We start from the raw sequence: 55,285 nt of genomic DNA on the forward strand, positions 1-55,285 counted from the left end.
GCCAGCCTAGCAGACCAGCGTACCGGGGTAGCTGTCCGGTTCATCGCCGGACAGCTACGGCGGCATGGCCCGTCACGGCGGCGGCGCGTTTTCCGGCAAGGATCCGTCCAAGGTTGACCGTTCGGCGGCCTACGCCGGCCGTTACGTGGCCAAGAACATCGTCGCCGCCGGCCTGGCCGAGCGTTGCGAGATCCAGGTGTCCTACGCCATCGGCGTGGCCCAGCCGACTTCGATCTCGCTGAACACCTTCGGCACCGGCAAGATCAGCGACGACAAGATCATCAAGCTGGTGCGTGAAGTGTTCGACCTGCGTCCTTACGCCATCACCACCATGCTGGACCTGCTGCACCCGATGTACCAGGAAACCGCAGCCTACGGTCACTTCGGTCGCACTCCGCAGACCAAGACCGTCGGCGACGACACCTTCAGCACCTTCACCTGGGAAAAGACCGACCGCGCCGACGCCCTGCGTTCCGCCGCCGGCCTGTAACTCCCCGGTTGCAAAAAAAGCCCCGCACGGCTCACGCCCTGCGGGGCTTTTTCATGCCCGCCAGTCCCCTCCCTGCTTCGGGCAGCAACCCGACCAAGAGCCCGCATCTGCCCATCCGGAAACAGCCCGAAAAACACCCGCCCGCCGCCCTCGAATTCCCCGCCTACCCTTCAAGCGTTCCCCTCGAGCAAGGACGCTCACGATGCCCCCTGCACTGCCCCTGCTGCTCCCTCTGCTGTTGACGCTTTTCCAGCCGAACGCCCTCGCCGACGACTGCCCCGACTGGCCGCCGGAACGGGCCCGCACCGAAACCGCCGCCCTGCAAAGGCAGATCGACCGCTGGGACGACGCCTACCACCGCGAAGGCCGCTCGCCGATCGCCGACGGGCTCTACGACCAGTCGCGCTTGCGGCTGGACGAATGGCGCCGGTGCTTCGGCCTTCCGTCACCGGCCAACCCGCTGCGCACGGCCGCAGGTTCCGTCACCCATCCCGTCGCCCACACCGGGCTGGACAAGCGCCACGACGGCAAAGACGTCGAAGCCTGGCTGCGCGACCGCAAAAGCGTCTGGATTCAACCCAAGGTCGACGGCGTGGCCGTCACGCTGACCTACCGCAGCGGGCGGCTGCACCAGGCCATCAGCCGGGGCGACGGGATCCGCGGCCAGGACTGGACAGCATCGGCGCAGAAGATCGCCGCCATTCCCAGGCAACTGACCGACACGGTGGACCTGCTGGTGCAGGGCGAACTCTATTGGCGCCTGAACGACCACGTTCAGGCCCGCGACGGCGGGCGCAATGCGCGCGCCACCGTCGCCGGCCTGATGGGGCGCAAGGATCTGGGCGCCGAGCAGGCCAGCGGCATCGGACTGTTCGTCTGGGATTGGCCGCAGGGGCCTGCGGCGCTGTCCGAACGAATTTCGACACTGGCCGCACTGGGCTTCGCCACGACCGCCCCTTACACCCAGCCCATCGAACGCTTCGCCGACGCGCACGCATGGCGCGACCGCTGGCACCGCATGCCGTTGCCGTTCGCCACGGACGGCGTCGTCCTGCGCCAGAACCATCGCCCGCCGGCCGAACGCTGGCAGGCACGGGCGCCCTACTGGGGCATCGCCTGGAAGTACCCGTTCGCCCAGGCCCTGGCCGAGGTGCGCAGGGTCGATTTCAGGGTCGGGCGCACGGGACGCATCTCACCGGTGCTCGAACTGGCGCCGGTGACCCTGGATGACCGGCAGGTTCGGCGAGTCAGCGTCAGCTCGTTCAAGCGCTGGCAGACGCTGGACATCCGCCCCGGCGATCAGGTCGCGGTCAGCCTGGCCGGCCTGACCATCCCCCGGCTCGACGGCGTCGTCCTGCGCGCGGCCGAACGTGTTGAGCTGGCCGTTCCGCAGGCAACCGATTTCCACGCCCTGAGCTGCTGGCGACCGACGCCCGGCTGCGAAAGCCAGTTCCTCGCCCGCCTGACCTGGCTCGGCGGCAAGCAGGGGCTGGGGTTGCCCCACGTCGGTCGCGGCACCTGGGAGAAACTTCTGGAAACAGGCCGCCTCAACGGCCTGCTGGATTGGTTGACCCTCGACGGGCCAGAGCTTGCTAACATGGCCGGCTTCGGCGAGCGCAGCGGCGCTCGTCTGCTGAACAGTTTCCGCAACGCCCGCCAGCAGCCGTTCGCCACGTGGCTCAAAGCCCTGGGGCTTCCCCCGACCGGGCAGGCACGGCTGGACGGTTCCTGGCAGGAACTGGCGCAACGCGACACCGAACAATGGCAGGCAGAGCCCGGCATCGGCCCCGGCCGCGCGGCGCAACTGAGCGCGTTTTTCCGCGACCCGCAGGTGCTGGCCTTGAGCGAAACCCTGCGAGCCGCCGGTATCGACGGTTTCTGAACACGCCATCCCGGCTGGCCGGGAACCCAATGTCCGCCGGAGCGCTCCAACTGCGCAGCGCCCCACCGAACCGAATGCCTATGCGCATGGAGCCCTTATGAAATCGCTAGCCCTGCTGACCCTCTGCGGATTCCTGGCCGCCCCCCTGATGGCCGCCGAAGAAGCGCCGGCACTCACCGGCTGCGCCGCCAAGAAGCAGAACATCGCCACCCAGATCGAACAGGCCAAGGCCCAAGGCAACACCGACCAGCAGGCCGGCCTTGAGACCGCCCTGCGCGAAGTCACCGATCACTGCACCGATGCCGGCCTGAAGAAGGAACGCGAAAACAAGGTGCTGGAGGCCAAGCACGAAGTGAGCAAACGCCAGGCCGACCTCGACAAGGCCATGAAAAAGGGCGACCCGGAGAAGATCGACAAGCGCAAGAACAAGCTCGCCGAATCCCGCAAGGAACTGCAGCAGGCGCTGGACGAACTGGACAAGTGACTGGGATCCCTGCGGCGAGGGAGCAAGCTCACTTGCCGCACTCTCTCAACCGTCCTGAATATCAGTGATCGCGAAACTCTTTATGGCAGGCACTGCACGCATCTTCGACTTTCTGCACCGCCGGCCCCAGGTTGCCGGCCTTGTAGGGCTGCACTTGGCTGGCGATCACCAGTTCGCCGGTGGCCGCCTCAAGGGTGCGGGCCATCTCCTGGAAGCGCGCCTGCTTCTGCCAGACGTCGTCCTTGGCGCTGGTGTGATCCTCTTCGCGCACCTGCGGGAAGTGTTTCCACGGCTCATGGGACAGCGCATCGAGCTTCACCGCGCCGTCGGCGAATTTCGGCCCGTCGAAGGGAATGCGCCCGCGCAGCATGCCGCCCAGGTCTTCGCCGGTCTTGAGCATCTGCTTGAAGATCGCCTTGCGCTGGCCCAGCGGAGAGTTGGGGTCGACGCCGCCGCAGGCGGACAGGGTCAGACAGGCCAGCAACGCAACAGAGATTCTTTTGAGTGTCATGGTGGCTTCGGTCACGGAAAAATGGCGGCCAGTATCCTCGCGCGACCGCCAAACACCAATAGCCCTATTAAAAATACGGGTTGCCTGAACGCATGGAGCATTCACGCAACCGGCACAGGAACCACTCCATGAACAGCCGCTTCAAGGCCTGGCGTCATCCGCTTTTCGCAACCCTGCCGCTGCTGGCGATCCTCGCCGGCTGCACCGGGGGCGACACGGCCAAGCCGAAGACCCACGCCCTCGCCACTTACTCCAGCGCCACCTGGGAGGCGCTGCCCGCCGTGTCCGACAACGATCTGGTGGCCGGCTTCGGCTCGTGGCGCAGCGCGTGCAACCGGCTCAAGGCCGACCCGGTCTGGGGCGCGACCTGCGCGGCGGCGGCCAATGTCCCGCAGAGCGCCGGCAGCATCCGCGCGTTCCTCAAGCAGAACCTCGATGTCTATGGGCTGCGCGCCGAGAACGACAACCCCAACGGCCTGATCACCGGTTACTACGAACCGGTCTACCCCGGCAGCCTGACCCAGACCGCCACGGCGAACGTTCCGGTGTACGGCGTGCCCGACGACATGATCATCGTGGCGCTGGACAGCATTTACCCCGAGCTCAAGGGCAAGCGCCTGCGCGGGCGTCTGGAGGGCCGGGTGCTCAAGCCTTACGACGACGCCGCGACCATCGGGAGCAAAGGCGTCAATGCGCCGGTGGTGGCGTGGCTGACCGACCCGATGAACCTGCAGTTCCTGCAGATCCAGGGTTCGGGGCGGATCCAGCTCGACAGCGGCCGCCAGCTGCGCATCGCCTACGCCGACCAGAACGGCCACCCGTACCGCCCCATCGGCCGCTGGCTGGTGGAACAGGGCGAGCTGAAAAAGGAAGACGTGACCATGGGCGCCATCAGCCATTGGGCCAAGGCCAACCCGTCGCGCATCCCGGAGCTGCTGGGCAGCAACCCGAGCTATGTGTTCTTCACCCAGAACCCGGACAGCAACGAAGGCCCGCGCGGCTCGCTGAACGTGCCGCTGACCGCCGGCTACAGCGCGGCGGTGGACCGCAAGGTGATTCCGCTGGGCAGCCTGCTGTGGCTGTCCACCACCCGCCCGGACGGCACCGCCCTGGTGCGCCCGGTGGCGGCGCAGGACACCGGGGGCGCCATCGCCGGCGAGGTGCGGGCGGACCTGTTCTGGGGCACCGGCGATGCGGCGGGGCAACTGGCCGGGGACATGAAGCAGCAGGGGCAGATCTGGATGCTCTGGCCCAAGGGCGCAGCGCTGCCGCAAGTGCCGCAGGTGGCCGATACGGTCAAGGGCAAGTCCTGACCGCCGTACCTTGCGGGAGCCCTGCGGCGCCGTCACTGACGCCATCGCCAGCAGGCCGGCTCCCACAGGGCGCGGCCACAGCAGAACACTGTGGGAGCGAGCCTGCTCGCGATGAGGCCATCAGCCTCCCCACGGCTCAGGCTGACACAATGAAGAACGCCGCAATCAACCCCATCCCCACAAACCACACCAGCGACCGCAGCACCGCCCAGTCCGCCAGGTAGCAAATGATGTAGAGCAGGCGGCTGGTGATGAACAGCACCGCCAGCACGTTCACCGTCACCAGTTCGGCGGTGCCCACCAGGTGCGCGACGATCACGGCGGCGACGAAGGCCGGGGTCACCTCGAAGCTGTTCAGCTGCGCCGCATGGGCCCGCCGGGCCAAACCGTTGAGGCTCTCCAGAAAGTCCCGGGGGTCATGGTTGTCACTCATCCTGTAGCCGCCGACGGCCTTGGCCACGGCGGTGCACAGGTACGGCAGGAAAATCGCGATCAATACACACCACAAAGCCACGGTCATAGCGCAGTCCCTTTTTCGTGTCGTTCGAATGGCGGGCGGATCAGAGCTTCATCACCAGCATGCCGATCAGCACCAGCCCACAGGCTAAGAGCCGCGGCCGGCCGAAAGGTTCTTTGAGGTAGCGCATGCCGAACAGCACCACCAGGATCACGCTGATTTCCCGCAGCGCCGCCGCTTCGGCGATCGAGCCCAGCCGCATCGCCCACAGCACCAGAGCGTAGCTGAACAACACGCAGAACCCGACCGCCAGCCCCAGCCGCCACTGCGTGCGCCAGAACTGGCCGAACGCCGGCCGCTTGGCGACCCACGCCAGCAGCGGAAACGGCCAGGCGCTGAGCAGCGTGACCCAGGCCAGGTAATCCAGCGGGTGCGGCCAGCGTCGCAGGGCCTGGCCGTCGATGTAGGTGTAGCAGCCGATGCACAGGCCGATCAGCGCCACCACCGGCAGCATCGACCACGGCAGCCGCGCCCCGCCGCCGCCCTGCCACAGCAGGCAGGCCATGCCGAACGGGATCAGCAGGATGCCGAAGATCTGCTGCGCCGTGAGCGCTTCCCCGGCGAAGGTCAGGGTCAGCGCCAGCACCACCAGCGGCGACAGGCCCCGCATCAGCGGATAGACCAGCCCGAGGTCGCCCACCCGGTAGGCCTGGATCAACAGGTAGCGGTACAGCAGCTCGAATGCCGCCGAGGCGAGGATCCACGGCCAGATGTCCAGCGGCGGCACATCCGCGAAGGGCAACGCCACCGCGACGAACAGCAACGCCACGGTGTCCATGCAGGCCACCACCAGCAGGCGCTCGGCGCTGAACTTGATCAGGGTGTTCCACGCCGCATGCAGCAGGGCCGCCATCAACACCAGAGCCGTCGCCAGCACATTGCTCTCCTTGGGCTTTCGCCGACGCTGAGCAGGGCCGCCGGCAATTAGTCATATTATTGATTCGCGATGTGTCCGCAGCTGTTTATACTGCACGCGACCACGCCGCACTCGGTTGCGCACAGACCTATTCCAACAATGACCGCCTGACCCGTTCTCCGCCCGAGACCGGCCGTCGGCCTGCGCCTGCCTGAACAAAGCGTCAAGACTACCGACAGAGACCTTGCGCATGCCACTCGCCTTGCTAGCACTGGCCGCTGCCGCCTTCGGCATCGGCACCACCGAATTCGTCATCATGGGCCTGCTGCCCGATGTCGCCCGCGACCTCGCCGTGAGCATTCCCGATGCCGGCCTGCTGATCACCGGCTACGCGCTGGGCGTGGTGTTCGGCGCGCCGGTGCTGGCGGTCGGCACCGCCAACATGCCGCGCAAGGCGACGCTGCTGGGCATGACCCTGATGTTCATCCTCGGCAACGTGCTCTGCGCGCTCGCCCCGAACTACGCGACCCTGATGGCCGCCCGGGTGGTCACCGCGCTGTGCCACGGGGCGTTCTTCGGCATCGGTTCGGTGGTCGCCGCCGGCCTGGTGGCGCCGAACAAGCGGGCCCAGGCGATTGCGCTGATGTTCACCGGCCTGACCCTGGCCAACGTGCTCGGCGTCCCGCTGGGCACCGCGCTCGGCCAGTTCGCCGGCTGGCGTTCGACCTTCTGGGCCGTGGCCGCCATCGGCGTGGTCGCCGCCCTCGCCCAGTGGCTGTGGCTGCCCAAGCACATCCCGATGGAGCGCGCCGACCTCGCCAGCGAATTCAAGGTGCTGGGCAAGGCCAACGTGCTGCTGGCGCTGGGCATGAGCGTGCTGGCGTCCACCAGCCTGTTCAGCGTGTACACCTACATCGCGCCGATCCTGCAGGACGTCACCGGCATCAGCCCCCACGGCGTGACGGTGATGCTGCTGTTGTTCGGCGTCGGCCTGACCGGCGGCAGCATGCTCGGCGGGCGCCTGGCCGACAGCCGCCTGCTGCCGTCGCTGGTGGGCGTCGCGCTGGCGGTGGCGGTGATTCTGGCGGCCTTCACCCAGACCAGCCGCTCGGCGGTGCCTGCCGCGGTCACCCTGGTGCTGTGGGGCGTGTTCGCCTTCGCCCTGTGCCCGATCCTGCAACTGCTGATCATCGACCAGGCCCATGAAGCGCCGAACCTCGGCTCGACCCTGAACCAGAGCGCCTTCAACCTCGGCAATGCGTCGGGCGCGTGGATCGGCGGACTGGTGGTGGCCAGCGGCGCGGACCTGGCGGACCTGCCGTGGACCGGCGCCCTGGTGGGCATGCTGACCGTGCTGGCGGCGCTTTTCTTCATTTATCTGCAACGCCGGCGCGTGGCTGCGGTCAATGCCTGCGGCTGAAGCACCGGCTGCCGCAATCCCCGTGGCGAGAGCGCTTGCTCCCGCCCGGCGGCAACCTGAATGCGGGGCTGCTGCGCACCCCGGCGGGAGCAAGCGCCCTCGCCACAGGGGACTCATGTGCCCCTGAGCGGCGCCAGCCCATCCAACCCTTGCGTCCAAGCATCGGACGCGCCTCTTCCATCCCCCATCCAAAGGACCCCGGATGCTTGAACTCGTTGCTGCGTTTATCTGCCTCACCACCCTCCTGACCTTCGTGAACTTCCGCTTCATCGGCCTGCCGCCGACCATCGGCGTGATGGTCACCGCACTGATGTTTTCCCTGTTGCTGCAAGGCCTGAGCCTGCTGGGCTACCCCGGCCTCGAAGAACGCGTGCAGCAGTTGATCGGCCAGATCGACTTCGGCGACCTGCTGATGAACTGGATGCTGTCGTTCCTGCTGTTCGCCGGCGCCCTGCACGTCAACCTCAACGACCTGCGCAGCTACCGCTGGCCCATCGGCCTGCTGGCCACGTTCGGCGTACTGATCGCCACCGCCGTGATCGGCAGCCTCGCCTATTACATCTTTGCCCTGTTCGGCTGGCACGTGAGTTTCCTCTACTGCCTGCTGTTCGGTGCGCTGATCTCCCCCACCGACCCGATTGCGGTGCTCGGCGTGCTGCGTACCGCCAACGCGTCGAAACCGCTCAAGACCACCATCGTCGGCGAGTCGCTGTTCAACGACGGCACCGCGGTGGTGGTGTTCACCGTGCTGCTGGGCATCACGCAACTGGGCGAGACCCCGACCCTCGGCGCCACGGCCCTGCTGTTCGCCCACGAGGCCATCGGCGGCGTGCTGTTCGGCGGCCTGATCGGCTACCTGGTGTACCTGATGATCAAGAGCATCGAGCAACACCAGATCGAAGTGATGCTGACCCTGGCGCTGGTGATCGGCGGCTCGGCCATGGCCACCGAACTGCACGTCTCGGCGCCCATCGCGATGGTGGTGGCGGGCCTGATCATCGGCAACCTGGGGCGCAACCTGGCGATGAACGACATGACCCGCAAGTACCTGGACGGTTTCTGGGAGCTGCTTGACGACATGCTCAACGCCCTGCTGTTCGCGCTGATCGGCCTGGAGCTGTTGCTGCTGCCGTTCAACTGGCTGCACGTGGCGGCGGCGAGCCTGCTGGCGCTGGCGATCCTGCTGTCGCGCCTGCTCACCGTGGCCCCGGCCATCGTCCTGCTGCGGCGCTGGCGCACGGTGCCGCGCGGCACCATCCGGATCCTGACCTGGGGCGGCCTGCGCGGCGGCGTCTCGGTGGCGCTGGCCCTGGCCCTGCCGTTGGGCGCTGAGCGGGATTTGTTGCTGAGCATCACCTACATCGTCGTGCTGTCATCGATTCTGGTGCAGGGCCTGACCATTGGCCGGGTTGTCCGTGTGGTGACGACTCCACAAGACACCGCCATGGCCAATGCTGCGCACTGACACTGGATCGGACTCCGTCGCAGCGCACCCGCGCTGCGACGGCACTCGCAATATCTCCTTCATCAGTCCGCCGCTCTCAGTACCGCATCCACCTGCTCGGCCGCGTGCAAAAGAATGCTGTCGTCTCTGAAACCGCCAATCATTTGCAGGCCTGCCGGCAACGCCCCGGCATTGCGCACGAGCGGGATGTTGATCTGAGGTAAACCGAACGCCATCCAGAACTTACTGAAATCGGAAGGCCCGGTCGCGCCAAGGCCCAACGGGGCGACGATGCCGCAGCTCGCACCGAGCATGGCATCAAACGGTTTGAATAGGGATTCAAGCACAGCAGCCAAAGTCGCCAGGCGCTTCTTCGCCGCAGACTCCTGCTCCCACGTTGTCTGGCGGGCCCGTTCGATCATGGCCAACACTTCATCGCTGAGCAGCTCAGGTCGCGCTTGCAGCTCCTTGGCCAGTGACCGCGCCCCCTCGCAATCGTTGATCAGCAAATGGTCATCGAATACCGTCGCAAACGCCTGCGGCAACTCCACCTCACTCACCTGATGTCCGGCCCGGCGCAGATCTTCAACGGCAGCGTCCAGCGATCTGGCGATGTCCTCATCGACCTGATCCCAGCGCGCTGTACGACAGAAGCCGAACTTGCCTGGACGACGCTCATCAGTACGCTGCGCAATGCCGGGGATCAATACCTCAGCCAACAGTTGCAGGTCACGAACCGAGCGGCCGTACCAACCCACCGTGTCAAAACTCGGCGCCAGTGGTTTTACCCCCTCCAGAGAAACCAGCCCATAGGTCGGTTTGAAAGCATACAGTCCGCAATACGAGGCGGGTTTGATCAACGACCCGGCGGTCTGCGTGCCCAAGGCGATCGGGAAAAACCCGGCCGCCATCCCCGCCGCCGAGCCGGCGCTGGAGCTTCCCGGTGTCCGTTCGAGATCATGCGGATTGCGGGTCGGCCCAGTGTGCATGTAGGCGAATTCGGTGGTGTGGGTCTTGCCCATGATCACCGCGCCGGCCTGACGCAACAGCGCCACAACATGTGCGTCACGTGAAGGACGGTTGTCCGCATAGATCGGGGAGTAAAACCCCGTGGGATAATCGGCGGTGTCGAAGATGTCTTTGATGCCCACGGGCACGCCGGCGAGAGGGCCTTTGAAGTGGCCATTGTTCAACTGGCGAACTTGATCGCGCACCTGACCCGGGTCGAACGCTGCAAAGGCTTTTATGCTGAGCTCCCGCGCTTCGACACAGCCCAGAAAATGCTCGGCGACTGACTCTGCGCTCACGGCCTGCGAACGAACGCTCTCGGAAATATCGCTCGCGTCCATCTGATTAAAATTGCGCATAGATACCCTGCAGATCAGTGAAGCCTTTTATCTCGATCGGGTTTCCGGCGGGATCGAGGAAAAACATGGTTGCCTGCTCACCGGGCTGGCCGGCAAAACGAATGCCGGGCGGCAGAACAAACTGCACCTGGGCCTCGATCAAGCGATCTCTCAAAACGCGCCAGTCCGACATTTCGAGGATCACGCCAAGGTGCGGCATCGGCACGTCGTGATCACCAACCTTACCGGTGTTACTGACTGCAAAAGGCTCGCCCAGATGCAACGACAATTGATGCCCGAAAAAATTGAAATCGACCCAGGAGTCAGTGCTGCGCCCCTCTTCGCACCCCAGTAAATCCCCATAGAACTGGCGCGTAACCTGCAAATCACGGACATGCATAGCAAGATGGAAAATCGACTGCATAAAGAACTCCTGACGATCGCCGGACGAGAGAGACATCTCAACGGTTGAAGACTGTGCGGTTTTCATCAAAACAGATAGCCTGTAATTCTTTCCGTCATCGAAAGCATTTCTTATGGACTCGCGCTATCTGAGAAGTCTGATCACCGTCGTCGAGTGTGGCTCGATTGCCAATGCCGCGCGTGTCGAAGGGTTGACGGCCGCAGCGATCAGCCAGCGCATTCTCGCGCTCGAACGGCAACTCGGCTTTGAGCTGTTGTCCCGCGTCGGCCACGCCGCCAAGCCGAGCCAGGCCTGCCTCGATTTACTGCCCCGGGCCAGGCGCATCGTTCGTGAAGTGGCGCTACTGGCGGGAGATGCCGACGTCGCAGGGCTGACGGGACAGTTGCGCATCGGCGCAATCTCCACGGTTCTGACCGGGCTGTTGCCGGGAGCACTGCGAGCACTGACCGAGCTGGCGCCGGGGCTGACGCCAGTGATCGTGCCGGGAACATCGCGGTCGCTGTATCAAGCCCTGCTCTCGGCGGAGGTGGATGCGGCGATCCTCGTGGTTCCGCCGTTCGAGTTGCCCAAAGCGCTGCAAGTGGTGTCCCTGCGCAAAGAACCGCTGGTGTTTCTGTCAAAGGAGAAGTCCACGCAAAGCATCCCCGCACAACTGATGAGCCAGCCCTACATCCGCTATGACCCTGACGCGTGGGGCGGACGGCATGCCGAGCAATATCTGGCAGATCAGGGACTGACGCCGACGCCGCTGGTCGATCTTGATGCGCTGGAGACCATTGCCATGCTCGTGACAGGCGGGATGGGCGTGAGCCTCGTGCCCCTTTGGTCCGGCTTTGAACAATGGGGTCACCAATGTGCGGTGAGCCCGATTGGTTCTGACCGATACGACCGAGAGATTGTGCTGATCAGCCCTGCCCAGACCGATCGGCCGAACATGATCAGCGCCTTGTGCAAGACGCTTTCAAGTGCCTAGCCTGAGCGCACTCAATCCTTCTTCGACTCGCCCCGGTCTTCTTCTGGGGCGTCGGGTGTCGGTGCGCCGCTCTCGCTGCGGATCTGCGCATGGCTGAGCAAGGCGAAGATGCAGCTGCCGCCGACGATATTGCCCAGCAGCGTCGGCCCGGCGAACACCGCCCAGAAATCGCTCCACGGCAGTTCGCCGGCGAACGCCAGGTACGACACCTCCGCCGATCCCACCACGATGTGGGTGAAGTCGCCCAAGGCCATGAGGTAGGTGATGAGGATGATGATCCACATCTTCGCGCTCTCCATGGACGGGATCATCCAGACCATGGTGGCGATCATCCAGCCGGAGACGATGCCCTTGGCGAACATCTGGCTGGCGTGGTTCTCCATGACCTTGCGCCCGATCTCGAGGAAGGCCTCGTCGGTCTTGCCGTCGAAGATCGGCAGTTCGAGCATCACGTAGGCCACCAGCAAGGTGCCGCACAGGTTGCCGGCCAGCACCACCGTCCACAGCCGGATCAGGCGGCCGACGTTGCCCAGGGTCGGCCGGGTCATCACCGGCAGCACGGCGGTCAGGGTGTTTTCGGTGAACAGTTGCTGGCGGGCGAGGATCACCGCGAGGAAGCCTGCGCAGTAGCCGAAACTGGCGATCACCTTGAATTCGTCGCCTTCGGGCAGGCGCGAATTGAGCAGGCCCATCCCCATCAGCGACAGGCCCATGGTCAGGCCCGCCGCCAGCGCCGACCACCACAGCGCGGCGATGCTGCGCTCCAGTTCCTGGTCGCCCTGGGTGCGGATGATTTCGTGCAGCACGGCCGCGCGGGGCGGCTGGCTCTTCTCGACTTCGTGCCGTTCCCTGGGCGAAAGGTCTGGGGTCTTGCCGTCTGTCGGAGTGGTCATGGCAGGCAATCCGGTGGCGGGGTTGTTTAGCTACGACCCGCGCCGTTTGCGGCTGTTCACTCCACAGAGAAGTCTTCGTCGGCTGTCTGACCGCCATCGCCAGCAGGCTGGCTCCCCCCCAGACCGCGCCCGTTCCGGCAACCCGGCCAACTGTGGGAGCCAGCCTGCTGGCGATGGGAGCGCCGCCGGCTTTACTGGACCGGCACGTCATCCTTGAACTGGTCTTTGACGTACTTGATCTCGGTGCGCCCGTGGGGCGCCGGCAGGCCGTCTTCGCCGAGGTTGACGAAGACCATCTTCTCGACGGTCAGGATGCTCTTGCGGGTGATCTTGTTGCGCACTTCGCAGGTCAGGGTGATCGAGGTGCGGCCGAACTCGGTGGCGGTGATGCCCAGTTCGATGATGTCGCCCTGGCGCGAGGCGCTGACGAAGTTGATCTCGGAGATGTACTTGGTCACCACGCGCTGGTTGCCCAGCTGGACGATGGCGTAGATCGCCGCCTCCTCGTCGATCCAGCGCAGCAGGCTGCCGCCGAACAGGGTGCCGTTGGGGTTGAGGTCTTCGGGTTTTACCCACTTGCGGGTATGGAAATTCATGCATCCTCCTGAAGGTCTTGCCGAGTGACGGTCGCCATCATGTCAGACCGAACGGTCACGCTCCATGAGCCATCCGCTATGGCCATCATTGGCAATCTTCATTTGGCCGACAGAAACCCTTTGGAAGATCAGTCTAGACGGCTATAATCGCCCCCGTTCCAAAACGGTAACCTTCACGCGCTACCGTTTTCCCGCCACCTGTCCGAGGGGCGCTGCAGCAGGTTCCACCTGTCAGGCTCGGATGGGGCGTTGACCGGCCTTGCGCCGGACACCAAACGCACAACGGCGCCCATTCGCATACATTACGAATGGAGGCTCTTCATGAGCGCTGTAATCACGCCTGCAGATTTCACCGACTACAAAGTCGCCGACATGTCCCTGGCTGCCTGGGGCCGTCGCGAAACCATCATCGCCGAATCCGAAATGCCTGCCCTGATGGGTCTGCGCCGCAAGTACGCTTCCGAGCAGCCGCTCAAAGGCGCCAAGATCCTCGGCTGCATCCACATGACCATCCAGACCGCCGTGCTGATCGAGACCCTGGTTGCCCTGGGCGCCGAAGTGCGCTGGTCGTCCTGCAACATCTTCTCCACCCAGGACCAGGCCGCTGCGTCCATCGCCGCCGCCGGCATCCCGGTCTTCGCCTGGAAAGGCGAGACCGAAGAAGAGTACGAGTGGTGCCTGGAGCAGACCATCCTGAAGGATGGCCAGCCATGGGACGCCAACATGATCCTCGACGACGGCGGCGACCTGACCGAACTGCTGCACAAGAAGTACCCTCAGGTGCTGGACCGCGTCCACGGCGTGACCGAAGAGACCACCACCGGCGTTCACCGCCTGCTGGACATGCTGGCCAAGGGCGAGCTGAAGATCCCGGCCATCAACGTCAACGACTCGGTGACCAAGTCCAAGAACGACAACAAGTACGGCTGCCGTCACAGCCTGAACGACGCGATCAAGCGCGGCACCGACCACCTGCTGTCCGGCAAGCAAGCGCTGGTCATCGGCTACGGTGACGTGGGCAAGGGCTCGGCCCAGTCCCTGCGTCAGGAAGGCATGATCGTTAAAGTCTCCGAAGTCGACCCGATCTGCGCCATGCAGGCCTGCATGGACGGCTTCGAACTGGTGTCGCCGTTCATCGACGGCATCAACGACGGTTCCGAAGCGAGCATCGACAAGGCGCTGCTGGGCAAGATCGACCTGATCGTGACCACCACCGGCAACGTCAACGTGTGCGACGCCAACATGCTCAAGGCCCTGAAGAAGCGCGCCGTCGTCTGCAACATCGGCCACTTCGACAACGAGATCGACACCGCTTTCATGCGCAAGAACTGGGCATGGGAAGAAGTGAAGCCGCAGGTGCACAAGATCCACCGCACCGGCCCAGGCGCCTTCGACGCGCAGAACGACGACTACCTGATCCTGCTGGCCGAAGGCCGTCTGGTGAACCTGGGCAACGCCACCGGTCACCCGAGCCGCATCATGGACGGCTCGTTCGCCAACCAGGTGCTGGCGCAGATCTTCCTGTTCGGCCAGAAGTACGCCGACCTGTCGCCGGCCCAGAAAGCCGAGCGCCTGACCGTGGAAGTGCTGCCGAAGAAACTCGACGAAGAAGTGGCCCTGGAAATGGTGCGCGGCTTCGGCGGCGTGGTCACCCAGCTGACCAAGCAGCAGGCTGACTACATCGGCGTGACCGTCGAAGGCCCGTTCAAGCCGCACGCTTACCGCTACTAAGTAACCGGCTGCTTTATTTGCTGGACCGAGTCGTTGTGGCGAGGGAGCTTGCTCCCGCTGGGTTGCGAAGCGGCCCCAAGATTTTGGGAGCGCTACGCGCTCCAGCGGGAGCAAGCTCCCTCGCCACATAAAAGCTCGCTCCAATAGATGAAAGATACCGCAGGCTTACGAGTTTCCAAGGGTATGACCATGTCCCAAGAACGTCGCTACAGCTTCGAGTTCTTCCCGACCAAGACCGATGCTGGGCATGAAAAGCTCCTCGCCACTGCCCGCCAGTTGGCCACCTACAACCCTGACTTCTTTTCCTGCACCTACGGCGCGGGCGGCTCGACCCGCGACCGCACGCTCAACACCGTCCTGCAGCTGGAAAGCGAAGTCAAAGTCCCGGCCGCCCCGCACCTGTCGTGCGTCGGCGACAGCAAGGCCGACCTGCGCGGCCTGCTGAGCCAGTACAAGGCTGCGGGCATCAACCGCATCGTCGCCCTGCGCGGCGACCTGCCGTCCGGCATGGGCATGGCCAGCGGCGAGCTGCGCCACGCCAACGAACTGGTCGAATTCATCCGTGAAGAGACCGGCGACCACTTCCACATCGAAATCGCCGCCTACCCGGAGATGCATCCGCAGGCGCGCAACTTCGAGGACGACATCGCCAACTTCGTGCGCAAGGCCAAGGCCGGCGCCGACAGCGCGATCACCCAGTATTTCTTCAACGCCGACAGCTACTTCTACTTCGTCGACCGCGTGAAGGCCCTGGGCGTGGACATCCCGGTCGTGCCGGGGATCATGCCGATCACCAACTACAGCAAGCTGGCGCGCTTCTCCGATGCCTGCGGCGCGGAGATCCCGCGCTGGATCCGCAAGCAGCTGGAAGCCTACGGCGATGACACCCAAAGCATTCAGGGCTTCGGCGAACAGGTCATCACCCAGATGTGCGAACGCCTGCTGCAGGGCGGCGCGCCGGGGCTGCACTTCTACACCCTCAACCAGGCCGAACCGAGCCTGGCGGTGTGGAACAACCTGAAGCTGCCGCGCTAACGGTCGTCAGCCTCACGTTTCAAGCGGCAAGCAAGACGGAGAGTCGCAGTTCGGGAAAACGCCTACAGAGGTTTTCGCAACTGCGACTTTTTGCTTTCAACGCCCGAAACAGAGCTTCTGCCGCCGCTTTCTGGCTCTTTCCCGATTCTCGTCGTACTCTCCAGTCATGCCATTGATCGCGCAGTTTTTCACCGTGCTGGTTTTCGCTTGCCTGAGCTTCGCCGCCCGGGGCGAGAAATTGCGTATTGTCACCGAGCCCTGGGCGCCTTACGTCTATGAGGACGGCGGCAAGAACCTGGGTCTGGACTACGAAACCACCGCCATCGTGTTCAAACGCCTGGGCATCGAGGTCGAATGGCAGTTCCTGCCCTGGAAACGCTGCCTGTCGATGCTCGAGACCGGCCAGGCCGACGGCGCGCTGGACATCTTCCACAGCGACGAGCGCGACGCCACCCTGCTCTACCCCAGCGAACCGCTGTCGGTGGTCGAGTTCGTGATGTTCTACGCCAACGAGCGGCCGCACCCGTTCCGCACCCTCGACGAGCTCAAGGGCCTGACCGTCGGCACCTCCCCCGGCTACCTGTACAGCCAGGACTTTCGCGAATCGCCCCTGTTCACCCGGGAGCCGGCCCCGACCCACGAGGCCAACTTCGGCAAGCTGGTGCGCGGGCGCATCGACCTGCTGATCACCGACCGCCGGGTCGGCCAGCACCTGCTGGATCAACTGGACATCCGCAGCCAGATCACCGAGAACCCGACGGTCATCAGCCGCCAGAGCCAATACCTGGCCGTGCGGCGCAACGCCGGGATGGATCTGCTGGTGCAGCGCTTCGGCGCCGAGCTCAAGCGTTTCAAGCGCGAACCGGCCTACGCCGAGCTCAGCGCACGCTACGGGGCCGCCCCTGCCGCCGCCGCGCCGCTGGAAAGCGCCAGCACCGCCGGCAAGGCCGTTGAGCAGCAGGAACGCAGCGCACAGTGATTGCTCTGTTATACTCCGGCGTTCCCGCCAGGCTCACGCCCGGACGCCCGGATCCGTAACAGGCCTCCCGACCCGCTACAGCGCAGCTTTTCAGCCCGCGCGAGCGCTCCGGACGAGCCTTCGGATGCGCCGCAGGACCGGACGGGACCGCGTCACCTTAAACGCGGTTCGCGCCAGGCAAGACTCCCATTGGGCCCAGCCCTAACTAAAAACAGGATTACTCATGTCCTTTGCTTCCCTCGGTCTCTCCGAGGCTTTGGTCCGCGCTATCGAAGACGCGGGCTATACCGAGCCTACTCCGGTGCAACAGCGGGCCATTCCCGCCGTGTTGCAAGGTCGCGACCTGATGGTCGCGGCACAGACAGGTACCGGTAAAACCGGCGGTTTCGCCCTCCCGATCCTGGAGCGGCTGTTCCCCAACGGTCACCCGGACAAGTCCCAGCGCCACGGCCCGCGCCAGCCGCGCGTGCTGGTGCTGACCCCGACCCGCGAACTCGCGGCCCAGGTGCACGACAGCTTCAAGATCTACGCCCGTGACCTCAAGTTCGTCAGCGCCTGCATCTTCGGCGGCGTCGGCATGAACCCGCAGGTCCAGGCCATGGCCCGTGGCGTGGACGTGCTGGTGGCGTGCCCCGGCCGTCTGCTCGACCTCGCCGGCCAAGGCAGCATCGACCTGTCCCACGTCGAGATCCTCGTGCTGGACGAAGCCGACCGCATGCTCGACATGGGCTTCGTGCACGATGTGAAGAAAGTCCTCGCCCGCCTGCCGGCCAAGCGCCAGAACCTGCTGTTCTCGGCGACCTTCTCCAAGGACATCACCGACCTCGCCGGCAAGCTGCTGCACAACCCTGAGCGCATCGAAGTCACGCCGCCGAACACCACGGTCGAGCGCATCGAACAACGCGTGTTCCGCCTGCCGGCCAGCCACAAGCGCGCGCTGCTGGCCCACCTGATCACCGCCGGCGCGTGGGAACAGGTGCTGGTGTTCACCCGCACCAAGCACGGCGCCAACCGCCTGGCCGAGTACCTGGACAAGCACGGCCTGCCGGCCGTGGCGATCCACGGCAACAAGAGCCAGAACGCCCGCACCAAGGCCCTGGCCGACTTCAAGGCCAACGAAGTGCGCATCCTGGTGGCCACCGACATCGCCGCCCGCGGCCTGGACATCGACCAACTGCCGCACGTGGTCAACTACGAGCTGCCGAACGTCGACGAAGACTACGTGCACCGCATCGGCCGCACCGGCCGGGCCGGCCGTTCGGGCGAGGCGATCTCGCTGGTCGCGCCGGACGAAGAGAAGCTGCTCAAGAGCATCGAGCGCATGACCAAGCAGAAGATCGCCGACGGCGACCTGATGGGCTTCGATGCCAGCGCCGTGGAAGCCGAGAAGCCGGAGACCCGCGAGCGTCCCGACGGCCGCAACCCGCGCAACGCCCGCAGCCCGCGTGGCGAAGGCCAGAACGGCGGTGGCCGCAAGGACAAAGGCAAGGACAAGGGCAAGGAAAAGGACAAGTCCGCTTCCGGCGAGAAATCCGAACGCGGCGAGCGCCCGGCCCGTCAGCGCAAGCCCCGCGAAGGTTCCCGCGAGCAGCGCGAACAGCGCCAGCCGAGCCAGCCGCCACGGGCAGCCGCTGACCGTGCGCCGGACGAGTTCCTCGACGACGACATCGACAACTTCGGCAACCGCGTCGACTACGTGCCGAAGCAGACCCCGGCAACGGGCCGCGGCCGTCGTCCCGGCGGTTCCGGCCAGGGCCAGGGCTCCGGCGCGCCGCGCAACGGTCAGTCCCAGGGCCGCCAGAACGGCCAGCCACGCAACGGTGGCGGCGGATCGCGCAGCGGTTCGTCGTCCCGTGACGGCCAGGGCCGCCGCGACGAGTCGCGCAACCGCCGTCCGAACCGCGACGACGCCTCCCCCGCCGAACCGGCCGTGCAGAACCCGCGCAGCACCGGGCCGAAGATCATGCACAAGGAGTCCAAGGCCGACCGCTTCCCGACCCCTGAGCAGCTCGATCAACTGCCGAGCCGCCCACGTGGCGAGAAACCGGCGTTGCTGACCCGCAACCGCTGATCCTGCGCCGCTGAAAAAAAATGCCCTGGTTCGCAAGAACCGGGGCATTTTTGCAAAAGCCATGGGCGATCCTGTCCCTTGTGGGAGCCAGCCTGCTGGCGATGGAGCCGGCATGTCCAAGACATTTGCCGACTGACCCACCGCTATCGCCAGCAGGCTGGCTCCCACAGGGGTTCTGCGGCGACGGCAGCCATCCGCAAGGCAAAAAAAAGCCCCCGGCCGCAAGGCCGGGGGCTTTTTGCGTATCGGGCGAAAGTTACTTCGCTTTCACGCCTTCGAACGAGATGTACAGGTCGACGTTGTCGGACTGCGGGCCCAGGTCCATCATCTTGCCGAAATCAGAACGCTTGATGCTGGTGGTGCCTTCGAAGCCGGCACGGTAGCCGCCCCACGGATCCTTGCCTTCGCCCAGGAACACGGCCTTGACCACGATCGGCTTGGTCACGCCGTGCAGGGTCAGGTCGCCGGTCACGTCGGCGGTGTCTTTGCCGGCGGCGTTCTTGCCGGTGGACTTCACGCTGGTGGAGACGAACTTGGCGTCAGCGTATTTGCCCACGTCCAGGAAGTCTTTGCTGGCGATGTGCTTGTCGCGCTCGGCATGGTTGGTGAACACGCTGGCGGTCTTCACGTCGAACTCGATCTTGCTGTCTTCAGGCTTGGCGGCGTCGAAGCTGAACTTGCCGCTGATGTCCTTGAAGGTACCGGTGATGAAGCTGTAGCCCAGGTGGCTGATCTTGAAGTCGACGAAGGCGTGCTGGCCTTCCTTGTCGACGGTGTAGTCAGCGGCCATCACGTTGGCGGACAGCACGGCGGAGCCGATGGCCAGAGCGGCCAGAGTCTTTTTCAACATGCTTTCTTTTCCTTTGAGTCGAGGTTGAACTTCAGGCTTTGCGGCCCAGCATTCGGGTCAGGGTCGCATCACGATCGATAAAGTGGTGCTTCAATGCAGCCAACGCATGGAGGCCGGAAAAAATTACCAGCGCCCAGGCCAGGTACAGGTGAATCGCACCGGCGGTATCCGCCTGGTCCGGTAGTCCGGACACCAGGGCAGGCACTTCAAACAAACCAAACACCGGGATCCCGACACCGTCTGCGGTGGAAATCAGGTAACCGGCGATCATCACGGCGAACAGGCCGAAATACAGGAACGCATGGCCGAACTTGGCGCCGATGCGGGTCATCCGGCTGTAGCTCTGCAGCGTCGGCGGCGGAGGGCTGACGAAACGCCACAGCACCCGCAGCACCATCACCGCCAGCAGCACCAGGCCGATGCTCTTGTGCAGGTCCGGCGCGTCTTTGCGCCAGCTGCTGTAGTAATCCAGCCCCACCATCCACAAGCCCAGCGCGAACAGCCCGAAGACCGCCAGCGCCACACCCCAGTGCATGAAGATGCTGACCCAACCGTAGCGCGAAGAAGAGTTACGTAGCTGCATTGCCCAAATCCTGTGAGAACTGCGAACCAAGACTATCGACTTATCTATCGAATTAAAGCGGAAAATTTTGCTTTGAAATATCGAGAAATACGATCAAGAGTCTGAAAGTGGCGAGTTAAGGAAAGATTAAAGGCGAAAGTGTGACGGGATGTTGGTGGGGAGATCAGAGAATTTCACGGCCGGTACTGGCCCGATCGCCAGCAGGCTGGCTCCCACAGGGATTGCCTTTCAACTGAACGGATCCGTTCGACTGCGGGAGCGGGCCTGCTTGCGATGACGCTCTGACAGGCAAAAAAAAGCGCGGCCCAAGAGCCGCGCTTCTTCATTCACCGCAAGGCCTTACTGCGCCTTGGCCTCGGTGCTGGCCGCCGGTTTGGCCGCAGGCTTCTTGGCCGGCTCGGCCTTTTTCGCCGGGGCCTTGGCCGCAGGCTTTTTCGCCTCGGTCTTGGCCGCCGGCTTCTTCGCCGCCGGCTTGCTGGCGGCCTTCTTCGCCGGTTCGGCCTTCACGGGGGCCGCAGGCTTCGGCGCTTCCGCCGGAGCAGGCGCAGGGGCCGGGGTCGGCGCAGGCGCCGGAGCTGGAGCCGGGGCTGGCGCAGGCTCTGGGGCCTTCACCGGCTCAGGCTTCTTGTCGTCGTCCGAACCGCCGAACAGGTTGGTGAAGAAGTTGCCCTTCTTCGCCGCCACGGCGCCACCCGCCGCACCGGCCGCCACCGCGGCGGCCGCGGCTGTCGGGCCGACCTTGACCGGCGCGAAGGATTTGCCCGCCGCCAGGTCCTCGACCTGGCTGGCCGCGCGCTGGCCGGTGCGCAGCGCGCCTTCCAGGGTGCCCGGGTACAGGGTGTCGGTGTGCTCGCCGGCGAACGCCACGCGTTGCAGCGGCTGTTCCCACAGGCGCCAGAACTTGCTGATCTGACCCGGGCCGAAGGCCAGGTACGAACCGCCGGTGGACGGGTCGGTGCTGTAGCGGCGGATCTCATAGCCGGTGAACGAACCGCGGGCCTGCGGATAGAACGCATGCAGACGGATCAGCACCTGATCGACCATCTGCTTGTCGCCGAACGCCTGCATCACCCGCGCGTTGTCGCCGGACAGGTTGATCACCACGTTCGCCCCGCCCTTGAGCGCAGGCTCGACCCAGAGCATGCCGAGGCCGGTGTTGCTGTAGATCTCGCCGGACATCCGCGCCTTGCTTTCCCACACCGGCGTCTTGAACTTGAGCATGATCTGGTCGCGCCAGCCGTAGTTGGTGCCCTTGATCGCCGCCTGGTGCTGGGCGTCCAGCGCCGGGGTCAGCTGGATCTTGCTCAGGGCGCGCAGCGGCACCGCCAGCACCACGTAGTCGGCCTGGTAGCCGACCGCGCCGACCTTGACGGTCACGCCGTCCTTGTCCTGGGTGATGGCCGACACCGGCGAGTTGGTCTTGATGGTCTTCAGTTGCTTGACGAAGGCCTGGGCCAGCACCGGGCTGCCGCCGACCAGGCGCGAGGCGCGCAGGTCACGGTCGGACACGCCGCGGTACACCCGGCTCTGCTGGGCGAAGTACAGCAGCGACAGGCGCGACGGCTCGTCGTAGCGGCTGCGGATCTGCTGGTTGATCAGCTGGCGCGCGGTGGCCGGCAGGTTCTGCTTGTCGAGCCAGCTGGACACGTTGATCTGGTCCAAGGCATGCAGGGTGTTGGTGGACGCCGGGTTCTGCGGATCGTCGATCGAGCGCGCCAGGTCGTCCAGGGTCTTCTCGTAGCGCTTGAGCGCGTCGCCCGTGGCCGGCTGCTTGGCGGCGAGGTCGGCGGCGGAGAAGTACTCGCCGTCGATCAGGTAGCCCGGCGTGCGCACGAACTCAGGGGCCGGCGTGGTGCTCAGCTTGAAGGTCGACACGTACTTGTTCAGCACCGGCTGGGTCTTGTCGTTGCCGATCCACTCGCTGGTGGCCATGCCGGAACGGCCGCCGATGCTCGGCTTGGCTTCCAGCAGGGTGACCTGCCAGCCCTTGTTCTGCAGCTCGTAGGCGGCGGTCAGGCCCGACAGGCCGCCGCCGATCACGATCGCGGTTTTATCCTTGGCCAGCGCCGAAACGCTGAACAGCCCCAACACCACCAGCGCACAGGCGCGCAGCCAACCGACAGACATTCAGCGAACTCCGGAAATACACGGGAAAAAAAGCGGTTTTGCGGGTCAGGCGACCCAGAGAACCGCGAAGAATACGTCAGCCATCAAAGCGCCGCCAGCGGCGTCTATCGCCCCAAGTAAAGTAGCTCAATCGACACAATGGGTTGTCCCGGCGCGACGCATTGCATAGGCTTGCGCGATTGTTTGCCCGCGCCAGGCGCGAGCCGTCCCGAGGAGACCGGAAATGGGCCTGAACGACCAGTGGATGCAGCGTGACCTCAAGGTCCTGTGGCACCCCTGCACCCAGATGAAAGACCACGAACAGCTGCCGCTGATCCCGATCCGGCGCGGTGAAGGCGTCTGGCTGGAAGACTTCGACGGCAAGCGCTACCTCGACGCCGTCAGCTCCTGGTGGGTCAACGTGTTCGGCCACGCCAACCCGCGCATCAACCAGCGGATCAAGGATCAGGTCGATCAGCTGGAGCACGTGATCCTGGCCGGCTTCAGCCACCAGCCGGTGATCGAGCTGTCCGAACGCCTGGTAAAGATGACGCCGCAAGGGCTGGATCGGGTGTTCTACGCCGACAACGGTTCGTCCTGCATCGAAGTCGCGCTGAAGATGAGCTTCCACTATTGGCTCAACCGCGGCCGGCCGGACAAGAAGCGCTTCGTCACCCTGACCAACAGCTACCACGGCGAAACCGTGGCGGCGATGTCGGTCGGCGACGTGCCGCTGTTCACCGAGACCTACAAGGCGCTGCTGCTGGACACCCTCAAGGTGCCCAGCCCCGATTGCTACCTGCGCCCCGAAGGCATGAGCTGGGAGGAGCACTCGCGCAATATGTTCGCCGCGATGGAGCAGACCCTGGCCGAGCACCACGAAAGCGTCGCGGCGGTGATCGTCGAGCCGCTGATCCAGGGCGCCGGCGGCATGCGCATGTACCACCCGGTGTACCTCAAGCTGCTGCGCGAGGCCTGCGACCGCTACGGCGTGCACCTGATCCACGACGAGATCGCCGTCGGCTTCGGCCGCACCGGCACGATGTTCGCCTGCGAGCAGGCCGGCATCCGCCCGGACTTCCTCTGCCTGTCCAAGGCCCTGACCGGCGGCTACCTGCCGCTGGCGGCGTGCCTGACCACGAATGAGGTCTACGGCGCCTTCTACGACGACTACCCGACCCTGCGCGCCTTCCTCCACTCCCACAGCTACACCGGCAACCCGCTGGCCTGTGCGGCGGCGCTGGCGACCCTGGACATCTTCGAGCAGGACAACGTGATCGAGAACAACCAGGCGCTGGCGCAGCGCATGGCGTCGGCCACCGCCCACCTGGCCGATCACCCGCACGTCGCCGAAGTGCGCCAGACCGGCATGGTGCTGGCGGTCGAGATGGTCAAGGACAAAGCCTCGAAAGAGGCGTACCCCTGGCAGGAGCGCCGCGGCCTCAAGGTGTTCCAGCACGCGCTGGAGCGCGGCGCGCTGCTGCGTCCGCTGGGCAGCGTGGTGTATTTCCTGCCGCCGTACGTGATCACGCCGGAGCAGATCGACTTCCTCGCCGAGGTCGCCGGCGAAGGCATCGACATCGCCACCCGCGACAGCGTCAGCGTGGCGGTGCCGAAGGACTTCCACCCCGGCTTCCGCGATCCGGGCTGACGCCTTGGCCCCCTGTGGCGAGGGAGCTTGCTCCCGACCGGCTGCGCAGCAGTTGCCAAAGCGGCCGATGCGGTGCTGCCGATGCACCGCGCCGGCCAGGATCGGGAGCCCTCCGGTCTCCAGCGGGAGCAAGCTCCCTCGCCACAGGGCCACTATCCAATTTTCCAGAGATCCGACATGAGACTGTCCCGCTTCTTCATCGACGCCCCCCTGAGCCTCGGCGAGCACGAACTGCCCGAAGCCCAGGCGCATTACATCAGCCGCGTGCTGCGCATGACCGAGGGCGATGCGGTGCAGCTGTTCGACGGTTCCGGCCAGGAGTTTCTCGGCGCGCTGGCGGAGGTCGGCAAGAAGCGCGTGACGGTGCGCATCGACGAGCAGTTCGCCGGCCAGCCCGAATCGCCGCTGAGCATCCACCTCGGCCAGGGCCTGTCCCGCGGCGAACGGATGGACTGGGCGATCCAGAAGGCCACCGAACTGGGCGTGAACGAGATCACCCCGATCTTCAGCGAGCGCTGCGAAGTGCGGCTCAAGGACGAGCGCGCCGACAAGCGCCTGCTGCACTGGCGCCAGGTGGCGGTCAGCGCCTGCGAGCAGTGCGGCCGCTCGCGGGTGCCGGTGATCCACCCGCCGGTGCTGCTGGCCGATTGGCTGAAGCAGACCGAGGCCGACCTGAAACTGGTGCTGCACCCGGTGGCGGAGCCGCTGGTGAGCCACGCCAGACCGGCCAGCCTGGCCTTCCTGATCGGGCCGGAGGGCGGGTTGTCCGAGGCCGAGGTCGAGCAGGCCAAGGCCGGCGGCTTCCATGCCGCCCGCCTCGGGCCGCGGGTGCTGCGCACCGAGACCGCGCCGGTGGTGGCGCTGGCGGTGGCCCAGCAGCTTTGGGGTGACTTCTAGGGCGCCATCGTCGGATCGCCGCCCGGAACAAGCCCGCTCCCACAAGGGCTCCCCGCTCACGTGTGGGAGCCAGCCTGCTGGCGATGGCCGCTCCCGGATCTTAAGCCGGTCACTGCACCGGATCGCTCACCGGCCTGGCGATGATCGCCTTCAGCTCGCCGGTCATCGGAAACTCCAGGTTCAGGCCCTTGGGCGGGATCGGCTGCTCGAACCACTTGCGGTAGATCCCGTTGATCTCGCCCGACGCGTACAAGTCCCCCAACGCCCCGTTGACCAGCGCCAGGAACTGCGGATCGTCCTTGCGCACCATGCAGCTGTAGATCTCCCGCGACTGCTCCTCCCCCACCACCACCCAGTTGTGCGGATCCCGGGCCTTGGCCCGCTCCCCGTAGAGCAGCGCGTCGTCCATGTAGAACGCCGCCGCCCGCCCCGACTGCAGCATCTGGAACGCCTCGCCGTGGTCCTTGGCGCTGATCACGAACATGTCGAGCTTGTGGTCGAGGTTGTAGCTCTTGAGGTAGCGCTCGTTGGTGGTGCCGGCGGTGGTCACCACGTTCTTGCCGCGCAGGTCGTCGAAGTGCCGGATGCCGCTGTCCTTGGCCGTCAGCAACTGGCCTTTGACGTAGATGAAGCCGTAGGAGAACGCCACCTGCTTCTGCCGCTCGGCGGTCACCCCGGTGGAGCCGCACTCCAGGTCGACGGTGCCGTTCTGCACCAGCGGAATGCGGGTCTGCGAGGTGACCAGGTTGTACTTCACGGCCAGGTCCGGCAGCGCCAACCGCTGGCGGACGCGCTCGACGATCTTGTCCGCCAGTTCCACCGAATAGCCCATCGGCTGGCCCGTGTGGTCGCCCACGTAGGAGAACGGCACCGAGGCGTCGCGGTAGCCCAGAGTGATGCTGTTGGCGCCGGCGATCTTGGCCAGCGTGCCGGTCAGCGGCGCTTCGCCGGCGTGGGCTTGAGCGCCGAGCAACAGACCGAGGGTGCAGCCGAGCAACGTGATTTTTTGCATTGTTGTTCTCCGTTGTGGGTGTTCGGGGTTCAGGCGCGGGGATTGAAACCGTGCAGGTCGATGGAGGGTCGGCGCTGGCCGATCAGTTCGCTGAGCAGTTGCCCGCTGGCGCAGGCCAGGGTGAAGCCGAGCGCGCCGTGGCCCAGGTTCAGCCACAGGTTGCGGTAGGCCGTGGCGCCCAGCAGCGGCACGCCGGTGGGGGTCGCCGGACGCATGCCGGCCCACTCCACGGCGGCGCCGTAGTCGCCGGCCTCGGGGAAGGTGTCGCGGGCCTGGCGCCGGATCAGGGCCAGCCGCGCAGGATCCACGGCTGGGTCGAAGCCGACGATGTCGACCATCGCCGCCACCCGCAGCTGCTCGCCGATCCGGGCGTAGACGATCTTGCGGTCGTAGTCGGTGACGCTCACGTCCGGCGCACGGTGCCCCTCGCCGACCGGCACGGTCAGGCTGTAGCCCTTGAGCGGGTACAGCGGCAGATGCAGACCCGGCAGCGCCAGCAGCGGGCTGCGGTGGCCGGCGGCGATGACCAGTTGATCGACCGCCAGCGCCTCGTCGCCCAGTTCGATGGCCGTGACCTCACCGTCGCGGTGGCGCAGGCCGGTCACCGTCCGGCCCAGGCGAAACTCGCACAGCCCGGACGCCTCCAGCCGCGCCGCCAGTTGCCGGCAAAAGCCGTGGCAATCGCCGACTTCCTCATCCGGCGTATGGATCCCGCCCACGAAAGGCCCGTCGGCCAGCGCCGGCTCCAGCTGCGCGCATTCGGCGGCGCTCAGCACCTGTTGCTGCCGGGGGTCGGCCAGGTGCCGGCGGGCCTGGGCGAAACGGCCGGCATCGCGGAACGTCACCAGTTTGCCGTTGCGCCGCCAATGGAACCCGGCGAGGCCGTCCTCCTCGCGCCAGGCCTTCAGGGTACGCTGGCTCAACAGCGCCAGGCGCAGCAGGTGCGCGGCGTTTTCGCGGTTCACCGAGCTGCGGCAGGCGGCCAGGAACGCCGCCATCCAACGCCACTGCTGCGGATCCAGGCGCGGACGCAGCTTGAGCGGCGAGTCGCCGCGCAGCATCCAGCCGAGGGCCTGCAACGGCACGCCGGCATCGGCCAGCGGCGCGACGTAGCGGTAGGACAACTGGCCGCCGTTGGCGAAACTGGTCTCGGCGCCGAGGCTGTCGCGGGCTTCGACCACCGTCACCGGCAAACCGTCGCGCACCAATGCATAGGCCGTTGCCAGCCCGATCACGCCGCCGCCGATGATGCACACACGCTGAGCCATGTCCGTCCTTAACCGTTCGTGAAGTCGAGGCCGAGGTTAGTGTCAGGTGACAGGCGCCGGACAATGAATAAAGATGCCAGACCCATAAGCAAAGGTTATGGACTCGCCATGCGCCTACGCCACATCGAGGTTTTCCAGGCCATCCGCCAGACCGGTTCGGTCAGCGCCGCCGCGCAGTTGCTGCACGTCTCGCAGCCGGCGGTGACCAAGGTGCTGCAGCACGCCGAACAGCAATTGGGCTTCGCCCTGTTCCTGCGGGTGCGCGGCAAGCTGCAGCCGACCCCGGAGGCGCTGGAGCTGGAGCGCGAGGTCGACAAGGTCAGCGAAAGCCTGCAAGGCGTGCGGCGCCTGGCCCAGAGCCTGCGCCGCACGCCCGGCCGCAGCCTGCGGATCGGCGCGACCCCGGCCCTGGCGCTGTCGCTGCTGCCGCCGGCCATCCGGGAATGGACGGCGCGCTGTCCGGACATCGCCTGCGAGCTGTCCAGCGCCCACAGCCGCGAACTGACGAAGAACCTGCTGATGCGCGAGGTGGACGTGGCCCTGACCCTGCAATTGCCCGACCATCCGGGGCTCAAGGCCCGGGCGTTGGCGTCGGGGGTGCTGGTGGCGCTGGCGCCGAAGGGGTTCTGGCCGCCGGAGGACGCCGGCCGGCCGTTGCCGCTGACGGCGCTGGCGGACGCGCCGCTGATCGGCCTGTCCAGCGCCGACCCGCTGGCCGCCCGGCTCGACCGTTACCTCGAAGCGGTGGAGCCGCCGCCCCGGGTGCGCATCGCCGTGCAGACCTACTCGCTGGCGCGGGCGATGGTGGAGTCCGGCGCCGGCGTCGCGGTGATCGACCCGTTCACCGCCCTCGGCGCCTCTCCGGCGACCACGACGCTGCGGCCGCTGGCCCCGCCGCTGCCGATCACCCTGTACGCGGTGACCCGCGCCAGCGAACCGCCGCCCCATGCGTTGAGCGACTTGCTGGAGATCTTCAGCCGCCGGGCCCGGGAACAGCTCGGTGGCCCGAGCGCCGCACAAGGCTGACCGGCAGGCCGGCGCCTACAGGACGTAGAACCAGATCGCCACGAAGTGCAGCAGGCTCCCGGCGATCACGAACAGGTGCCAGATCCCGTGGGCGTGCCGCAGCCGGTGGTCGAGGGCGAAGAAGATGATGCCCACGGTGTACAGCACGCCGCCCGAGGCCAGCCAGGCGAAACCCGCAGGACCCAGCGCATCGAGCAGCGGCTTGACCGCCACCAGCACGATCCAGCCCATCACCGCGTAGATCACGATGGACAGGATCCGCGCCTCCGAACGCGGCTTGATCTCCTGCAGGATGCCGATCAGCGCCAGCCCCCAGACGATCCCGAACAGCGTCCAGCCCCACGGCCCGCGCAGCGTCACCAGGCAGAACGGCGTATAGCTGCCGGCGATCAGCAGGTAGATCGAAAAGTGATCGACCTTCTTCATGATCGCTTTCTTGCGCCCGCGCACGCTGTGGTACACGGTCGAGGCGCTGTAGAGCACCAGCAAGGTGAAGGCGTAGACCGCCACGCTGACGATCTTCCACGGACTGCCGTCCAGGCTGGCGATCACCACCAGCCAGATCCCGCCGATGAAGGCCGCCACCGCCCCGACCAGGTGCGTCCAGGCGTTGAGTTTTTCCCCGTGATACATGTGTCGCTGACCTCTGATTCATGACCGCCGCGCGCAAGGCTCGGGCCTTGAGCGTAAAAGCGCAATGTTTCGGTTCGACGCGGGCCTGCGCCTGTCCGGTTAATTGGGCACAATCGACCGATATCAAGAAGAGTCCGCGCCATGCTGATCGACGAAGAATTGACCCTGAAAAAACTCGAGGTGTTCCTCGCCTTCATGCGCACCGGCAACCTTGCCCGGGCCGCCGCCGAGCTGCAGACCAGCAACGTCAGCGTGCACCGCGCCATCCATTCGCTGGAGAGCGCCCTGCGCTGCCCGCTGTTCAAGCACGAGGGGCGCAGCCTGACGCCGCTGGAAAGCGCCTACGTGCTGGAGGAGCGGGCGCAGAAGCTGATCCAGGACGTGGTCGAGAGCGTGCGCCTGACCCGCGAGGCCGCCGGGTTCTCCGCCGAACGCTTCAAGCTGGGTTCCCTGTACTCGCTGACGGTGAAGACCGTGCCGCAACTGATCATGGGCCTGAAGATCCGCCGCAGCGAACTCAACATCGACCTGATCCTGGGCTCGAACACCGACCTGCTCTACAAGCTCAAGAACATGGAGGTCGATGCGATCCTGGTGTCGCTGGACGACAGCGTCAGCGACCCGGACTGCGAACAGATCCCGCTGTTCTCCGACGACATCTTCCTGGCCACCCCGGCCGACTCGCGGTTCGCCCAACGCAGCGAGGTCGACCTGGCCGACGTGCGCGACGAGACCTTCATCACCCTGACCCAAGGCTTCGCCACCCATCAGGACGGCATCCGGGTGTTCCGCCAGGCGGGGTTCGAGCCGAAGGTGGCGATGCAGGTCAACGACATCTTCACCCTGCTGAGCATGGTCAGCTCCGGGGTGGGCTATGCGCTGCTGCCGGGGCGGATCGCGGCGGTCTACGAAAACCGGGTGAAACTGATCCCGTTGCAGGAAAAGTACCGGTTGCAGCAGCACATCGGCGTGGTGTTCCTCAAGGCCAAGGAACGCGACCCGAACCTGCTGGCCTTGCTGGCGGAATGCCGGATGTACGCCAACCGCCAGGCCTGACACCCTGTGGCGAGGGCGCTTGCTCCCGCTGGGGCGCGGAGCGACCCCGCTCTTTTTTCTGAAGAGTCGGGACTGCTGCGCAGTCCAGCGGGAGCAAGCTCCCTCGCCACAAAAACAAGCCCGTCAGCCGACGATCCCGCGCACGATGAAAAACAGCACCGAAGGCCCCAGCAGGCAGCCCAGGCCGGTGTGGAACGTCGCCGTCAGCGCGCCGTAGGGCACCAGCCGCCGGTCCGTCGCCGCCAGGCCCGCGGTCACGCCGCTGACGGTGCCGGCCAGGCCGCCGAACACCATCGCCGAGCGCGGGTTGTCCAGGCCCATCCAGCGCGCCGCCACCGGGGTGCCGACCATCACCAGGATCGCCTTGATCAGCCCGGTGGCGATCGACAGCGCCATCACGTCGGACGTCGCGCCGATCGCCGCGCCGGTCACCGGCCCCACGATGTAGGTCACCGCCCCGGCGCCGATGGTGGTCATGCTCACCGCGTCGCGGTAGCCGAAGGCCCAGGCCATGCACGCACCGACGATGAACGGCAGCACCGTGCCCAGCAGCAGCGCGACCACGCCGATCAGCCCGGCCTTCCTCGCCTCGGTGGCCTGCACCTCGAACGCCGTCGCGACGATGGCGAAGTCCCGCAGCATCGCCCCGCCCATCAGGCCGATGCCGGAGAACAGGGTCAGGTCCGCCAGCCCCTTCTGCCCGCCCGTCAGCGTGCCGCCGACCCAGGCCAGCACCAGGCCGATGACGATGGCGATGGCCGAACCGTGGATGCGCCCGAACGTCAGGCGCTTGGAGAGGATCACCGACACCCACATGATCACGCCGACGAACGCGAACGCGGTGACCAGACCGTTGTGCTCCAGACCTTTCTCGATGAGATCCCACATGTCAGCGACCTCCCGCCGGAGCGGCCATCGGGGCCGGCTCGTCCGGCAACGGCTCGCCCTTGTTCGTGCGGCTGATCAGGGCAATGGTGCAGCCGCAGACCACCACCGAACCGATCGCCGCCAGCACCGCCACCGGGCCGCCGTGCAGCGCGGTGACGACGTTCTGCTGCGCGGCCATCGCCACCACCACCGGAATGTACATGGCGCCCCAGAAGCCGACGCCCATCTCGCAGTCCTTGGTCATGCCGCCGCGCCCGTGCATCCACAGCCGTGCGCAGATCAGCAGGATCATGGCGATCCCGACCCCGCCGACATTGGATTTGACCCCCAGCAGCACGCCGAGCAGGTCACCCATGATCACCCCTGCCAGCGTACAGATCGCCAGCAGCGCCACACCGTAAATAATCATTGTCGCAGTCCTCAAGTTGCATCGTCGGATGTTGTTTTTGTTGTTCGAAGCCTGAAGTCGGGTGGTCTAGGGTCGGCGGCCCTCCTCCTCACGCAGCAGCGCCTGCAGGGTGTCGGGCCGGGCGCCGTCGAAGGCGATCACCGTGCCTTGCCCGAACACCCGGCGCGCCAGCCCGGTCAGCACCGCGCCGGGCGGCAGTTCGATCTGCAGCCGCACGCCGCGCTCATAGGCGCCTTGCACGGTGCCGCGCCAGTCCACCACACGGCACATGTTGAAGGCCAGGTCGTCACGCAACGCTTCGGGCCTGGTGAGCGGACGCGCACGGCTGCCGCTCAGGTAAGCGATCTTGGGCGCCTGCACCGGCACGGCGGCGAACGCGTCGGCCAGCACCTGCGCGGGCCCCTCCAGCAGCGGGCAGTGCGACGGCACGCTCACCGCCAGGCGCTTCGCCAGGCCCGCCCCCCGGCGGCGCGCCAGCTCCGCCACCGCGTGCATCGCGGGATCGCTGCCGGCGATCACCACCTGGCTGTCGGCGTTGATGTTGGCCAGGTAGACCGGGGCTTCGCCGCTGTGCACCTGCGCGACCAAGGCTTCCACGGCCTCCGGTTGCAGGCCGGTGATGGCGGTCATGCCGTAGCCCTGCGGATAGGCCTGCTGCATCAGTTCGCCGCGCAGGCTGACCAGGCGCAGCGCATCGCCGAAGCTCAACGCCTGGGCCACCACCGCCGCCGGGTAGGCGCCGATGGACAGGCCGGCGACATAATCCACCTGCGCGCCGTCCTGCAACAGCTGCCGGGACGCCGCCACGCCGGCGATCAGCAGGCAGAGCTGAACCGCCCGCGTCGTGCGCAGGGCCTGCGGCGAATCCAGCAACGTGACGTCTTCGCCCAGCGCGTCGCTGGCCTCGGCCAGCGTTTGCCGAGGCAACGGCCGGAGCATGCCCGGCTGCTGCGCGCCCTGGCCCGGGAACACCAGCAGGCTGCTCACGCCGCCTGCTCCTGCAGGTTCCATGGATCGCTGACCAGACACGCCCGCTGCGCACCCTTGAGCAGCACCCGGGCCGAGGCGCCCGCCCACTCGCGCAGGGCGACCGCCCCGGACGGCGTCTGCAACTGCATGTCGACCCGGCAGGCCGCACGCTCAAGCAGCGCCAGCAACTGACGCGCCTGATGACGGGGCAGCCGTTGCGGCGTGCGCAGGATCAGGTCGAGGTCGCTGCCGGCGTGCATCGCGGCAAACCCGCTCGCCAGTTCGAACCCGGCGCTGCCGCTGACGCCCCAGACCCAGCCGCCGTCGTCGAGCAGCGGCCGAAGCTGCCTGAGCGCCCGCATCGCCGGCAGGTCACGGGGGCTGTCGACGTGGCACAGCGCCTCCGGGCTGACCCGGCGCACAACCGACCCGACTGCCATGAACGCCGCCCAACGCTGCTCCCGCGCCGCACCGCGCAGGCCGACAGCGACCTGGCCGGAGGCGCCCTCTGCGCGCCGCACCACCACCGGTTGCCCGGCGCGCAGCGACTCGACCGCCCACAGCGGCGCTCCCTCCGGCAACTGCGCCGGGGTCATGCCCCAGAGCAGATCGTGGGGCAGCGGCCAGGGCAGGCTCACCACTGCGCCCTCAACAGCTCGCGCACCCGGCTCGACGCGGCGCGGTTGGCCGCCCCGAGGCGCCCGCCCAGGCCCGCCGACGACACATCGGCGATGGCCTGCCGCAGGCACTCGGTCACCCGCGCCAGATCCTCCGCCGTCGGCTGCTCGGTCTGCGCCACCGACAGGGTTTCCCACAGCAGGCCCAGGCTGGCGTAGCTGTCGATGTCGTAGGCCATCGGCGGCACGCTGGACGCCAGCGCCTCCAGTTCCTCGACGCTGCGCAAGGTCACGCGCGCCGCCGACGCCTTGCCCATCGCGTGCACCATCACCCCCGGATCGCGCAGGGCGATCAGGCGGTTGGCCTGATAACCGTGGGCCAGGAACGCCCCGGACATGGCCTTGCCCACCAGCAGCGCGATCACCGGATGCCCGGCCAGGCGTGCACGGGCATAGCTGTCCGCCGCCCCGGCCAGCGCCTGATGGATGCCGAGGGCCTCTTCGCGACGGCCGTAGGCCTGGCTCGGCACATCGACGATGGCGATCAAGGCCCGTTTGTGCGCCCGGTCGCGGTCGGCCACGATGGCGTCGTCCACGGCCTTGGCCAGGCCCCAGCCTTCCAGCAGGCCGACCTCGCCCTGGCGGGCACGGGGAAAACGGTTGTCCGGATCGGCCACCACCGCCAGCAGACGCCCCAGCGCAACGTCCGCCACCCGCAGCGACGGCGGCAGGCCTTCGAGCGCCGGCGCACCGCCGCTCAACGCGTTGAACCAGGTCAGGCCCCGCAGGGATACTCCGCTCATGAGCGCTCTCCTTGATACAGGTCGCGAACCACCGAGGGTTCGATCTGCGCCTCGGCGTCCAGGCTCGCCAGGCGCCGCAAAAACCACTCGGCGCGCCGGCTGCGCGGTTGCGCCGGCAGGCCCTGATGCAGCAGGTCGGCAACCTGCCCGCGAATCTGCGCCACGTCATCGGCCACGTAGCGGTCCGCCAGCCCGCTGGCGAAACGCTGCTCGCCGCCGGTCAGGCTCCAGATGAACGGCCGGTCCCGCGAGTCGTACTCCGCGATGCCGGCTTCCTGCTCGATCACCTGCGGCCCGTTCAGGCCCAACCGGGCTTCCTGGGTCACCAGCAGGTAGCTGCACAGGCCGGCGGCGATCGACATGCCGCCGAAGCAGCCGACGCTGCCGGCCACTACGCCGACCACCGGCTGAAACTGCTGCAGATCGACTATCGCCGCGTGGATGTCGGCAATCGCCGCCAGCCCCAGGTTGGCCTCCTGCAGGCGCACGCCGCCGGTCTCCAGCAGCAGGACGGCGCGGGTCGGGATGCCGTTGCGGTTGTCTTCGGCGGCCAGCTCCAGCGCGCCGGCGATCTTCGCCCCGCCGACCTCGCCGAGGCTGCCGCCCTGGAACGCGCCTTCGATGGCGGCGACGACCACCGGCAGGCCGTCGAGGCTGCCCTTGGCGATCACTACGCCGTCGTCGGCCTGGGGGACGACGCCCTGGCGCTCCAGCCACGGCGACATGACGCGCTGGAACGGGTCGAGCAGTTCGCGGAAGGTGCCGACGTCGAGCAAGGCCTTCGCCCGTTGCCGCGCACCGAGTTCGACGAAGCTGTGCTTGTTCAGCAGCGTTGCGCTGTCAGTCATGGCCGATCTCCTCGAAGCCTTGTTCCAGACGCAGGCGCACCACGCCGGGGGTGGCGCCGAAGTCGTGGATCTCGATGTTCATGGCCGGCGGCACGCTGCCGTCGAACATCCGCGCGAACAGATGCCGCCAGCGCTGCCCGCTGCCGTTGACCGAGGTCTGCACGTTGATCGACAGCGTGCCGGCCAGGCCCGGTTCGATCAGCACCTCCAGATCGCCGGAGCCGACGCAGCCCACCAAGGCACGTCCGCGCGGCGGCTGACCGGCGGGGAATTCAAACGATAGGGTTTCCATCAATACGCTCCCTGAAGGATGCCGCCGTGACCGATCCGGTCGAGCAGCAAGGTGGCGGCGAGCAGGTCGGCGGCGCCGCCGGGCGAGGCATTCAATGCGATGAGTTGCCGGTCCAGCGCGTGCAGATGGCGGCGGCCGGCCAGGCTGGCGCTGCCGCCGCCGTCGAGCACGGCCTGGGCCCCGCGCTGCATGGCGTGCAGGCCGGTCTCCCCGGCGCGGTACAGCACGCAGGTGTCGGCCAGGCCGGTCATGATCGCCAGCAAGGCGTCGAGCCTGGCGTTCTGCTCGCCGTGGCCGGCGGCGCGGCTGCGTTCGAGCTGCGGCAGGCCGCGCCCGGTGACCGCCGGAAAGCCCAGTTGCGCTTCTTCGCGGGCACCGCGGGCGCCGTAGCGCAGGGCGACCTGGGCGCCATGGCTCAACGAACGCGGCGCATATCGGTCATCCAGCAACGCCAGGCGCGCGGCGCGCAGGGCGACCGCACCGGCACCATTGGATTCGGGCGCCAGCGCTGCGGCCGTCACCAACAGGCCCAAGGCCCAGATCGCGCCGCGGTGGGTGTTAACGCCGCCGGTGGTCGCCAGCATCGCCTGTTCGCCTTCACGGCCGATGCGGCCGACGGTTTCGCGCAACGCCAGGTCGATCGTTCCGGCCTCGACAGCGGCTTCGGCCATTTCCCTGAAGGCCGGCCACAGCGCCAGCGCCGAGGCGTGCATCAGCCCCAGGTGCAGATCGGTGTGGGCGCCGTTGCCGCGACGGTCGACCAGGGCCGGTTTCGGCGACAGGTCGGCCTCGTCGATCAGCGCGTCCACCGCCAGGTCCGCCAGGCGCTCGGCCAGGCTGACGGGTTTCGCTTGCGGATTGAGTGCGTGCATTACCAGCTCCTGAACTTGGCGGGCGGGTTGTAGAGGCCGCCGGACCACTCGACCAGATCGGCCACGCTCTTGGCCGCCAGCAGCTCGCGGGTGGCGTCGGTGCGGCGGATGCCGAGGTCTTCGGGCAGGGCCACGAGGCCTTTGCGGCGCAGGCGCTCGGTGTCTTTCGGGTCATGGCGCAGGCCGATGGCGGTGACCCCGGCCACCGCCGCGATCATCGCCCGGCGCTCGTCCAGCGAACGGGCCTTGTACAGGTAGGCGATGCCTTCTTCGGTGAGCAGGTGGGTGACGTCGTCGCCGTAGATCATGACCGGCGCCAGCGGCATGCCGCTCTTCTTCGCCACGTCCACGGCGTCGAGGGTCTCGACGAAGGTCGGCTTGCCGCCCTCCTGGAACGTCTCGACCATCTGCACCACCAGTTTCTTGCCCCGTTCGAGCATCGGCTGCGCCGAATCGGTGTGGCGCATGTCCAGCCAGGCCGGGGTGCCGTGACGGCGGCCGCGGGGGTCGTGGCCCATGTTCGGCGCACCGCCGAAACCGGCCAGGCGCCCGCGGGTGACGGTGGAGGAATGGCCGTCGCCGTCGACCTGCAGCGTGGCGCCGATGAACAGGTCCACCGCGTATTGCCCCGCCAGTTGGCTGAACATCCGGTTGGAGCGCAGCGAGCCGTCGCGGCCGGTGAAGAACACGTCCGGGCGGGCGGCGATGTACTGCTCCATCCCAAGTTCGGTGCCGAAGCAATGCACGCTCTCGACCCAGCCGCTTTCGATGGCCGGAATCAGGGTCGGGTGCGGGTTGAGCGTCCAGTTGCGGCAGATCTTGCCCTTCAGGCCCAGGGACTCGCCGTAGGTCGGCAGGATCAGCTCGATGGCGGCGGTGTTGAAGCCGATGCCGTGGTTGAGCGACTGCACGTTGTGCCTTTCGTAGATGCCGCGGATCGCCATCATCGCCATCAGCACGTGCACCGGCTTGATGTGCCGGGGGTCGCGGGTGAACAGCGGCTCGATGTAGAACGGCTTGTCCGCCACCACCACGAAGTCCACCCACGAGGCGGGAATGTCGACGCGGGGCAGTTCGCTGACGTCGTCCACCAACTGGTTGACCTGGACGATGACGATGCCGTCGCTGAACGCCGCCGGCTCGATCAGCGCCGGGGTGTCCTCGGTGCTGGGGCCGGTGTAGATGTTGCCGGCGCGGTCGGCCATGAAGCCGGCCGAGAGCACCACGTTGGGCGTCAGGTCTACCACCAGCCGCGCATAGAGTTCGATGTAGGTGTGGATCGCGCCGATCTCCAGCAGGCCGTCTTCCAGCAGCTGGCTGATGCGCAGGCTCTGGGTGCCGGCGAAGGAGAAGTCCAGCTTGCGGGCGATGCCGCGCTCGAACAGGTCCAGGTGCTCGGAGCGGCCGACGCTGGGCATGATCATGTGCAGGTCGTGCAGCTTCGACGGGTCGGCCTTGGCCAGGGCCCGGGACAGGAAGTCCGCCTGCTTCTGGTTGTTGCCCTCCAGCACCACTCGGTCGCCGGGCAGGATCAGCGCTTCGAGCGCCGCGACGATCCGGTCGGTCGGCAGCACCGCACCGTCGGCCAGGCCGCGCACCCGGTCGAGGCGGCGCCGCTTCTCGTCACGCCGCCGCGTCCAGCGCGGGTCGGGGGTCATTGTTGTTGTCATGCTCACTCCACGGGGTTCGCTGTCGTGGAGCCCACCTTAGGAGCGGGCGGAGGGAGCATCAATCAAGCAGCGCGGCGAACCGTTACGGTCAGCGTAACGATGGAGACCGGGTCAATCGGTGAGCCCGGCCTCCACCAGCAGTTTCTCCAGCGCCAGCAGATCCGGCACTTTCGCCACCTGGTCGCCCACCTGCACCGCCGCCTGCTCCAGCGCACACAACGGCACATCCACGTAACTCAACTGACTGTCGAGCTTGCAGGAGCGCGGAATCCCCTGCACCAGCAACGCCATGAACCTCAGCTGCGGTGTCCCGCCCAGGGCATTGAGAATGACGATCCGCGCCCGTTCGCCGATGACGGTCTTCTGCCCGCAGGCCGACTCGAAGCTGAGCAGCGGGATCTGCCGCTCGCGCCAGGTCACCCGGCCCAGGTACCACGGCGGCGTGTCGAGGTCGAAGGCGCCGGCCTGGTAGTCGATCAGCTCGGCCACCGCCACGTTCGGCAGGATCAGGTTGCGGTCGGCCAGCGGCAGCAGCAGCCCGGTGAGCTGGCTGGTGCGTGGGTTGTGACGCCGCTCATGCATGTCGCTTGCTCCATTGGGCGATGCTGTCGAGCAGCACGGATTCCTGGTACGGCTTGCCGAGGTACTCGTTGACGCCGATGGCCATGGCGCGGTCGCGGTGTTTCTGCCCGGTGCGCGAGGTGATCATGATGATCGGCAGGTGCTGCAGGCGTTCGTCGCTGCGCACCCGGGTCGCCACCTCGAAGCCGTCCATGCGCGGCATTTCGATGTCCAGCAGCATGACGTCGGGCAGGTGCTCCTCCAGCAGCAGCATCGCGTCGACCCCGTCCTTGGCGGTGAGCACGTTCATGCCGTGGCGCTCCAGCAGGCGGCTGGTGACCTTGCGCACGGTGACCGAGTCGTCCACCACCAGCACCAGCACCGGCCTGTGCGGCTCGTGGTCGATCTCCGGCTGGGCCGGCTGCTGCGGCAGGCGGGCCTGCATCGCGCGGATCGGCGCCAGCAGGTCGAGGATCAGCACCACCCGGCCATCGCCGAGGATGGTCGCCCCGGACACCCCCTGCACCGCAGCGAACTGCGGCCCGAGGCTCTTGACCACGATCTCGCGGGTGCCGGCCATGGCGTCCACCTGCACCGCGACGTGCCGCTCGTTGCACTGCACCAGCAGCACCGGCACCGGCAGGCTCTGGCCCAGCAGCTTGGGCCGCGGGGCGGTCTTGAGCAGCTCGCCGAGGTAGCACAGCTCGTAGCGCCGGCCGGCGTACTCGTACACCGGCGGATCGAGCCGGAAGCGGCTTTCCAGCTCGTTCGGCAACACCCGCACCATGCCGTCGATGGTGTTCAGCGGTATCGCGTACTGATCGTCGCCGCACTGCACCATCAGCGCCCGGTTGACCGACACCGTGAACGGCAGGCGAATGCGGAAATGCACGCCCTGCCCCGGCACCGAATCGATGCTCATGGTGCCGCCCAGCTGGCGCACCTCTTCGTGCACCACGTCCATGCCGACGCCGCGCCCGGAGATCTGGGTGATTTTCTCGGCGGTGGAGAACCCCGGCTGAAGGATGAACTGCAGCACGTCGCGGTCGCTGATCTCGGCGTCCGGCGCCAGCAGGCCGCGCTTGACCGCCTTGCGCCGCACCGCGTCCAGCGGCACCCCGGCGCCGTCGTCGCGGATGTCGAAGACGATGTCGCCGCCCTCGCGGGACAGGTCGAGGGTGATCTGCCCCTGGGCCGGCTTGCCCGCCGCCAGCCGCACGTCGGCGGGCTCCAGGCCATGGTCGACGGCGTTGCGCAGCATGTGCTCCAGCGGCGCCGCCATGCGTTCCAGCACATTGCGGTCCATTTCGCCTTCGGCGTTGCCGACGCTGAAGGCCACGTCCTTGTTCAGTTCCTCGGCGACCTGGCGGACGATGCGCTTGAGGCGCGGCAGCATCCGCTCGAACGGCACCATGCGCGTGCGCATCAGGCCTTCCTGCAGTTCGGAGTTGATCCGGCCTTGCTGCTGCAGCAGGTTTTCCGCGTCACGGGTGCGCCGGTCGAGGGTTTCCTTCAGGTCCAGCAGGTCCGAGGCGGACTCGAACAGCGCCCGGGACAGCTGCTGCAACTGGGAATGGCGATCCATTTCCAGCGGGTCGAACTCTTCGTAGCCCAGGCGTTCGTTGTCCACCTGCTGGCGGCTGAGGATGCGACCCTGGGTCTCGGTGTCGAGGCGGCGCAACTGGTCGCGCATCCGTTCGATGGTGGTCTCCATCTCGTTGAGCGCCACCTGCGCATCGCTGACCTGCTGCTCGATCCGTCCCCGGACGATCGAGGTTTCGCCGGCCAGGTTGACCAGGTCGTCGAGCAGTTCGGCCGACACCTTGACCATGTCCGCGCCGCTGTCGGCGGCCGGTGCGGCGGGCTCGGCCTTCACAGGCACGATCGGCACCGGGGCCGGCGCCTGCGGCGCCGCCGGGTGGCTGAAATCGCGGATCGCGCCGATCAGCCGGTCCGCCGGCGGGCACGGCTGCCCGGCACGCACCGCGTCGAGCATCTGGGCCAGGCGGTCGTGGCTGCGCTGCACCAGCGCGAACAGCTCGGCCCCCGGCTGCAACGTGCCGGCGGACAGGCGTTCGTAGAGGTTCTCCAACTCATGGGCCAGGTCGCCGATGGGGCCGATCTCCACCATCCGCGCGCCCCCCTTGAGGGTATGCAGGTCCCGCAGCAGGGTTTCGACTTCCTGGCGGTTGCCGGGCTCGGCCTGCCAACGGGTCAGGGCCGCGCCGGAGTTTTCGACGATGTCGAAGCCTTCCTCGAGGAACACCTCCAGCAATTCCGGATCATGCGCCGCGCCCTCGTGCCCGGCGTCCGCCGCCGGCACCGGCACCGGCACCGGCGCAGCAGGCTCGCCCTGGCGGAACCGGCGCAGCGCGTCGGTCAAGTCCTGCACCGGGCTCGGCGTCTGATGGCTGCGCAGTTGATCGAGCTGCCGGGCCAACCGCTCGTGGCATTGACGCAGCAGATTCCCCAGGGCATCGCTGTGGCTGTGGCGGCGGTCCGCCAGCCCCTGGTACACGGTCTCCAGTTCCTGGGCCAGGTCGCCGACCGCATCGACTTCGGCCATCCGCGCGCCGCCCTTGAGGGTGTGCAGGTCCCGTTGCAGCGACGGCAGCGGCGCGCCGTTGGAAGGATCCGCCAGCCAGCGGCGCAAGGCCTGCCCGGCGCTGTCGAGGATGTCCACCGCCTCTTCGAGAAAGATCTCGACGATCTCGTCGTCCGGCCCGATGCCGGCGGCGGCCTTCTGCAGTTCGGCGGTGGCGCTGCCGAGCTCGCGGATGTTCAGGGTACGGCTGCCGTCGCTGCGGATCAGGCCCATGGACGCGGGATCCAGGCCCTGGTCGAGCAGGTCGTGAAGGGCGCGGATGCGCTGGGGCTGCGGGGTGATTTCCTGGCCGGCGGCCAGTTCGTCGAGCATGTTGATCAGCGCTTCGTGGGCGTGCTGGGCCTGCTCGAAGAACGCCTCGCTGACCGCCAGGCTGCTTTCCTCGACGGCGCCGTACAGGTCGAGCAAGGCTTCGCACAGCACGTCCACCGGCAGCAGGTCGGCCAGGTGCGCGGCCTCGCCCAGGGTGGTCAGCTCGTCCAGCAGCGCGCTCAGTTCCTGGCGTTCGCCGGGGTGCTGCTGCCAGCGCTGCAAGAGGTTTTCGGCGTCGAGCAGGATGTCCATGCCCTGGGCCAGGAAGTCGTTGATCAGCTGCGGGTCGCGCTTGACCCGCAAGCCGCCGCTCGGCGCATCGTGGATCGACGCCAGCCGTTCGGCCAGCAAGGTTTCGGTGCGTTTGACCAACGATTGCGCACCGACGATCGGCGCCAGCGGATCGTGGCCGAGCTGACGCAGGCCGATGCGCAACAGCCCCTCGGCCTCCAGCAGCAGTTCCACTTCGTCCAGGTCCAGCGCCAACTGGTGGGCCTTGAGTTCCCGGGCCATCTGATCCAGCGGCGCCGCCAGCTCGGCGATCGGCAGCACGCCGGCCATCGAGGCGCTGCCCTTGAGGGTGTGCAGCGCCCGCTGCAGCTCGTCGCTGGCCGGCAGCGGCACATGCTCGGCGGCCTGGTCGAGGAAGCGGTTGAGGCTGGCCAGATGGGTTTCGGCTTCGTTGCGGAAAATTTCCAGCAACAGCGGATCCGGCGCCGCGGTGTCCGGCGCCTGCGCGACGGACTGCGGCGCATCGCCCCTGGCCAGCGCATGGGCCCGGGCCGCCAGGCGGTCGACATCGTTGCGCTGGCGCTGGGCGTTGGCGGCGAACTCGGTGATCAGTTCCGGCAGCAGCGGCTGACAGTCCGCCAGCACCTGGCGCACCGCAGGCCCCGGCTCGACGCTGTGCTCCAGCACGCGGTTGAGCAGGTTCTCGACGGCCCAGGCCAATTCGCCGAGGATCAGCGCCCGCACCATCCGGCCGCTGCCCTTCAGGGTGTGGAAGGCCCGGCGCAGTTCGCCCAGGGCGGCGCGGTCCTGGGGGTCGGCCGACCAGCGCGGCAGGTACTCGCCCAGCACCTCGAGCACTTCATCGGTCTCTTCGAGGAACACTTCGCGCAGCTCGTCGTCCACCGGTTCCTCGCCGGCCGGCGGCGGCAACAGGCTTCCGGGCGTGATCTGCGCCGGCGGGTTGACCGCCGACACCGGGCTGGCCAGCACGTCGGCCAGCGACTGGACGATGCCGGGATCATCCAGCGCCTGCAGGTCCTGCATCACCAGCGCTTCGCCGGGGCTGAGCACATCGTCCAGCAGCGGCACATGCTGTTCGCTGGGGAAATAGCCGAGCTTGGCGAGGCTGTTCTGCGCGACTTCCAGCAACGGCTCGCTAGGGGCCTGCGGGTCGTCGCCCAGGCGTTCGAGGTAATACTCAAGGCTGGCGATGACATCGGCCAGGCTGTCCAGCTGCTGCCAGCCGGGCTCGTGCGGGTCGAGCAGCAGGCGCTCGCGGATGAACCCGTTGCAGGCCTCGACCAGGCTCGCCGCGCGGCTGAGCGGGATCATCGCCAGCGCACCGCGCACCTGGGTCAGCAGTTCCGGCAACGGCTGCAGCGGCTGGCGGTCCCAGTCGGCCTCGATGTAATCGACGATCATGTCCTTGGCCTGCTGCAGGCAGATGCGCGCTTCCTTGATCACGATCTGGTGGATCTGCGACAGGTCGGTGGTCGGCAGGCCGCCGTCGTCCGGGCCCTGCGGCTCGACCGTGCCGACCATGCCGGCCAGGGTCGCCTCGACGTACAGCAGGGCGCCCGCGACGTCCATCAGCGTGGCGTCGTTCGGCTCGCGCTGCCCTTGGGCCAGGCCGAGCACCACCGCCAACTGGTCGATGATCACCTTGCGCGGCTGGCCGAAGCCGAGCACCGCCAGGGTGTCGGCGATCTGCCGCAGCGGCGCCAGCAGGCTGTCCAGGTCCGAGACGTGCTGACGGTCGCTGCGCACGAACAGGTCGAGGCGCTCCTTGACCCGCACCAGCTCCTCGCACAGCGCCACGAGCACCGAACGCATGGCATCGCGGTCGGGGCCGGCCAGGCGCGCGCGCTCTTCGTCGACCATCGCGCTGTCGGGCAACGCGTCGTCCAGGGAATAGCGGTCTTTCATGGTCAGCATCTGCCCGGTGGGATGTTCGGCTTTGGCGATGTAAAACAGCAGGCTCTTGAGCAGTTCCGGCGCCGGCGGCTGGTTCAGGCCCGGCATGCCCTGCTCGAGCAGGCGCTTGAGTTCCTGGTCGGCGTCCTTGAACAGGCTGCGCAGCGCCGGGCTGTTGGCGATCCGCCCCTCGCGCATGCCCTCCACCAACGCCGAGGCGACCTGCCACAACGGGCTGAGCGGCGCATCGCCGCTCAACGCCTCCAGGCGCAGGAAGACCTTGGCGAGGTAGCCCAGGTGCGTCTGGTCATCCTGCTCGCGCAGCAGCCCGACCAACGCCATCTGCAGCATCTGGCGCAGCTTGCGCAGCACATTGGGCAGATCCGCCGGCGCGAGCCGTTCCAGGGTTTCGTCGTCCAACGGCGCGATGTCGGGCAACTGCGGACTGAACAGGCTGGTCTCCGACAGCAGGCTCTCGCCCCTGGCGCTGCGCAGGTCGTTGATCAGCGGCAGCACCACCAGCGGCAGGTCGCGCCGGGCGCCCTGCACACGGTCGAGGTAGAGCGGCAACTGGCCGATGGCCTGCAGCAGCAGGTGCAGGGCTTCTTCGCGGTGGCCGACGCGGCCCTGGCGCAAGGCTTCGACCAGACGCTCCATCTCTTCGGCCAGCAGCGCGGCGCCGTAGAACTCGATCATCTGCAGGCCGCCGTGCACCTGATGGATGCAGGCCAGGCACTCGTCCAGCCCGGAGGCGGAGGACGGTTCGTCGAGCACCGTTTCGATGGCCTGGTGCGCCTGTCTCAGCGTTTCGGCGATCTCGCCCTTGACCCACTCCAGGGCCACATAGTCGTGCCGGTCGCCCATAGTCACCCCGTCCGCCGGCCTCACGCCTTGTCCGTGGCCGGCGCCGGTGTCGCCGGCAGGGTGAACCCGGACACCGAACGGCGCAGCTGGCTGGCCATTTTCGCCAGGTTGCCGATGCTGTCGGCGGTGGCCGTGGAGCCGGACGAGGTCTGCGAGGTGATCTGCTTGATCACGTTCATCGTCAGGGAAATCTGCCCGGCCGAGGAGGTCTGCTGCTGCGCCGCGTTGGAAATGCTCTGGATCAGCGCGGCGAGGGTCTTGGACACGCCTTCGATCTCTTCCAGGGCCACCCCGGCGTCCTGCGCCAGGCGTGCGCCGCGCACCACTTCGGTGGTGGTCTGCTCCATGGAGATGACCGCTTCGTTGGTGTCGGCCTGGATCGCCCGCACGAGCGTCTCGATCTGCCGGGTGGCGGCGGAGGAGCGCTCGGCCAGGCGCTGCACTTCATCGGCGACCACGGCGAAGCCGCGCCCGGCATCGCCGGCCATCGACGCCTGGATCGCGGCGTTGAGCGCCAGGATGTTGGTCTGGTCGGCAATGTCGTCGATCAGGCTGACGATGTCGCCGATCTCCTGGGACGACTCGCCCAGGCGCTTGATCCGCTTGGCGGTGTCCTGGATCTGCTCGCGGATGTTGTCCATGCCGTGGATGGTGTTGTGCACCACCTCGTTGCCCTTGTTGGCGATGTCCACCGAGCGCTCGGCCACCGCCGACGACTCGGCCGCGTTGGCCGACACCTGGTCGATGGACTGGGCCATGTCGCTGATCGCGTTGGAGGCTTCGGCGATCTGCTGGGCCTGATGCTCCGAGGCCTGGGCCAGGTGGATCGCGGTGGCCTGGGTTTCCTGCACCGCCGCGGCGACCTGGCCGGCGGTGAGGTTGATGGTCGCCACCAGGTCGCGCAACTGGTCGACGGAATAGTTGATCGAGTCGGCGATGGTGCCGGTGAAGTCCTCGGTCACCGACGCGGTCACCGTGAGGTCGCCGTCGGCCAGGTCTTCGATCTCGTCGAGCAGGCGCATGATCGCGTTCTGGTTGCGCTCGTTCTTTTCGGCGGTCTCGCGCAGCTGGCGGTTGGTCTCGCGCACCATGACCATGCCGATCAGGATGATCGAGGCCAGCGCCAAAAGGCCCAGCACGTAGCCGCCGATGGTGTCGGTGCTGCGCCCGCCGGCCAGGTTCTCGAAGCGGCTGGCCAGGTGCGAGGCTTCGTCGAGCAGGGTCTGCGACAGGCTGAAGATGTTGGTGGCCGACTCGCGCACCTTGAACAGCTCCGGCGACGTTTCGAGGATCTCGTCCACGGAGCCGGAGACGAACTGGAACAGCTCGGCGATTTCGCCCAGCCGCGCCCGGGCGTCGCGGTCCTCGACCTGGCTGATCTTCAGCGAAGGGTTGCCCTGGAGCATGCCGCTGAGCACCTGGCCGAACCGGGTGGCGTCGCGGCCGAAGGCATCGGCGGCCTGCTGCGAGTTCTCGTCGCCCGACAGCACGGTGTTGACCGCCCCCAGGATCCGCTCGGCCAGCAGCGACTGGCGCTGGGCCATGGCCACCTGCCCCGCCGGGGCGCCGCGCTGGAGCAGGATCTCCACGACCTTTTCGTACTCGATCTGCAGTTGCGGCACGGTTTCGGCCAGGGTCGCGGCCACCTGATGCAGGGACAGCACGGTCTGTTCGCTGGAGAGGATGGCGTCGGTGTTCTTCAGCAGGCGTTCCCAGTCCAGCTGCACGGCGCGCATCTCCGGGCGCACGGTGGACGGCGCGGGCGGCAGGCCGGTGGCGGCGTCACCCTTTTTCAGGTAGCCCCAGCGCTGGGCGAAATCGTTGCGCGCATCGCTGAGCAGCTTGAACGCGGCGGCCTTGCCGGCGGCGGCTTCGGTGGCGTTCTTGGCGATGCGCTGGGACAGCACCCGCAGTTCGCCGGCGTGGCCGATGTACTGCTTGTCGTAGTTGGCCTGGGTGTTGAGGTACGCGAAGTTGGCGAACAGCAGCATGATGAACACGATCAGCGCGATGAACAGCACGATGATCTGCGAGCGGCTGCGCGTGCCTTCTGCGGGCATGCCTGGTTTTGCTTTTGTCATCGGTCCTCGCCTGTCTGAAGCCCACCGAAGCCCCTGTGGGAGCGAGCCTGCCCGCGATTGATCGGTAACGCGGCGTGCCCGGCACACCGCGGCGGCTGAATCGCGAGCAGGCCCGCTCCCACATGGACTCTCTGTTGTTGCGGCTATATTGCGACGTTCATGAAACCCGGGGACTGCGCCAGCGCAAACAGGCTGAACACCCGCCAGTCCTGTTCGCGCCGGAAGTGCCCCTTGAGAAACCCGGCCTTCGCGCCCTGCCGCTCACTGATCGGCAACGGCTCGAAACTGTCCTGCTCGAAATGCTGCAGGCCGAAGACCTCATCGACCATCAGCCCGGCGAACACGTCCTGGTGCTCCACCACCAGCACCCGCCGCTGCTTGCGCAGCGGCGACAGCTCATGGCCGAAAAAGCCGCACAGGTCCATGACCGGCAACAGCCGTCCGCGCAGGTTGGCGACGCCCTTGACCCAGGGCTTGACCCCCGGCAGTTGGGTGAAGCGCGGTTCGGGGAGCACTTCGCTGATTTCGCCCATGGGCGTCACGTACCAGTGTTCGCCCAGGCGAAAGCCGATGCCGCTCCACAGGTTCCGGCCGGCCGGCTGCGACGGCAGCTGCGCCGCCAGCGACCGGCAGCGCTGATCCATCTGCCACAGCAGCTCGAACGCGGTCAGCGACCCGCTCATGGCCGCGCGCTCAACCGGCCAGCACGTTGTTCAGGGTCTTGATCAGCGTGTCTTCTTCGACCGGTTTGGTCAGGTAATCCTTCGCGCCCTGGCGGGTGCCCCAGACCTTGTCCGTTTCCTGGTCCTTGGTGGTGATGATGATCACCGGGATGTGGCTGGTCTCGGCATCCTTGGTCAACTGGCGGGTGGCCTGGAAACCGTTGAGGCCGGGCATGACGATGTCCATCAGCACCGCGTCGGGCTTTTCCTGGCGGGCCAGGGCCACGCCGTCGGCGCCGTTTTCGGCCTTGAGCACTTCATGGCCGTGCTTCTCCAGCATGCCGGTCAGTTTGTACATTTCGGTCGGCGAATCATCGACGATCAGGATACGAGCCATGGTCTTCCCCATTTTTCTTGTCGACGCCCGGCCCGCTGGCCGGGCGTCCTTGTGCGTGTCTCACTGCGACAGGACGGCGGCAAAGCCCGGCACATGGGCCGCTATCGCGTCGAGCAGCTCTTCCTTGCTGAACGGTTTGGTCAGGAACTGATCGGAACCGACGATCCGCCCCTTGGCCTTGTCGAACAGCCCGTCCCTGGACGACAGCATGATCACCGGCGTCGCCTTGAACGCGCTGTTGTTCTTGATTAAAGCGCAGGTCTGATAACCATCCAGACGCGGCATCATGATGTCCACGAACACGATGTCCGGGTGGTGGTCGGCGATCTTCGCCAGCGCGTCGAAACCGTCGATCGCCGTGATGACTTCGCAACCTGCGTTCTTCAACAGTGTCTCGGCGGTGCGGCGAATCGTTTTCGAGTCGTCGATCACCATGACCTTCAAGGCGCTGGACTGCTGTTCCATAAGGGGGCTCTACCGTCGCCTTTGCGAATCAATTTGTCCGTTCTGCGATGACTGTCGGCTGGAAACCCTTACCGTTCAAGGGCCAGCTCGGTATGGCAGCCTTTTTAGCACAGTCTCCTGATCCAATCTATCGACGGGTTTTTCCTTGACCGCAAACCCGCCCGGAGCCACTCTGACGCCACTTTTTCCGTACCGGTCCGGTAGCCAATTTTCGAGGAAACACCCCCATGAGCGTTCGCGTCGGGATTGTGATGGACCCCATCGCCAGCATCTCCTATAAAAAGGATAGCTCGCTGGCCATGCTGCTGGCCGCGCAGAAGCGCGGCTGGGAACTGTTCTACATGGAGCAGCGCGACCTGTACCAGGCCGAAGGCCTGGCCCGGGCGAAGATGAAGCCGCTGAAGGTGTTCGCCGACCCGCAGAAGTGGTTCGAGCTGGGCGAGGAGCAGGATTCGCTCCTCAGCGACCTGAACGTGATCCTGATGCGCAAGGATCCGCCGTTCGACATGGAGTTCGTGTACTCCACCTACCTGCTCGAACAGGCCGAAAGCGCCGGCGTGCTGGTGGTCAACAAGCCGCAGAGCCTGCGCGACTGCAACGAGAAGCTGTTCGCCACGCTGTTCCCGCAGTGCACGCCGCCGACCGTGGTCAGCCGCCGCGCCGACGTGCTGCGCGAGTTCGCCGCCCAGCATGGCGACGTGATCCTCAAGCCGCTGGACGGCATGGGCGGCACCTCGATCTTCCGCCATCGCGCGGGCGACCCGAACCTGTCGGTGATCCTGGAGACCCTGACCGCCCTCGGCACCCAGCAGATCATGGGCCAGGCGTACCTGCCGGCCATCAAGGACGGCGACAAGCGCATCCTGATGATCGACGGCGAGCCGGTGGACTACTGCCTGGCGCGGATCCCGGCCCAGGGCGAGACCCGCGGCAACCTGGCGGCCGGCGGCCGCGGCGAAGCCCGCCCGCTGACCGACAAGGATCGCTGGATCGCCGCCCAGGTCGGCCCGACCCTGCGCGCCAAGGGCCTGCTGTTCGTCGGCCTGGACGTGATCGGCGAGCACCTGACCGAAATCAACGTCACCAGCCCGACCTGCATCCGCGAAATCGACAACGCCTTCGGCACCGACATCGGCGGCCTGCTGATGGAGGCCATCTGGAAAAAGCTGCAAGCTTGATGTGCGTCACATGCAGCCTGTCGCTTGATGCTTGAAGCCCAAGGCGTACAACCAACATTGCGTTATCATGCGCGGCCTGTGAAAAACGCGATGTTGGTTTCCTTGTCATGACGCTTCCGTCCGATCTGCCCGCAGAACTCGCCCATTCCGGCGTGCGCCCGGTCGATCGCCTCGGTTTTACCCTCTTTCTCGCGGCGCTGATCCACTTGGCGCTGCTGCTCGGCGTGGGCTTCACCATGGTCGAGCCCAAGCAGATCAGCAAGACCCTGGAAATCACCCTCGCCACGTTCAAGAGCGAGAAGAAGCCCGCCAAGGCGGACTTCCTCGCCCAAGAGAACCAGGAAGGCAGCGGCACGCTGGACAAGAAGGCGATCCCGAAGACCACCGAGGTCGCGCCGTTCCAGGACAACCAGGTCAAGAAAGTCACCCCGCCCCCCGCCGCCAAGGCAGAAGTGAAGGAAGCGGCGCCCAAGGCCGCCGTGACCACGGTGGCGCCGAAGCCGCAAAAGGCGCCGACCAAGAAGGAAGAGACCAAGACCGAGACCCGCCCGGCGGTCGATGCGCCGACGTTCGACAGCTCGCAGCTGTCCAGCGACATCGCCAGCCTTGAGGCGGAACTGGCCCAGGAGCAGCAGCTGTACGCCAAGCGTCCGCGGATCCACCGCCTGAGCGCCGCCTCGACCATGCGCGACAAGGGCGCCTGGTACAAGGACGAATGGCGCAAGAAGGTCGAGCGCATCGGCAACCTCAACTACCCCGACGAGGCGCGGCGCCAGCAGATCTACGGCAACCTGCGGCTGATGGTGTCGATCAACCGCGACGGCTCGCTGTATGAAGTGATGGTGCTGGAGTCCTCCGGCCAGCCGCTGCTGGACCAGGCCGCCCAGCGCATCGTCCGGCTGGCGGCGCCGTTTGCGCCGTTCACCGGCGACCTGTCGGACATCGACCGGCTGGAAATCATCCGCACCTGGAAATTCGCCCGGGGCGACCGGCTGTCCAGCAACTGACGGGACGCCTTCGCAGGCTTGCCCGCGAAGGCGTCGTCCAGGACACCGCGGGGTGCACTTGTCAGCATCCCCGGCTTGTCAGTTCGCCCCTTGACCGCCACACTAGCGCACATGAAAAACGTCAGCCCCAGCTACCTCAAGCATCAATTCCTGATCGCCATGCCGCACATGGCCGACCCCAACTTTGCCCACACCTTGACCTACATCGTCGAGCACACGGCCAATGGCGCCATGGGGCTGGTGGTGAACCGACCGCAGGAACTGAACCTGGCCGACATCCTCGAGCAACTGCGCCCGGACATCGACCCGCCGGCGCGCTGCCAGCACGTGCCGATCTACATCGGCGGACCGGTGCAGACCGACCGCGGCTTCGTCCTGCACCCGGCGGGCCAGACCTTCCAGGCCACCGTCGAGCTGGACGGCCACCTGGCGCTGTCCACGTCCCAGGACGTGCTGTTCGCCATCGCCGACGGCGTCGGCCCGGAAAAGAGCCTGATCACCCTCGGCTACGCCGGCTGGGAGGCCGGCCAACTGGAGGCCGAACTGGCCGACAACGCCTGGCTGACCTGCCCGTACGACGCCGACGTCCTGTTCAACACCCGCAGCGACCTGCGCCTGGAGGCCGCCGCCAAGCACCTGGGCATCAACCTGAGCCTTTTGACCAGCCAGGCGGGGCACGCCTGATGGCCCTGCGCCTTATCCTTGGCTTCGACTACGGCACCCGTTCGATCGGCGTGGCGGTCGGCCAGGCCGTCACCGGCCAGGCCCGCGAGCTGTGCACCCTGAGGGCGCAGAACGGGGTGCCCGACTGGAACCAGGTCGAGGCCCTGATCAAGGAATGGCAACCCGACGCCGTGGTGGTCGGCCTGCCGCTGAACATGGACGGCACGCCGAGCGAGATGTGCGAGCGCGCCGAGAAGTTCGGCCGACGCCTCAACGGCCGCTACAACCTGCCCTTCTATACCCACGACGAACGCCTGACCACCTTCGAGGCCAAGGGCGAGCGGATGGCCCGTGGCGGGCAGAAGGGCAGCTACCGCGACAACCCGGTGGACGCCATCGCCGCCGCCCTGCTGCTGCAGGGCTGGCTCGACGAAAACGCCGCTTTACTTGAATCCTGACAAGCGCTTCGGCGCTTTTCTTTTGGTTACGACCCGGGCCGCCGCCCACACGCGCCGGCCCGCCCCCGAGAAGGAGCAACCATGAGCCTGCCCAATCCCGCCGATCTGATCAGCCAGATGGCGACCCGCCTCAAGGCGCACCTGGACGCGCGCGGCATCAGCGAGCCGCGCTTCATCGGCATCCGCACCGGCGGCGTCTGGGTCGCCCAGGCCCTGCTCGAGGAACTGGGCAGCGATGCGCCGCTCGGCACCCTGGACGTCTCCTTCTACCGCGACGACTTCAGCCAGAACGGCCTGCACCCCCAGGTGCGCCCCTCGGCCCTGCCCTTCGAGATCGAAGGCCAGCACCTGGTGCTGATCGACGACGTGCTGATGAGCGGGCGCACCATCCGCGCCGCCATGAACGAACTGTTCGACTACGGCCGTCCGGCCAGCGTGACCCTGGTCTGCCTGCTGGACCTGGACGCCGGCGAGCTGCCGATCCGCCCGAACGTGGTCGGCGCCACGCTGAAGCTGGCCGCCCACGAGCGGGTCAAGCTGTCCGGCCCCGAGCTGAACCTCGAACTGCAAGACCTTGCCTTTTAATCCGCCCTATTGAGAGTCCCCTTCGCGATGACGCCTCTAGACACCAAGCGCCCGCTGCAGCTCAATGACCAGGGCCAGCTGCGCCACTTCCTCTCGCTCGACGGCCTGCGCCGCGAGCTGCTGACGGAAATCCTCGACACCGCCGACTCGTTCCTCGAAGTCGGTGCCCGGGCGGTGAAGAAAGTCCCGCTGCTGCGCGGCAAGACCGTGTGCAACGTGTTCTTCGAGAACTCCACCCGCACCCGCACCACCTTCGAGCTGGCGGCCCAGCGGCTGTCCGCGGACGTGATCACCCTGAACGTGTCGACCTCGTCGGCCAGCAAGGGCGAAACCCTGCTCGACACCCTGCGCAACCTGGAGGCCATGGCCGCCGACATGTTCGTCGTGCGCCACGGAGACTCCGGCGCCGCGCACTTCATCGCCGAGCACGTCTGCCCGCAGGTGGCGATCATCAACGGCGGCGACGGCCGCCACGCCCACCCGACCCAGGGCATGCTCGACATGCTGACCATCCGCCGGCACAAGGGCAGCTTCGAGAACCTCTCGGTGGCCATCGTCGGCGACATCCTGCACTCGCGGGTGGCGCGCTCGAACATGCTCGCCCTCAAGACCCTCGGCTGCCGGGACATCCGCGTGATCGCGCCCAAGACCCTGCTGCCGATCGGCATCGAGCAGTACGGCGTGAAGGTCTACACCGACATGGCCCAAGGCCTGAAGGACGTCGACGTGGTGATCATGCTGCGCCTGCAGCGCGAGCGCATGACCGGCGGCCTGCTGCCGAGCGAGGGCGAGTTCTACCGCCTGTTCGGCCTGACCACCGCGCGCCTGGCCGGGGCCAAGCCCGACTGCATCGTCATGCACCCGGGACCGATCAACCGCGGGGTGGAGATCGAGTCGGCGGTGGCCGACGGCCCGCACTCGGTCATCCTCAACCAAGTCACCTACGGCATCGCGATCCGCATGGCCGTGCTGTCCATGGCCATGAGCGGACAGACCGCCCAGCGCCAATTCGAGCAGGAGAACGCCCAGTGAAGCTCAGCATTCTCGGCGCACGCGTCATCGACCCGGCCAGCGGCCTGGACCGCGTCACCGACATTCACGTCGAAGCCTGCAAGATCGTCGCCCTCGGCGCCGCCCCGGCGGGATTCACCGCCGTCGAAACCATTGACGCCCAAGGCCTGGTGGCCGCTCCGGGGCTGGTCGACCTCAACGTCGCCCTGCGCGAGCCGGGCTACAGCCGCAAGGGCACCATCGCCAGCGAAACCCGCGCCGCCGCGGCCGGCGGCGTGACCAGCCTGTGCTGCCCGCCGAAGACCAAACCGGTGCTCGACACCTCCGCCGTGGCCGAACTGATCCTCGACCGCGCCCGCGAGGCCGGCAACACCAAGGTGTTCCCCATCGGCGCCCTGAGCAAAGGCCTGGAAGGCGAACAGCTGGCCGAGCTTGCGGCCCTGCGCGACGCCGGTTGCGTGGCGTTCGGCAACGGCCTCAAGAGCTTCGGCAACACCCGCACCCTGTGCCGGGCGCTGGACTACGCCGCGACCTTCGACCTGACGGTGATCTTCAACTCCCAGGACCACGACCTGGCCGACGGCGGCCTGGCCCATGAAGGCGCCACCGCCAGTTTCCTCGGCCTGCCGGGCATCCCGGAGACCGCCGAGACCGTGGCCCTGGCCCGGGACCTGCTGCTGGTGGAGCAGACCGGCGTGCGCGCGCACTTCAGCCAGCTCACCAGCGCCCGCGGCGTGGCGCTGATCGCCCAGGCCCAGGCCCGCGGCCTGAAGGTCACGGCGGACGTGGCGCTGTATCAGCTGATCCTCACCGACGAGGCGCTGATCGACTTCAGCAGCCTCTATCACGTCCAGCCGCCGCTGCGCACCCGCGCCGACCGCGACGGCCTGCGCGAAGCGGTGAAGTCCGGCGTGGTCACGGCGATCTCCAGCCACCACCAGCCCCACGAGCGCGACGCCAAACTGGCGCCGTTCGGCGCCACCGAACCGGGCATCAGCAGCGTCGAGCTGTTGCTGCCGCTGGCGATGACGCTGGTGGAGGACGGCCTGCTGGACCTGCCGACCCTGCTGGCGCGCCTGAGCGCCGGCCCTGCCGAGGCGCTGCGCCTGCCGGCGGGCAAGCTGGAGGTGGGCGGTGCGGCGGACATCGTGCTGTTCGACCCGAAGGCGTCGACCGTGGCCGGCGAGGCCTGGCTGTCGAAGGGCGAGAACTGCCCGTTCATCGGCCACAGCCTGCCGGGCGTGGTGCGCTACACTCTGGTGGACGGACGGATCAGCCACCAGGCGTAACCTGTGGCGAGGGAGCTTGCTCCCGTCGGAGGCCGTAGGACTCCCGTTTCGGGGGTCGCTATGCAACCCGGCGGGAGCAAGCTCCCTCGCCGCAATTCACTTCACTGGAAGGCGCTGCGGTTCTGCTGGTTACGCAGCGAAACCTGATCGTTCAGCGTCCAGAAGTCATACAGCACCCCGAGAAAGAACAGCCCGCCGGTCAGCAGGTACAGCAATCCGGTGATCCACTTGCCCTGATACATGCGGTGCACGCCAAACACGCCGAGGAACGTCAGCAGGATCCACGCCACGTTGTATTCGATCGGCCCTGCGGCGAATCGCAGATCCGCCTCCCGATCCATCGCCGGGATCAGGAACACGTCGATCAGCCAGCCGATGCCCAGCAATCCGAAGGTGAAGAACCAGATCGTTCCGGTCACGGGCTTGCCGTAATAGAAGCGGTGGGCGCCGGTGAAGCCGAAAATCCACAGCAGATAGCCGATCACTTTGCTGTGGGTGTCCTGGTTCGCAACGGCCGGTTGATAGCGGTTCATGAAGACCTCGATTCACGCAATAGATAAATATTCTTTAATTCTTTGTGACTTTTTTACAGGTAGCCGACGTACGGCAAATGCTACCGTGTTCCCCGTCAAAGCCTTATAGCACCTGACTTCTGTCCGACAATGGCGTCCATTTGCCGCTTGATTGGTTCCGTTGCCCCCCGTTCGAATCGACCAACGGCCTCGGAAGGGACAAAAAAGCTGTTATAAAGTTGCGCGCTAACACACAAGAGCCCTGCCTAATGCGTCCATTTTTCAAGACATGGCTAACTATTTGCCTACTGATGCCACTGGCCGCCCACGCCACCAACCGTGAGCAACGACTTCCCAACGTCAACGGCTACACCCCCAAATCCCATGCGTCTGCTCCGTCGAACAAGGGCAAGCAGAGCAAGCACACCACGCTCAGCAGCAACGGCCACAGCAAGGTCGTGCCACCGATGGCGAACAAGGAAAGCAGCAACGTCCTGAGCCGCGCGGTGAACGTCCTCGGCACGCCGTACCGCTGGGGCGGCAGCAGCCCGAGCAAGGGCTTCGACTGCAGCGGCCTGGTGAAGTACGCGTTCAACGACGCCACCTTCGACCTGCCCCGCACCTCCAACGCCATGGCCAGCGGCCACGGCGAGAAGGTCGAGCGCAAGGACCTGAAGCCGGGCGACCTGATCTTCTTCAACATCAAGAGCCGTCGGGTCAACCACGTCGCCATCTACCTGGGCAACGACCGCTTCATCCACGCCCCGCGCCGCGGCAAGGCCGTGAGCATCGACACGCTGAACAAGCCGTACTGGGAACAGCACTACGTCGTCGCCAAGCGCGTACTGCCAAAGGAACCCAAGCAGATGCGCGTCGTCCAGCGCTGAGCCCTGTGGCGAGGGAGCTTGCTCCCGCCGGAGGCCGCAGGACTCCCTCATGGGATCGCTGCGCAACCCAGCGGGAGCAAGCTCCCTCGCCACATTCTCCCCTCAGAAATTGTCCGGCGTGCGCGCCTTCTCCCGCGCATGCTCGCGGCTGATCAAGCCCTTGGTCACCAACTCCTTCAGGCACATGT

52 protein-coding genes, 1 pseudogene and 1 riboswitch (1 of these 54 cut by a window edge) are annotated in these 55,285 nt (G+C 66.8%); of the genes and pseudogenes, 23 read left to right on the plus strand and 30 right to left on the minus strand.

Translation table 11 applies throughout. From position 1 onward, the window contains the following. Window positions 1-49: 49 nt before the first annotated feature. From ACIP0B_RS10935 to ACIP0B_RS10945, 3 genes and pseudogenes are all read left to right on the plus strand, one after another. Window positions 50-490, plus strand: a pseudogene (locus ACIP0B_RS10935) (methionine adenosyltransferase domain-containing protein); the annotation flags it as partial. A gap of 202 nt (window positions 491-692) precedes the next feature. Continuing rightward, window positions 693-2,372 (plus strand): NAD-dependent DNA ligase LigB, encoded by a 1,680-nt coding sequence (gene ligB / locus ACIP0B_RS10940; RefSeq protein ID WP_400831829.1) that lies wholly within the window; start codon window positions 693-695, stop codon window positions 2,370-2,372. Window positions 2,373-2,469: 97 nt separating this feature from the next. Continuing rightward, on the plus strand, window positions 2,470-2,856 hold the full coding sequence (locus ACIP0B_RS10945; protein ID WP_400831830.1) for a DUF1090 domain-containing protein: 387 nt from the start codon (window positions 2,470-2,472) through the stop codon (window positions 2,854-2,856). Window positions 2,857-2,917: 61 nt separating this feature from the next. Here ACIP0B_RS10945 and ACIP0B_RS10950 read toward each other — a convergent pair whose 3' ends face one another. Next, window positions 2,918-3,367 carry a c-type cytochrome gene (locus ACIP0B_RS10950; RefSeq protein ID WP_400831832.1) on the minus strand — a complete coding sequence of 150 codons (450 nt, stop codon included), beginning with the start codon at window positions 3,365-3,367 and terminating at the stop codon, window positions 2,918-2,920. A gap of 128 nt (window positions 3,368-3,495) precedes the next feature. Between ACIP0B_RS10950 and ACIP0B_RS10955 the strand changes: the two genes are divergently transcribed. Next, window positions 3,496-4,680, plus strand: a complete 1,185-nt coding sequence (locus ACIP0B_RS10955) for a murein transglycosylase A (RefSeq protein ID WP_400831834.1) — start codon at window positions 3,496-3,498, stop codon at window positions 4,678-4,680. A 136-nt stretch (window positions 4,681-4,816) separates the two neighbouring features. Here ACIP0B_RS10955 and ACIP0B_RS10960 read toward each other — a convergent pair whose 3' ends face one another. Further along, on the minus strand, window positions 4,817-5,200 hold the full coding sequence (locus ACIP0B_RS10960; RefSeq protein WP_400831835.1) for an MAPEG family protein: 384 nt from the start codon (window positions 5,198-5,200) through the stop codon (window positions 4,817-4,819). A gap of 40 nt (window positions 5,201-5,240) precedes the next feature. Further along, the gene (locus ACIP0B_RS10965) at window positions 5,241-6,074 is read right to left on the minus strand and encodes an EamA family transporter (protein ID WP_400831836.1); all 834 of its coding nucleotides are present in this window, start codon (window positions 6,072-6,074) and stop codon (window positions 5,241-5,243) included. 229 nt (window positions 6,075-6,303) lie between these two features. Here ACIP0B_RS10965 and ACIP0B_RS10970 point away from each other — a divergent pair, with 229 nt between their 5' ends. Together ACIP0B_RS10970 and ACIP0B_RS10975 are read left to right on the plus strand one after the other, a co-directional pair. Next, the gene (locus tag ACIP0B_RS10970; protein ID WP_400831837.1) at window positions 6,304-7,473 is read left to right on the plus strand and encodes an MFS transporter; all 1,170 of its coding nucleotides are present in this window, start codon (window positions 6,304-6,306) and stop codon (window positions 7,471-7,473) included. A gap of 202 nt (window positions 7,474-7,675) precedes the next feature. Beyond that, the gene (locus tag ACIP0B_RS10975) at window positions 7,676-8,938 is read left to right on the plus strand and encodes a cation:proton antiporter (protein ID WP_400831839.1); all 1,263 of its coding nucleotides are present in this window, start codon (window positions 7,676-7,678) and stop codon (window positions 8,936-8,938) included. Window positions 8,939-9,000: 62 nt separating this feature from the next. Here the strand turns inward: ACIP0B_RS10975 and ACIP0B_RS10980 are convergent, their stop codons facing one another. Beyond that, a complete protein-coding gene (locus ACIP0B_RS10980; protein ID WP_400831841.1) occupies window positions 9,001-10,284 on the minus strand; it encodes an amidase in 1,284 nt (427 codons plus the stop codon). Beyond that, window positions 10,271-10,687, minus strand: coding sequence for a VOC family protein (locus ACIP0B_RS10985; RefSeq protein ID WP_085630436.1), 417 nt, complete (start codon window positions 10,685-10,687; stop codon window positions 10,271-10,273). The genes ACIP0B_RS10980 and ACIP0B_RS10985 overlap by 14 nt, the downstream gene beginning before the upstream one ends. A gap of 112 nt (window positions 10,688-10,799) precedes the next feature. Here ACIP0B_RS10985 and ACIP0B_RS10990 point away from each other — a divergent pair, with 112 nt between their 5' ends. Next, on the plus strand, window positions 10,800-11,660 hold the full coding sequence (locus ACIP0B_RS10990; RefSeq protein ID WP_085580764.1) for a LysR family transcriptional regulator: 861 nt from the start codon (window positions 10,800-10,802) through the stop codon (window positions 11,658-11,660). 11 nt (window positions 11,661-11,671) lie between these two features. On the opposite strand, the gene ACIP0B_RS10995 is transcribed toward ACIP0B_RS10990, so the two are convergent. Continuing rightward, window positions 11,672-12,553: a formate/nitrite transporter family protein gene (locus ACIP0B_RS10995; protein ID WP_400831843.1), complete on the minus strand. Its 882-nt coding sequence runs from the start codon at window positions 12,551-12,553 to the stop codon at window positions 11,672-11,674. 191 nt (window positions 12,554-12,744) lie between these two features. Then, the gene (locus tag ACIP0B_RS11000; protein ID WP_085580768.1) at window positions 12,745-13,149 is read right to left on the minus strand and encodes an acyl-CoA thioesterase; all 405 of its coding nucleotides are present in this window, start codon (window positions 13,147-13,149) and stop codon (window positions 12,745-12,747) included. A gap of 198 nt (window positions 13,150-13,347) precedes the next feature. Continuing rightward, window positions 13,348-13,447, plus strand: a riboswitch (S-adenosyl-L-homocysteine riboswitch). 23 nt (window positions 13,448-13,470) lie between these two features. Here ACIP0B_RS11000 and ahcY point away from each other — a divergent pair. From ahcY to ACIP0B_RS11020, 4 genes are all read left to right on the plus strand, one after another. Continuing rightward, the gene (gene ahcY / locus ACIP0B_RS11005; RefSeq protein ID WP_085580770.1) at window positions 13,471-14,880 is read left to right on the plus strand and encodes an adenosylhomocysteinase; all 1,410 of its coding nucleotides are present in this window, start codon (window positions 13,471-13,473) and stop codon (window positions 14,878-14,880) included. Window positions 14,881-15,069: 189 nt separating this feature from the next. Next, complete coding sequence (gene metF, locus ACIP0B_RS11010) at window positions 15,070-15,915, plus strand: methylenetetrahydrofolate reductase [NAD(P)H] (RefSeq protein ID WP_400831845.1); 846 nt, start codon at window positions 15,070-15,072, stop codon at window positions 15,913-15,915. 166 nt (window positions 15,916-16,081) lie between these two features. Then, complete coding sequence (locus ACIP0B_RS11015) at window positions 16,082-16,894, plus strand: substrate-binding periplasmic protein (RefSeq protein ID WP_400831847.1); 813 nt, start codon at window positions 16,082-16,084, stop codon at window positions 16,892-16,894. Between the two features lie 223 nt (window positions 16,895-17,117). Further along, entirely contained in the window at window positions 17,118-18,965 is a 1,848-nt protein-coding gene (locus ACIP0B_RS11020) for a DEAD/DEAH box helicase (RefSeq protein WP_400831849.1), read from the plus strand. Window positions 18,966-19,221: 256 nt separating this feature from the next. On the opposite strand, the gene ACIP0B_RS11025 is transcribed toward ACIP0B_RS11020, so the two are convergent. The 3 genes from ACIP0B_RS11025 to ACIP0B_RS11035 form a co-directional block, all read right to left on the minus strand. Then, window positions 19,222-19,815: a YceI family protein gene (locus tag ACIP0B_RS11025; protein ID WP_085580779.1), complete on the minus strand. Its 594-nt coding sequence runs from the start codon at window positions 19,813-19,815 to the stop codon at window positions 19,222-19,224. 31 nt (window positions 19,816-19,846) lie between these two features. Beyond that, window positions 19,847-20,398: a cytochrome b gene (locus tag ACIP0B_RS11030; protein ID WP_085580781.1), complete on the minus strand. Its 552-nt coding sequence runs from the start codon at window positions 20,396-20,398 to the stop codon at window positions 19,847-19,849. Between the two features lie 339 nt (window positions 20,399-20,737). Further along, window positions 20,738-22,525: a flavin monoamine oxidase family protein gene (locus ACIP0B_RS11035; RefSeq protein ID WP_400831851.1), complete on the minus strand. Its 1,788-nt coding sequence runs from the start codon at window positions 22,523-22,525 to the stop codon at window positions 20,738-20,740. Window positions 22,526-22,748: 223 nt separating this feature from the next. Here ACIP0B_RS11035 and ACIP0B_RS11040 point away from each other — a divergent pair, with 223 nt between their 5' ends. Then, window positions 22,749-24,155, plus strand: a complete 1,407-nt coding sequence (locus tag ACIP0B_RS11040) for an adenosylmethionine--8-amino-7-oxononanoate transaminase (protein ID WP_400831853.1) — start codon at window positions 22,749-22,751, stop codon at window positions 24,153-24,155. Between the two features lie 177 nt (window positions 24,156-24,332). Further along, a complete protein-coding gene (locus ACIP0B_RS11045) occupies window positions 24,333-25,052 on the plus strand; it encodes a 16S rRNA (uracil(1498)-N(3))-methyltransferase (RefSeq protein ID WP_217894647.1) in 720 nt (239 codons plus the stop codon). 109 nt (window positions 25,053-25,161) lie between these two features. Here the strand turns inward: ACIP0B_RS11045 and ACIP0B_RS11050 are convergent, their stop codons facing one another. Next, window positions 25,162-26,064, minus strand: coding sequence for a transporter substrate-binding domain-containing protein (locus ACIP0B_RS11050; protein WP_400831855.1), 903 nt, complete (start codon window positions 26,062-26,064; stop codon window positions 25,162-25,164). A 29-nt stretch (window positions 26,065-26,093) separates the two neighbouring features. Beyond that, the gene (locus ACIP0B_RS11055; RefSeq protein ID WP_400831857.1) at window positions 26,094-27,332 is read right to left on the minus strand and encodes a D-amino acid dehydrogenase; all 1,239 of its coding nucleotides are present in this window, start codon (window positions 27,330-27,332) and stop codon (window positions 26,094-26,096) included. A 108-nt stretch (window positions 27,333-27,440) separates the two neighbouring features. Here ACIP0B_RS11055 and ACIP0B_RS11060 point away from each other — a divergent pair, with 108 nt between their 5' ends. Further along, window positions 27,441-28,358, plus strand: coding sequence for a LysR family transcriptional regulator (locus tag ACIP0B_RS11060; RefSeq protein WP_400831859.1), 918 nt, complete (start codon window positions 27,441-27,443; stop codon window positions 28,356-28,358). A gap of 15 nt (window positions 28,359-28,373) precedes the next feature. On the opposite strand, the gene ACIP0B_RS11065 is transcribed toward ACIP0B_RS11060, so the two are convergent. Continuing rightward, window positions 28,374-28,991: a hemolysin III family protein gene (locus ACIP0B_RS11065; RefSeq protein WP_400831860.1), complete on the minus strand. Its 618-nt coding sequence runs from the start codon at window positions 28,989-28,991 to the stop codon at window positions 28,374-28,376. Window positions 28,992-29,132: 141 nt separating this feature from the next. Here ACIP0B_RS11065 and ACIP0B_RS11070 point away from each other — a divergent pair, with 141 nt between their 5' ends. Continuing rightward, window positions 29,133-30,047: a LysR substrate-binding domain-containing protein gene (locus ACIP0B_RS11070; protein WP_400831862.1), complete on the plus strand. Its 915-nt coding sequence runs from the start codon at window positions 29,133-29,135 to the stop codon at window positions 30,045-30,047. Between the two features lie 123 nt (window positions 30,048-30,170). Here ACIP0B_RS11070 and madM read toward each other — a convergent pair whose 3' ends face one another. From madM to pilG, 15 genes are all read right to left on the minus strand, one after another. After that, the gene (gene madM, locus ACIP0B_RS11075) at window positions 30,171-30,935 is read right to left on the minus strand and encodes a malonate transporter subunit MadM (RefSeq protein WP_400831864.1); all 765 of its coding nucleotides are present in this window, start codon (window positions 30,933-30,935) and stop codon (window positions 30,171-30,173) included. A 1-nt stretch (window position 30,936) separates the two neighbouring features. Further along, entirely contained in the window at window positions 30,937-31,344 is a 408-nt protein-coding gene (gene madL / locus ACIP0B_RS11080; RefSeq protein ID WP_400831866.1) for a malonate transporter subunit MadL, read from the minus strand. A 66-nt stretch (window positions 31,345-31,410) separates the two neighbouring features. Then, the gene (gene mdcH / locus ACIP0B_RS11085; protein WP_400831868.1) at window positions 31,411-32,331 is read right to left on the minus strand and encodes a malonate decarboxylase subunit epsilon; all 921 of its coding nucleotides are present in this window, start codon (window positions 32,329-32,331) and stop codon (window positions 31,411-31,413) included. Beyond that, window positions 32,328-32,951, minus strand: coding sequence for a malonate decarboxylase holo-ACP synthase (locus ACIP0B_RS11090; RefSeq protein WP_400831870.1), 624 nt, complete (start codon window positions 32,949-32,951; stop codon window positions 32,328-32,330). The genes mdcH and ACIP0B_RS11090 overlap by 4 nt, the downstream gene beginning before the upstream one ends. Then, on the minus strand, window positions 32,948-33,733 hold the full coding sequence (mdcE, locus tag ACIP0B_RS11095; RefSeq protein ID WP_400831871.1) for a biotin-independent malonate decarboxylase subunit gamma: 786 nt from the start codon (window positions 33,731-33,733) through the stop codon (window positions 32,948-32,950). The genes ACIP0B_RS11090 and mdcE overlap by 4 nt, the downstream gene beginning before the upstream one ends. After that, window positions 33,730-34,581, minus strand: coding sequence for a biotin-independent malonate decarboxylase subunit beta (locus ACIP0B_RS11100; RefSeq protein WP_400831873.1), 852 nt, complete (start codon window positions 34,579-34,581; stop codon window positions 33,730-33,732). Before ACIP0B_RS11100 ends, mdcE begins: the two co-directional genes overlap by 4 nt. Then, a complete protein-coding gene (locus ACIP0B_RS11105) occupies window positions 34,574-34,873 on the minus strand; it encodes a malonate decarboxylase subunit delta (protein WP_400831875.1) in 300 nt (99 codons plus the stop codon). The genes ACIP0B_RS11100 and ACIP0B_RS11105 overlap by 8 nt, the downstream gene beginning before the upstream one ends. Next, window positions 34,873-35,745, minus strand: coding sequence for a triphosphoribosyl-dephospho-CoA synthase (locus ACIP0B_RS11110; protein ID WP_400831876.1), 873 nt, complete (start codon window positions 35,743-35,745; stop codon window positions 34,873-34,875). Before ACIP0B_RS11110 ends, ACIP0B_RS11105 begins: the two co-directional genes overlap by 1 nt. Continuing rightward, window positions 35,745-37,415 (minus strand): malonate decarboxylase subunit alpha, encoded by a 1,671-nt coding sequence (mdcA, locus tag ACIP0B_RS11115; protein WP_400831877.1) that lies wholly within the window; start codon window positions 37,413-37,415, stop codon window positions 35,745-35,747. The genes ACIP0B_RS11110 and mdcA overlap by 1 nt, the downstream gene beginning before the upstream one ends. Window positions 37,416-37,526: 111 nt before the next feature. Further along, complete coding sequence (locus ACIP0B_RS11120; RefSeq protein WP_400831879.1) at window positions 37,527-37,997, minus strand: chemotaxis protein CheW; 471 nt, start codon at window positions 37,995-37,997, stop codon at window positions 37,527-37,529. Then, window positions 37,990-43,902: an Hpt domain-containing protein gene (locus ACIP0B_RS11125; RefSeq protein ID WP_400831881.1), complete on the minus strand. Its 5,913-nt coding sequence runs from the start codon at window positions 43,900-43,902 to the stop codon at window positions 37,990-37,992. The genes ACIP0B_RS11120 and ACIP0B_RS11125 overlap by 8 nt, the downstream gene beginning before the upstream one ends. 20 nt (window positions 43,903-43,922) lie before the next feature. Continuing rightward, a complete protein-coding gene (locus tag ACIP0B_RS11130; protein WP_400831882.1) occupies window positions 43,923-45,983 on the minus strand; it encodes a methyl-accepting chemotaxis protein in 2,061 nt (686 codons plus the stop codon). Window positions 45,984-46,126: 143 nt separating this feature from the next. Continuing rightward, window positions 46,127-46,666 carry a chemotaxis protein CheW gene (locus ACIP0B_RS11135; protein ID WP_400831884.1) on the minus strand — a complete coding sequence of 180 codons (540 nt, stop codon included), beginning with the start codon at window positions 46,664-46,666 and terminating at the stop codon, window positions 46,127-46,129. Window positions 46,667-46,676: 10 nt separating this feature from the next. Continuing rightward, window positions 46,677-47,042 carry a twitching motility response regulator PilH gene (gene pilH / locus ACIP0B_RS11140; protein WP_003229091.1) on the minus strand — a complete coding sequence of 122 codons (366 nt, stop codon included), beginning with the start codon at window positions 47,040-47,042 and terminating at the stop codon, window positions 46,677-46,679. 60 nt (window positions 47,043-47,102) lie between these two features. Then, complete coding sequence (gene pilG, locus ACIP0B_RS11145) at window positions 47,103-47,507, minus strand: twitching motility response regulator PilG (RefSeq protein ID WP_400831886.1); 405 nt, start codon at window positions 47,505-47,507, stop codon at window positions 47,103-47,105. 227 nt (window positions 47,508-47,734) lie between these two features. Between pilG and gshB the strand changes: the two genes are divergently transcribed. The 7 genes from gshB to ACIP0B_RS11180 all read left to right on the plus strand — a co-directional run bounded on the left by gshB (window position 47,735) and on the right by ACIP0B_RS11180 (window position 53,698). Further along, a complete protein-coding gene (gene gshB / locus ACIP0B_RS11150) occupies window positions 47,735-48,685 on the plus strand; it encodes a glutathione synthase (protein ID WP_400831888.1) in 951 nt (316 codons plus the stop codon). A 107-nt stretch (window positions 48,686-48,792) separates the two neighbouring features. After that, entirely contained in the window at window positions 48,793-49,692 is a 900-nt protein-coding gene (locus tag ACIP0B_RS11155; RefSeq protein WP_400831890.1) for an energy transducer TonB, read from the plus strand. 111 nt (window positions 49,693-49,803) lie between these two features. Then, a complete protein-coding gene (locus ACIP0B_RS11160; protein ID WP_400831891.1) occupies window positions 49,804-50,376 on the plus strand; it encodes a YqgE/AlgH family protein in 573 nt (190 codons plus the stop codon). Continuing rightward, window positions 50,376-50,813 carry a Holliday junction resolvase RuvX gene (ruvX, locus tag ACIP0B_RS11165; protein WP_400831892.1) on the plus strand — a complete coding sequence of 146 codons (438 nt, stop codon included), beginning with the start codon at window positions 50,376-50,378 and terminating at the stop codon, window positions 50,811-50,813. Before ACIP0B_RS11160 ends, ruvX begins: the two co-directional genes overlap by 1 nt. Before the next feature lie 81 nt (window positions 50,814-50,894). Then, entirely contained in the window at window positions 50,895-51,398 is a 504-nt protein-coding gene (gene pyrR / locus ACIP0B_RS11170; RefSeq protein ID WP_400831894.1) for a bifunctional pyr operon transcriptional regulator/uracil phosphoribosyltransferase PyrR, read from the plus strand. Window positions 51,399-51,425: 27 nt separating this feature from the next. Next, window positions 51,426-52,430: an aspartate carbamoyltransferase catalytic subunit gene (locus tag ACIP0B_RS11175; protein WP_085580837.1), complete on the plus strand. Its 1,005-nt coding sequence runs from the start codon at window positions 51,426-51,428 to the stop codon at window positions 52,428-52,430. Further along, window positions 52,427-53,698, plus strand: coding sequence for a dihydroorotase (locus tag ACIP0B_RS11180; RefSeq protein WP_400831896.1), 1,272 nt, complete (start codon window positions 52,427-52,429; stop codon window positions 53,696-53,698). The genes ACIP0B_RS11175 and ACIP0B_RS11180 overlap by 4 nt, the downstream gene beginning before the upstream one ends. A 101-nt stretch (window positions 53,699-53,799) precedes the next feature. Here the strand turns inward: ACIP0B_RS11180 and ACIP0B_RS11185 are convergent, their stop codons facing one another. Then, the gene (locus tag ACIP0B_RS11185) at window positions 53,800-54,231 is read right to left on the minus strand and encodes an NINE protein (RefSeq protein ID WP_400831898.1); all 432 of its coding nucleotides are present in this window, start codon (window positions 54,229-54,231) and stop codon (window positions 53,800-53,802) included. Between the two features lie 248 nt (window positions 54,232-54,479). Here ACIP0B_RS11185 and ACIP0B_RS11190 point away from each other — a divergent pair, with 248 nt between their 5' ends. After that, window positions 54,480-55,097 carry a C40 family peptidase gene (locus ACIP0B_RS11190; RefSeq protein ID WP_085580844.1) on the plus strand — a complete coding sequence of 206 codons (618 nt, stop codon included), beginning with the start codon at window positions 54,480-54,482 and terminating at the stop codon, window positions 55,095-55,097. A gap of 102 nt (window positions 55,098-55,199) precedes the next feature. On the opposite strand, the gene ACIP0B_RS11195 is transcribed toward ACIP0B_RS11190, so the two are convergent. Continuing rightward, window positions 55,200-55,285: the 3' end of a type IV pilus twitching motility protein PilT gene (locus ACIP0B_RS11195; protein WP_085580846.1), read on the minus strand. It continues 949 nt past the right edge of the window; 86 of the gene's 1,035 nt are visible here — the last part of the coding sequence; the start codon falls outside the window, past its right edge; it ends in the stop codon at window positions 55,200-55,202.

Source organism: Pseudomonas sp. NPDC089534 (genome assembly GCF_044749305.1).
In the GTDB taxonomy this organism is placed as follows: domain Bacteria; phylum Pseudomonadota; class Gammaproteobacteria; order Pseudomonadales; family Pseudomonadaceae; genus Aquipseudomonas; species Aquipseudomonas ekonensis.

Excerpts from the sequence above, each read along its gene's own strand:
- ligB (WP_400831829.1), top strand. The coding sequence starts at position 693 with ATGCCCCCTGCACTGCCCCTGCTGCTCCCTCTGCTGTTGACGCTTTTC.
- ACIP0B_RS10945 (WP_400831830.1), top strand. The coding sequence starts at position 2,470 with ATGAAATCGCTAGCCCTGCTGACCCTCTGCGGATTCCTGGCCGCCCCC.
- ACIP0B_RS10950 (WP_400831832.1), bottom strand. The coding sequence starts at position 3,367 with ATGACACTCAAAAGAATCTCTGTTGCGTTGCTGGCCTGTCTGACCCTG.
- ACIP0B_RS10955 (WP_400831834.1), top strand. The coding sequence starts at position 3,496 with ATGAACAGCCGCTTCAAGGCCTGGCGTCATCCGCTTTTCGCAACCCTG.
- ACIP0B_RS10960 (WP_400831835.1), bottom strand. The coding sequence starts at position 5,200 with ATGACCGTGGCTTTGTGGTGTGTATTGATCGCGATTTTCCTGCCGTAC.
- ACIP0B_RS10970 (WP_400831837.1), top strand. The coding sequence starts at position 6,304 with ATGCCACTCGCCTTGCTAGCACTGGCCGCTGCCGCCTTCGGCATCGGC.
- ACIP0B_RS10975 (WP_400831839.1), top strand. The coding sequence starts at position 7,676 with ATGCTTGAACTCGTTGCTGCGTTTATCTGCCTCACCACCCTCCTGACC.
- ACIP0B_RS10980 (WP_400831841.1), bottom strand. The coding sequence starts at position 10,284 with ATGCGCAATTTTAATCAGATGGACGCGAGCGATATTTCCGAGAGCGTT.
- ACIP0B_RS10985 (WP_085630436.1), bottom strand. The coding sequence starts at position 10,687 with ATGCAGTCGATTTTCCATCTTGCTATGCATGTCCGTGATTTGCAGGTT.
- ACIP0B_RS10990 (WP_085580764.1), top strand. The coding sequence starts at position 10,800 with ATGGACTCGCGCTATCTGAGAAGTCTGATCACCGTCGTCGAGTGTGGC.
- ACIP0B_RS10995 (WP_400831843.1), bottom strand. The coding sequence starts at position 12,553 with ATGACCACTCCGACAGACGGCAAGACCCCAGACCTTTCGCCCAGGGAA.
- ACIP0B_RS11000 (WP_085580768.1), bottom strand. The coding sequence starts at position 13,149 with ATGAATTTCCATACCCGCAAGTGGGTAAAACCCGAAGACCTCAACCCC.
- ahcY (WP_085580770.1), top strand. The coding sequence starts at position 13,471 with ATGAGCGCTGTAATCACGCCTGCAGATTTCACCGACTACAAAGTCGCC.
- metF (WP_400831845.1), top strand. The coding sequence starts at position 15,070 with ATGTCCCAAGAACGTCGCTACAGCTTCGAGTTCTTCCCGACCAAGACC.
- ACIP0B_RS11015 (WP_400831847.1), top strand. The coding sequence starts at position 16,082 with ATGCCATTGATCGCGCAGTTTTTCACCGTGCTGGTTTTCGCTTGCCTG.
- ACIP0B_RS11020 (WP_400831849.1), top strand. The coding sequence starts at position 17,118 with ATGTCCTTTGCTTCCCTCGGTCTCTCCGAGGCTTTGGTCCGCGCTATC.
- ACIP0B_RS11025 (WP_085580779.1), bottom strand. The coding sequence starts at position 19,815 with ATGTTGAAAAAGACTCTGGCCGCTCTGGCCATCGGCTCCGCCGTGCTG.
- ACIP0B_RS11030 (WP_085580781.1), bottom strand. The coding sequence starts at position 20,398 with ATGCAGCTACGTAACTCTTCTTCGCGCTACGGTTGGGTCAGCATCTTC.
- ACIP0B_RS11035 (WP_400831851.1), bottom strand. The coding sequence starts at position 22,525 with ATGTCTGTCGGTTGGCTGCGCGCCTGTGCGCTGGTGGTGTTGGGGCTG.
- ACIP0B_RS11040 (WP_400831853.1), top strand. The coding sequence starts at position 22,749 with ATGGGCCTGAACGACCAGTGGATGCAGCGTGACCTCAAGGTCCTGTGG.
- ACIP0B_RS11045 (WP_217894647.1), top strand. The coding sequence starts at position 24,333 with ATGAGACTGTCCCGCTTCTTCATCGACGCCCCCCTGAGCCTCGGCGAG.
- ACIP0B_RS11050 (WP_400831855.1), bottom strand. The coding sequence starts at position 26,064 with ATGCAAAAAATCACGTTGCTCGGCTGCACCCTCGGTCTGTTGCTCGGC.
- ACIP0B_RS11055 (WP_400831857.1), bottom strand. The coding sequence starts at position 27,332 with ATGGCTCAGCGTGTGTGCATCATCGGCGGCGGCGTGATCGGGCTGGCA.
- ACIP0B_RS11060 (WP_400831859.1), top strand. The coding sequence starts at position 27,441 with ATGCGCCTACGCCACATCGAGGTTTTCCAGGCCATCCGCCAGACCGGT.
- ACIP0B_RS11065 (WP_400831860.1), bottom strand. The coding sequence starts at position 28,991 with ATGTATCACGGGGAAAAACTCAACGCCTGGACGCACCTGGTCGGGGCG.
- ACIP0B_RS11070 (WP_400831862.1), top strand. The coding sequence starts at position 29,133 with ATGCTGATCGACGAAGAATTGACCCTGAAAAAACTCGAGGTGTTCCTC.
- madM (WP_400831864.1), bottom strand. The coding sequence starts at position 30,935 with ATGTGGGATCTCATCGAGAAAGGTCTGGAGCACAACGGTCTGGTCACC.
- madL (WP_400831866.1), bottom strand. The coding sequence starts at position 31,344 with ATGATTATTTACGGTGTGGCGCTGCTGGCGATCTGTACGCTGGCAGGG.
- mdcE (WP_400831871.1), bottom strand. The coding sequence starts at position 33,733 with ATGAGCGGAGTATCCCTGCGGGGCCTGACCTGGTTCAACGCGTTGAGC.
- ACIP0B_RS11100 (WP_400831873.1), bottom strand. The coding sequence starts at position 34,581 with ATGACTGACAGCGCAACGCTGCTGAACAAGCACAGCTTCGTCGAACTC.
- ACIP0B_RS11105 (WP_400831875.1), bottom strand. The coding sequence starts at position 34,873 with ATGGAAACCCTATCGTTTGAATTCCCCGCCGGTCAGCCGCCGCGCGGA.
- ACIP0B_RS11110 (WP_400831876.1), bottom strand. The coding sequence starts at position 35,745 with ATGCACGCACTCAATCCGCAAGCGAAACCCGTCAGCCTGGCCGAGCGC.
- mdcA (WP_400831877.1), bottom strand. The coding sequence starts at position 37,415 with ATGACAACAACAATGACCCCCGACCCGCGCTGGACGCGGCGGCGTGAC.
- ACIP0B_RS11120 (WP_400831879.1), bottom strand. The coding sequence starts at position 37,997 with ATGCATGAGCGGCGTCACAACCCACGCACCAGCCAGCTCACCGGGCTG.
- ACIP0B_RS11125 (WP_400831881.1), bottom strand. The coding sequence starts at position 43,902 with ATGGGCGACCGGCACGACTATGTGGCCCTGGAGTGGGTCAAGGGCGAG.
- ACIP0B_RS11130 (WP_400831882.1), bottom strand. The coding sequence starts at position 45,983 with ATGACAAAAGCAAAACCAGGCATGCCCGCAGAAGGCACGCGCAGCCGC.
- ACIP0B_RS11135 (WP_400831884.1), bottom strand. The coding sequence starts at position 46,666 with ATGAGCGGGTCGCTGACCGCGTTCGAGCTGCTGTGGCAGATGGATCAG.
- pilH (WP_003229091.1), bottom strand. The coding sequence starts at position 47,042 with ATGGCTCGTATCCTGATCGTCGATGATTCGCCGACCGAAATGTACAAA.
- pilG (WP_400831886.1), bottom strand. The coding sequence starts at position 47,507 with ATGGAACAGCAGTCCAGCGCCTTGAAGGTCATGGTGATCGACGACTCG.
- gshB (WP_400831888.1), top strand. The coding sequence starts at position 47,735 with ATGAGCGTTCGCGTCGGGATTGTGATGGACCCCATCGCCAGCATCTCC.
- ACIP0B_RS11155 (WP_400831890.1), top strand. The coding sequence starts at position 48,793 with ATGACGCTTCCGTCCGATCTGCCCGCAGAACTCGCCCATTCCGGCGTG.
- ACIP0B_RS11160 (WP_400831891.1), top strand. The coding sequence starts at position 49,804 with ATGAAAAACGTCAGCCCCAGCTACCTCAAGCATCAATTCCTGATCGCC.
- ruvX (WP_400831892.1), top strand. The coding sequence starts at position 50,376 with ATGGCCCTGCGCCTTATCCTTGGCTTCGACTACGGCACCCGTTCGATC.
- pyrR (WP_400831894.1), top strand. The coding sequence starts at position 50,895 with ATGAGCCTGCCCAATCCCGCCGATCTGATCAGCCAGATGGCGACCCGC.
- ACIP0B_RS11175 (WP_085580837.1), top strand. The coding sequence starts at position 51,426 with ATGACGCCTCTAGACACCAAGCGCCCGCTGCAGCTCAATGACCAGGGC.
- ACIP0B_RS11185 (WP_400831898.1), bottom strand. The coding sequence starts at position 54,231 with ATGAACCGCTATCAACCGGCCGTTGCGAACCAGGACACCCACAGCAAA.
- ACIP0B_RS11190 (WP_085580844.1), top strand. The coding sequence starts at position 54,480 with ATGCGTCCATTTTTCAAGACATGGCTAACTATTTGCCTACTGATGCCA.